The sequence below is a fragment of the Kitasatospora sp. NPDC001309 genome, assembly GCF_042896295.1.
Taxonomy (GTDB): domain Bacteria; phylum Actinomycetota; class Actinomycetes; order Streptomycetales; family Streptomycetaceae; genus Kitasatospora.
In genome coordinates, this window is record NZ_JBIAXC010000002.1 from 113,449 (window position 1) to 170,615 (window position 57,167).

At 72.5% G+C, this 57,167-nt stretch carries 52 protein-coding genes and 1 tRNA gene (2 of these 53 only partly in view); 44 read left to right on the forward strand and 9 right to left on the reverse strand.

What is annotated here, in order from left to right:
- Together ACFY2K_RS02750 and ACFY2K_RS02755 are read right to left on the reverse strand one after the other, a co-directional pair.
- Positions 1-1,845, reverse strand: partial view of an FAD/NAD(P)-binding protein gene (locus ACFY2K_RS02750; RefSeq protein ID WP_380522048.1) — the 5' portion only. Its footprint begins 84 nt before the window's first position; only the first 1,845 of its 1,929 coding nucleotides appear in the window; it begins with the start codon at positions 1,843-1,845; the stop codon falls past the left edge of the window.
- A complete protein-coding gene (locus ACFY2K_RS02755) occupies positions 1,842-2,807 on the reverse strand; it encodes an amino acid ABC transporter permease (RefSeq protein ID WP_387709315.1) in 966 nt (321 codons plus the stop codon). Before ACFY2K_RS02755 ends, ACFY2K_RS02750 begins: the two co-directional genes overlap by 4 nt.
- A gap of 695 nt (positions 2,808-3,502) precedes the next feature.
- On the opposite strand from ACFY2K_RS02755, the gene ACFY2K_RS02760 reads away from it, so the two are divergent.
- The 7 genes from ACFY2K_RS02760 (at position 3,503) to ACFY2K_RS02790 (ending at position 10,414) form a co-directional block, all read left to right on the forward strand.
- Positions 3,503-4,669, forward strand: a complete 1,167-nt coding sequence (locus ACFY2K_RS02760; protein ID WP_387709317.1) for an LLM class flavin-dependent oxidoreductase — start codon at positions 3,503-3,505, stop codon at positions 4,667-4,669.
- Entirely contained in the window at positions 4,666-5,163 is a 498-nt protein-coding gene (locus ACFY2K_RS02765; protein ID WP_380522042.1) for a GNAT family N-acetyltransferase, read from the forward strand. Before ACFY2K_RS02760 ends, ACFY2K_RS02765 begins: the two co-directional genes overlap by 4 nt.
- A gap of 10 nt (positions 5,164-5,173) precedes the next feature.
- Entirely contained in the window at positions 5,174-6,121 is a 948-nt protein-coding gene (locus tag ACFY2K_RS02770; protein ID WP_387709319.1) for an ABC transporter substrate-binding protein, read from the forward strand.
- A gap of 28 nt (positions 6,122-6,149) precedes the next feature.
- Entirely contained in the window at positions 6,150-7,175 is a 1,026-nt protein-coding gene (locus ACFY2K_RS02775; RefSeq protein WP_380586774.1) for an amino acid ABC transporter permease, read from the forward strand.
- Between the two features lie 65 nt (positions 7,176-7,240).
- Positions 7,241-7,993: an amino acid ABC transporter ATP-binding protein gene (locus ACFY2K_RS02780; RefSeq protein ID WP_360233704.1), complete on the forward strand. Its 753-nt coding sequence runs from the start codon at positions 7,241-7,243 to the stop codon at positions 7,991-7,993.
- Positions 7,994-8,069: 76 nt separating this feature from the next.
- The gene (locus ACFY2K_RS02785; protein ID WP_380522036.1) at positions 8,070-9,059 is read left to right on the forward strand and encodes a transporter substrate-binding domain-containing protein; all 990 of its coding nucleotides are present in this window, start codon (positions 8,070-8,072) and stop codon (positions 9,057-9,059) included.
- 146 nt (positions 9,060-9,205) lie between these two features.
- Positions 9,206-10,414: a serine/threonine-protein kinase gene (locus ACFY2K_RS02790; protein ID WP_380522034.1), complete on the forward strand. Its 1,209-nt coding sequence runs from the start codon at positions 9,206-9,208 to the stop codon at positions 10,412-10,414.
- On the opposite strand, the gene ACFY2K_RS02795 is transcribed toward ACFY2K_RS02790, so the two are convergent.
- Positions 10,370-11,068, reverse strand: a complete 699-nt coding sequence (locus ACFY2K_RS02795) for an MBL fold metallo-hydrolase (RefSeq protein ID WP_380522032.1) — start codon at positions 11,066-11,068, stop codon at positions 10,370-10,372. The genes ACFY2K_RS02790 and ACFY2K_RS02795 overlap by 45 nt on opposite strands.
- 268 nt (positions 11,069-11,336) lie before the next feature.
- Between ACFY2K_RS02795 and ACFY2K_RS02800 the strand changes: the two genes are divergently transcribed.
- Complete coding sequence (locus tag ACFY2K_RS02800) at positions 11,337-12,188, forward strand: fumarylacetoacetate hydrolase family protein (RefSeq protein ID WP_375893008.1); 852 nt, start codon at positions 11,337-11,339, stop codon at positions 12,186-12,188.
- 42 nt (positions 12,189-12,230) lie between these two features.
- Here ACFY2K_RS02800 and ACFY2K_RS02805 read toward each other — a convergent pair whose 3' ends face one another.
- On the reverse strand, positions 12,231-12,989 hold the full coding sequence (locus ACFY2K_RS02805) for a TetR/AcrR family transcriptional regulator (protein ID WP_375893006.1): 759 nt from the start codon (positions 12,987-12,989) through the stop codon (positions 12,231-12,233).
- Between the two features lie 164 nt (positions 12,990-13,153).
- Here ACFY2K_RS02805 and ACFY2K_RS02810 point away from each other — a divergent pair, with 164 nt between their 5' ends.
- From ACFY2K_RS02810 to ACFY2K_RS02820, 3 genes are all read left to right on the forward strand, one after another.
- A complete protein-coding gene (locus ACFY2K_RS02810; protein ID WP_387709322.1) occupies positions 13,154-14,860 on the forward strand; it encodes a DUF885 domain-containing protein in 1,707 nt (568 codons plus the stop codon).
- Positions 14,861-15,075: 215 nt separating this feature from the next.
- Positions 15,076-16,695 (forward strand): MFS transporter, encoded by a 1,620-nt coding sequence (locus ACFY2K_RS02815; RefSeq protein WP_380522030.1) that lies wholly within the window; start codon positions 15,076-15,078, stop codon positions 16,693-16,695.
- Between the two features lie 259 nt (positions 16,696-16,954).
- Positions 16,955-17,956 (forward strand): trypsin-like serine peptidase, encoded by a 1,002-nt coding sequence (locus ACFY2K_RS02820; protein WP_387709324.1) that lies wholly within the window; start codon positions 16,955-16,957, stop codon positions 17,954-17,956.
- Positions 17,957-18,095: 139 nt separating this feature from the next.
- Here ACFY2K_RS02820 and ACFY2K_RS02825 read toward each other — a convergent pair.
- Positions 18,096-18,167: transfer RNA gene (locus tag ACFY2K_RS02825), tRNA-Arg, on the reverse strand.
- 181 nt (positions 18,168-18,348) lie between these two features.
- On the opposite strand from ACFY2K_RS02825, the gene ACFY2K_RS02830 reads away from it, so the two are divergent.
- The 26 genes from ACFY2K_RS02830 (at position 18,349) to ACFY2K_RS02955 (ending at position 46,367) form a co-directional block, all read left to right on the forward strand.
- A complete protein-coding gene (locus ACFY2K_RS02830) occupies positions 18,349-18,768 on the forward strand; it encodes a response regulator (RefSeq protein WP_375893040.1) in 420 nt (139 codons plus the stop codon).
- A gap of 84 nt (positions 18,769-18,852) precedes the next feature.
- The gene (argS, locus tag ACFY2K_RS02835) at positions 18,853-20,514 is read left to right on the forward strand and encodes an arginine--tRNA ligase (protein ID WP_387709326.1); all 1,662 of its coding nucleotides are present in this window, start codon (positions 18,853-18,855) and stop codon (positions 20,512-20,514) included.
- A gap of 88 nt (positions 20,515-20,602) precedes the next feature.
- Positions 20,603-21,994, forward strand: a complete 1,392-nt coding sequence (gene lysA, locus ACFY2K_RS02840; RefSeq protein ID WP_375892997.1) for a diaminopimelate decarboxylase — start codon at positions 20,603-20,605, stop codon at positions 21,992-21,994.
- A 137-nt stretch (positions 21,995-22,131) separates the two neighbouring features.
- Positions 22,132-23,424: a homoserine dehydrogenase gene (locus ACFY2K_RS02845; protein ID WP_380522025.1), complete on the forward strand. Its 1,293-nt coding sequence runs from the start codon at positions 22,132-22,134 to the stop codon at positions 23,422-23,424.
- A gap of 10 nt (positions 23,425-23,434) precedes the next feature.
- On the forward strand, positions 23,435-24,532 hold the full coding sequence (gene thrC / locus ACFY2K_RS02850) for a threonine synthase (protein WP_375892994.1): 1,098 nt from the start codon (positions 23,435-23,437) through the stop codon (positions 24,530-24,532).
- 365 nt (positions 24,533-24,897) lie between these two features.
- Positions 24,898-25,836: a homoserine kinase gene (thrB, locus tag ACFY2K_RS02855; protein WP_375892992.1), complete on the forward strand. Its 939-nt coding sequence runs from the start codon at positions 24,898-24,900 to the stop codon at positions 25,834-25,836.
- A 577-nt stretch (positions 25,837-26,413) separates the two neighbouring features.
- On the forward strand, positions 26,414-28,540 hold the full coding sequence (gene rho, locus ACFY2K_RS02860) for a transcription termination factor Rho (protein WP_375892990.1): 2,127 nt from the start codon (positions 26,414-26,416) through the stop codon (positions 28,538-28,540).
- A gap of 139 nt (positions 28,541-28,679) precedes the next feature.
- Positions 28,680-29,828 (forward strand): LCP family protein, encoded by a 1,149-nt coding sequence (locus ACFY2K_RS02865; protein WP_380586784.1) that lies wholly within the window; start codon positions 28,680-28,682, stop codon positions 29,826-29,828.
- Between the two features lie 193 nt (positions 29,829-30,021).
- Positions 30,022-30,243, forward strand: a complete 222-nt coding sequence (gene rpmE / locus ACFY2K_RS02870) for a 50S ribosomal protein L31 (RefSeq protein ID WP_327680707.1) — start codon at positions 30,022-30,024, stop codon at positions 30,241-30,243.
- Positions 30,244-30,390: 147 nt separating this feature from the next.
- Positions 30,391-31,467, forward strand: a complete 1,077-nt coding sequence (prfA, locus tag ACFY2K_RS02875; protein WP_375892986.1) for a peptide chain release factor 1 — start codon at positions 30,391-30,393, stop codon at positions 31,465-31,467.
- Between the two features lie 63 nt (positions 31,468-31,530).
- Positions 31,531-32,397, forward strand: coding sequence for a peptide chain release factor N(5)-glutamine methyltransferase (gene prmC / locus ACFY2K_RS02880; RefSeq protein WP_375892984.1), 867 nt, complete (start codon positions 31,531-31,533; stop codon positions 32,395-32,397).
- Between the two features lie 130 nt (positions 32,398-32,527).
- Positions 32,528-33,175, forward strand: coding sequence for an L-threonylcarbamoyladenylate synthase (locus ACFY2K_RS02885; protein ID WP_375892982.1), 648 nt, complete (start codon positions 32,528-32,530; stop codon positions 33,173-33,175).
- A gap of 32 nt (positions 33,176-33,207) precedes the next feature.
- Complete coding sequence (locus ACFY2K_RS02890; RefSeq protein ID WP_387709448.1) at positions 33,208-33,849, forward strand: protein-tyrosine-phosphatase; 642 nt, start codon at positions 33,208-33,210, stop codon at positions 33,847-33,849.
- Positions 33,850-34,115: 266 nt separating this feature from the next.
- Positions 34,116-35,396: a serine hydroxymethyltransferase gene (gene glyA, locus ACFY2K_RS02895; protein WP_380522015.1), complete on the forward strand. Its 1,281-nt coding sequence runs from the start codon at positions 34,116-34,118 to the stop codon at positions 35,394-35,396.
- 173 nt (positions 35,397-35,569) lie between these two features.
- A complete protein-coding gene (locus ACFY2K_RS02900; RefSeq protein WP_375892979.1) occupies positions 35,570-36,850 on the forward strand; it encodes an MraY family glycosyltransferase in 1,281 nt (426 codons plus the stop codon).
- A gap of 301 nt (positions 36,851-37,151) precedes the next feature.
- Positions 37,152-37,595, forward strand: coding sequence for a hypothetical protein (locus tag ACFY2K_RS02905; RefSeq protein WP_375892977.1), 444 nt, complete (start codon positions 37,152-37,154; stop codon positions 37,593-37,595).
- A 285-nt stretch (positions 37,596-37,880) separates the two neighbouring features.
- Positions 37,881-38,693: a F0F1 ATP synthase subunit A gene (atpB, locus tag ACFY2K_RS02910; RefSeq protein ID WP_375892976.1), complete on the forward strand. Its 813-nt coding sequence runs from the start codon at positions 37,881-37,883 to the stop codon at positions 38,691-38,693.
- 84 nt (positions 38,694-38,777) lie between these two features.
- On the forward strand, positions 38,778-39,011 hold the full coding sequence (gene atpE / locus ACFY2K_RS02915) for an ATP synthase F0 subunit C (protein WP_350504378.1): 234 nt from the start codon (positions 38,778-38,780) through the stop codon (positions 39,009-39,011).
- Positions 39,012-39,048: 37 nt separating this feature from the next.
- Entirely contained in the window at positions 39,049-39,609 is a 561-nt protein-coding gene (locus tag ACFY2K_RS02920) for a F0F1 ATP synthase subunit B (RefSeq protein WP_375892975.1), read from the forward strand.
- The gene (locus tag ACFY2K_RS02925) at positions 39,606-40,421 is read left to right on the forward strand and encodes a F0F1 ATP synthase subunit delta (RefSeq protein ID WP_380522011.1); all 816 of its coding nucleotides are present in this window, start codon (positions 39,606-39,608) and stop codon (positions 40,419-40,421) included. Before ACFY2K_RS02920 ends, ACFY2K_RS02925 begins: the two co-directional genes overlap by 4 nt.
- Positions 40,422-40,583: 162 nt before the next feature.
- Positions 40,584-42,158, forward strand: a complete 1,575-nt coding sequence (gene atpA / locus ACFY2K_RS02930) for a F0F1 ATP synthase subunit alpha (RefSeq protein WP_375892972.1) — start codon at positions 40,584-40,586, stop codon at positions 42,156-42,158.
- Between the two features lie 32 nt (positions 42,159-42,190).
- Positions 42,191-43,105: a F0F1 ATP synthase subunit gamma gene (locus ACFY2K_RS02935; protein WP_375892970.1), complete on the forward strand. Its 915-nt coding sequence runs from the start codon at positions 42,191-42,193 to the stop codon at positions 43,103-43,105.
- 2 nt (positions 43,106-43,107) lie between these two features.
- A complete protein-coding gene (gene atpD / locus ACFY2K_RS02940) occupies positions 43,108-44,553 on the forward strand; it encodes a F0F1 ATP synthase subunit beta (protein WP_375892969.1) in 1,446 nt (481 codons plus the stop codon).
- A 184-nt stretch (positions 44,554-44,737) separates the two neighbouring features.
- Positions 44,738-45,121, forward strand: a complete 384-nt coding sequence (locus ACFY2K_RS02945) for a F0F1 ATP synthase subunit epsilon (protein WP_375892967.1) — start codon at positions 44,738-44,740, stop codon at positions 45,119-45,121.
- A gap of 150 nt (positions 45,122-45,271) precedes the next feature.
- A complete protein-coding gene (locus ACFY2K_RS02950; protein ID WP_030057523.1) occupies positions 45,272-45,772 on the forward strand; it encodes a DUF2550 domain-containing protein in 501 nt (166 codons plus the stop codon).
- 22 nt (positions 45,773-45,794) lie between these two features.
- Positions 45,795-46,367: a cob(I)yrinic acid a,c-diamide adenosyltransferase gene (locus ACFY2K_RS02955; RefSeq protein WP_360233640.1), complete on the forward strand. Its 573-nt coding sequence runs from the start codon at positions 45,795-45,797 to the stop codon at positions 46,365-46,367.
- Between the two features lie 8 nt (positions 46,368-46,375).
- On the opposite strand, the gene ACFY2K_RS02960 is transcribed toward ACFY2K_RS02955, so the two are convergent.
- Positions 46,376-46,981: a hypothetical protein gene (locus ACFY2K_RS02960; RefSeq protein WP_380522005.1), complete on the reverse strand. Its 606-nt coding sequence runs from the start codon at positions 46,979-46,981 to the stop codon at positions 46,376-46,378.
- A 149-nt stretch (positions 46,982-47,130) separates the two neighbouring features.
- On the opposite strand from ACFY2K_RS02960, the gene ACFY2K_RS02965 reads away from it, so the two are divergent.
- The 5 genes from ACFY2K_RS02965 (at position 47,131) to ACFY2K_RS02985 (ending at position 53,375) form a co-directional block, all read left to right on the forward strand.
- Positions 47,131-48,342 carry a sensor histidine kinase gene (locus tag ACFY2K_RS02965; protein WP_380586791.1) on the forward strand — a complete coding sequence of 404 codons (1,212 nt, stop codon included), beginning with the start codon at positions 47,131-47,133 and terminating at the stop codon, positions 48,340-48,342.
- The gene (locus tag ACFY2K_RS02970; protein WP_375892959.1) at positions 48,339-48,989 is read left to right on the forward strand and encodes a response regulator; all 651 of its coding nucleotides are present in this window, start codon (positions 48,339-48,341) and stop codon (positions 48,987-48,989) included. Before ACFY2K_RS02965 ends, ACFY2K_RS02970 begins: the two co-directional genes overlap by 4 nt.
- Before the next feature lie 178 nt (positions 48,990-49,167).
- Positions 49,168-50,037: a 3-hydroxyacyl-CoA dehydrogenase family protein gene (locus ACFY2K_RS02975; protein WP_380522000.1), complete on the forward strand. Its 870-nt coding sequence runs from the start codon at positions 49,168-49,170 to the stop codon at positions 50,035-50,037.
- A 390-nt stretch (positions 50,038-50,427) separates the two neighbouring features.
- Positions 50,428-50,745: an STAS domain-containing protein gene (locus tag ACFY2K_RS02980; RefSeq protein WP_375892956.1), complete on the forward strand. Its 318-nt coding sequence runs from the start codon at positions 50,428-50,430 to the stop codon at positions 50,743-50,745.
- A gap of 284 nt (positions 50,746-51,029) precedes the next feature.
- Complete coding sequence (locus ACFY2K_RS02985) at positions 51,030-53,375, forward strand: ATP-binding protein (RefSeq protein ID WP_380586793.1); 2,346 nt, start codon at positions 51,030-51,032, stop codon at positions 53,373-53,375.
- 4 nt (positions 53,376-53,379) lie between these two features.
- Here the strand turns inward: ACFY2K_RS02985 and nucS are convergent, their stop codons facing one another.
- Complete coding sequence (nucS, locus tag ACFY2K_RS02990) at positions 53,380-54,039, reverse strand: endonuclease NucS (RefSeq protein ID WP_188306031.1); 660 nt, start codon at positions 54,037-54,039, stop codon at positions 53,380-53,382.
- Between the two features lie 481 nt (positions 54,040-54,520).
- Between nucS and ACFY2K_RS02995 the strand changes: the two genes are divergently transcribed.
- Positions 54,521-54,913 carry an SCO5389 family protein gene (locus ACFY2K_RS02995; protein WP_350504362.1) on the forward strand — a complete coding sequence of 131 codons (393 nt, stop codon included), beginning with the start codon at positions 54,521-54,523 and terminating at the stop codon, positions 54,911-54,913.
- A 65-nt stretch (positions 54,914-54,978) separates the two neighbouring features.
- On the opposite strand, the gene ACFY2K_RS03000 is transcribed toward ACFY2K_RS02995, so the two are convergent.
- Complete coding sequence (locus ACFY2K_RS03000; RefSeq protein ID WP_375892953.1) at positions 54,979-56,286, reverse strand: LLM class flavin-dependent oxidoreductase; 1,308 nt, start codon at positions 56,284-56,286, stop codon at positions 54,979-54,981.
- Positions 56,287-56,516: 230 nt separating this feature from the next.
- On the opposite strand from ACFY2K_RS03000, the gene ACFY2K_RS03005 reads away from it, so the two are divergent.
- The gene (locus ACFY2K_RS03005; RefSeq protein ID WP_375892951.1) at positions 56,517-56,840 is read left to right on the forward strand and encodes an ATP/GTP-binding protein; all 324 of its coding nucleotides are present in this window, start codon (positions 56,517-56,519) and stop codon (positions 56,838-56,840) included.
- A gap of 13 nt (positions 56,841-56,853) precedes the next feature.
- Here the strand turns inward: ACFY2K_RS03005 and ACFY2K_RS03010 are convergent, their stop codons facing one another.
- Positions 56,854-57,167: the final stretch of an ABC transporter permease subunit gene (locus ACFY2K_RS03010; protein WP_380521992.1), read on the reverse strand. The gene runs 454 nt beyond the window's last position; the window shows 314 of its 768 coding nt (coding positions 455-768); its start codon lies off the right edge, out of view; it ends in the stop codon at positions 56,854-56,856.

Below are 57,167 nucleotides of genomic sequence, written 5' to 3' on the forward strand. Positions count from 1 at the left end.
GGCGTTGGTGCGGGGCCGGGCGAAGGCGGCGGCCGCCCGGAGGCTGGTGTGCGGGCCGAGCGCGGTGCGGCGCGGGTGCGGGGCGCCGTCCAGGGCCGGGTCGATCAGCCGGCTGTCGGCGGGGTCGATGGTGACCAGCCCGGAGCGGTGGGTGTGCTCCGCGTCGCTCACCACCTCCTCCGCGACCCGCCCGGTGCGGTGCAGCGAGTCCAGCACCGGGTCGAGGGTGCGGGCCAGCGCGTGCTTGGGCAGGTACGCCTCGACCAGTGCGGTGGCGGTGACGGTGTGGCCGGGCACGGTGGCGCCGGAGGCCCGCCAGGTGCCGGTGGCCTCGTCCCGCTCGATCCGCACGCCCGCGCCGAGGAAGTGCACCACCCCGGCCTCGGAGAGCGCGAGCAGCTGGCGCAGCCGGAAGCCGGGCGGGCCGGAGGCGAGGAAGCTGAAGTAGCCGAAGAACCACTCGTCGACGTCCTCGGCGACCGAGCGGGCGGTGAGCCGGCCGGAGGCGAGGATCCGGGGGAGCTGGCCGAACAGCGACAGCAGGGCAAGGAAGGCGCCCAGGTCGGCGCTGTGGGCCGGGTCGGCGCGGCGGTCGGCGTCGGCGGTGACGTAGGCGCGCAGGTGGGTCTGGAGCTCCTCGGCGGAGCCGAGTTCGAGCCCGGCCAGCGGGTGGTCGAGCCGTTCGAAGTCGATCCGGTCGGCCGGGTCGGGGACGGCCTCGGCGACGAGTGCGGCCAGTTCGGGGGAGTACCAGTCGTGCCGGTCGTACCGGGCGAGGAAGGCGGTCCAGGGCAGCGCGGTGCGCTCCGGGTGGGCGTGGAACAGCTCGTGGTAGTGCCCGAAGCCGACCTCCTTGGCCATCGACGGCCAGACGTCACGGCGCAGCCGCAGCGGTCGGCCGGTGGCGAGCAGGGCGTCCACGGCGGCCGCGTCGAAGTACCGGGGGAGCGGGGCGGGCGGCCCCTGGAGCCGGTAGTCGGTCTTGGAGTGGTAGGGCACGCCGCGCCGGGAGCCCAGGTGCAGCACCGGTTCGCGGCCGGACGGGAGGTAGCGCAGGGCGGGCCCGTCCCCGGTGGGTTCGAAGCGGCCGCCGCGCCCCTCGGTGAGCATCGCGACCAGGTCGACGGAGGCCAGGCCGAAGCCGCGCAGCGCCACCTGCTCGCCGGGGGCGATCCGGGCCAACTCGGCCTCGACGTCGGCGGAGTAGGCGGGTGGCAGGTGGAAGCGGCCGTGCCGGGCGGCGAAGGCGGCGTCCTCGGCGTACCGGGGGTGCGGGGCGGAGTCGAGGTGGCCGAGGGTGAGGGTGACGTGGTCGGCGGTGAGGGTGGTGCCGTCCAGGTGGACGGTCTGCGGGCCGTCGGCCGGTCCGTCGATCCGCCGGACGGTGGCCCGGTGGACGGTGACCGTGACGTGGGCCGGCAGGTCGGCGACGGCGCGGCGGAACACCCAGTCCAGGTAGGCGCTCTGGGCGCGCCGGGTGGGGAAGTCGGTGGGCGCCAGGGCGCTCAGCTCGGCCCGTACGGCCGGGTCGGCGACCTCCCGGTAGGGCGCGAACTCCCGTTGCCGTAGGGCCCATTCGGCCAGTGAGGGGCCGGGGCGGACCGGGCCCTCGACGGTGGAGCGCTCGTCGGTGAACATGGTGACGTCCTCGGCCATCGAGTTCATCCGCAGCAGCGGGGACTGGTCGTGGCGCCAGATCCGGCCCGCGCCGGGCGGGTACGGGTCGACCAGGTGGATCTCCAACGGCCGGTCGGCGGGCAGGAGTTCGGCCGCGTTGGCGGCGATCCGCTCCAGCAGTCCGGTGCCGCGCGGCCCGGCGCCGACGATCACGAGCGTCGTCGTCATGCCCGGACCACCCGGGCGAGGGCGGCGCGGGCGCGCTGCAGCGGGGTGGGCGGCAGGCCGTCCCGGCTGGCGCCCCTGGCGAAGTGGCGTTCGACGTAGTACTGGCCGATCGACAGCACGGTGGTGACCACCAGGTACCAGAGGGTGGCGACCATCAGCATCGGGATGACCTGGTAGGACTGCAGGTAGACCAGTTGCACCGAGTAGAGCAGGTCGGAGACGGCCAGCACGCTGACGATGCTGGTGCCCTTGAGCGCCCCGATCAGCATGTTCCCGGCGCTCGGCACGATCGCGCGCATCGCCTGCGGCACCACGATCCGGCGCAGCACCCGCCACCGGCCGAGCCCGAGCGCGGCGGCCGCCTCCAGCTGGCCGCGGTCGACGGACAGGATGCCGCCGCGGATCACCTCGGCGGCGTACGCGCTCTCCAGCAGGGTGAGGCCGATGACGGCGGTCAGGGTGGGGCCGATCAGGTTGACGGTCTTGACCGTGACGAACTCGGGGCCGAAGGGGATGCCGAGGCCGAGCGTCGGGTAGAGCGCGCCGATGTTGAAGAAGAACAGCAGCTGCACCAGCGGCGGGGTGGAGCGGAAGATCCAGATGTAGCCCCAACTGAGTGTGCGCAGCACCGGGTTGGTGGACAGCCGCATGGTGGCGAGGACGGTGCCGAGGACGAAGCCGAGGGCGAGGGTGACGGCGGTCAGCCACAGGGTGAGGGTCAGGCCGTCGAGGACGGACCGGGCGGTGAACCACTCGGCGACCACGTCCCACTGGAAGGCCTTGTTGCGGACCACCGAGCCGACCGCCATCGCGGCCAGCAGCAGGGCGACGGCCGCGGCGATCCACTGCCCGGGCCTGCGGCGGGCGACGATCCGGGCCTCGGGGGGTGGTGGCGGGCTCCCGGTGAGGGCGGGTGCGGGTGCGGGGGCGGGGGCGGGCAGGACGTCCTGCGGGGTGGCCATGGCGGCGGCTCCTGGGCGGAGTGCGGGCGGGGAGAGGTACGGGTGTGATCACGTACGGGCCCTCGGGCACCGGCCCGCGTCCCTCAACGCGTCCGGCGCAGCGCACTGCACTCCGCGTCGATCGTACGCATGCGCGATCGACGGCTGTCAAGGGTGATCGGGGGGCCGGCCGGGGCGCGGTCGGGGCCGCCCGGGGGTGGGGGGAGAAGCGACAGGAGATCGCAACAGTGCGGCAATGATGCACGGTTGACGTACCGCTCGGCCGACTGCTCAACTTGAGGCCATGTACGCCGAGCAGCCCCTGGTCACCCGCGACCACATCGACTTCGGTCGGGTGTGGTCCGCGGCGTGTCGCGGCTGACCCGGCAGCGGGCCGCCCGTCCGGCCCTGAATCCCTTCGGGGAGACCTCCCTCGGTGTGCCCCGTCGCGGGCCGGGAACCATGGTCCGTCGCGCTAGTTGACGGATCGTCAGGCGCACGCTGCCGCCTCGCCTCCACCGCCCTCGTTCTGCGCTCCGGCAGTTCCGCTCGCGTCCGTCCTCCTCCTGCGCTCCTCCTCCCGCGCTCCTCCTCCCGCGTCCGCGCCACCGCATGCCCGCTCCACCGCCCCGCGCCCGACGGCCGCGCCCCGCCGCGGCCGCCTCCGGCCTGCCCACCCGCAGCCCGCCGGAGTCAGTCACCCGAAAGGTTCCGCCATGCCCGTCGAATTCCTCGGCATCGCCGCCACCGGCGACGGTTCGGAGACCAACCCGCGCACCACCGCCGCCTTCGACCGCGACTACACCCTGCGGCTGGCCCGGGCGCACGAGGACCACGGCTGGGACCGGGTGCTCTTCGCGTACGGCTCCGGCTCCCCGGAGCCCGCGGCGGCGGCGGCCTTCCTCGCCTCGCGCCTCGACAAGCTGCAGATCCTGCTCGCCCACCGGCCGAACGTGTCCTACCCGACCTTCGCCGCCAAGACCTTCGCGACCCTCGACCAGGTCAGCGAGGGCCGGCTGACCGTCCACTTCATCACCGGCGGCACCGACCACGAGCAGCAGCGCGAGGGCGACTTCCTCAGCAAGGACCAGCGCTACGAGCGCACCCGCGAGTACATCGGCATCGTGAAGAAGGCCTGGACCAGCCGGGAGCCCTTCGACCACGAGGGCCCGCACTACCGCTTCCACGACTTCGTCTCCGACGTCTTCCCGGTCCAGCAGCCGCGCCCGGCGGTCTCCTTCGGCGGCTCCTCGGACGCCGCCTACGCGGCCGGCGGGGCCGAGGCCGACATCTACTGCCTGTGGGGCGAGCCGCTGGCCCGCACCGCCGAGCAGATCGAGCGGGTGCGGGAGGCGGCCCGGGCCGCCGGGCGGAGCGACCTGCCGCGGATCCAGGTGGCGTTCCGGCCGATCATCGCGCCCACCGAGGAACTGGCCTGGGAGAAGGCGCACCGCACGGTGGCCGCCATCCGGGCCCGCCGGGAGAGCGGGGAGCCGGTGACCAGGCGCCGCCCGGTCGGCGGGGCCCCGGAGAACACCGGGTCGCAGCGGCTGATCGAGATCGCCGAGGCCGGCGAGCGCTACGACCGCGCGCTGTGGACCCCGACCGCCGCGGCCACCGGCGGGGCCGGCAACTCCAACGCGCTGGTCGGCACCCCGGAGACGGTCGCCCAGGCGCTGCTGGACTACTACGACCTCGGCGTGGACATCCTCTCCGCGCGCGGCTACGACCTGCTGGACGACGCGATCGACTTCGGCCGGTACGTGATCCCGATCGTCCGCGAGGAGGTCGCCAAGCGCGACGCGGCCAGGGCGGAGGCCGAGGCCGAGGCGGTGGCCCGCGCCGAGCGGGACCGGCACCAGCTGATCGCGGTGCAGGCGTGAGCCCGGTTCCGGGGTGGGAGTTCCGCCGGGTCACCCTGGCGGACCCGCTGGTGGCACCGCTGCTGCGCGAGCTCACCCACGAGTACGTCACCCGCTACGGCCCCGAGGCCCACCAGGAGATGACCCGCTACCCGGACGACGCCTTCGCCGAGCCGCACGGAGTGCTGCTGCTCCTGCTGGAGGACGGCGAGCCGGTGGCCGGCGGCGCGTACAAGCGCTACGACGAGCGGACCGCCGAGGTGAAGCGGATGTGGACCCACTCCGCGCACCGCCGCCGGGGCCTGGCCCGCCGGGTGCTCGCCGAACTGGAGCGGACCGCCGCGGCCGCCGGCTACCGGCGGATCCACCTCACCACCGGCCCGCGCCAGCCCGAGGCCAAGGGCCTCTACCTGGCGGCCGGCTACACCCCGCTGTTCGACGTCACGGCCGATCCCCTGACCATCGGCCCGCTCCCCTTCGAGAAGCCCCTGCCCGTGCTGGTCCCGTCCCACTGAAAGGCCCCTCGTGAGAACCACCACCGTCCGCCGCCGCCTCCTCGCGACCACCGCGCTGCTGCCGGTCCTGGCCCTGGCCGCGTGCGGCTCGGACCCGAAGATCGCGGGCGCGGCCGGGGCGGGCGGACCGGCCGCCACCGCCACCGAGGACGTCGTCTCCGGCCTGGGCAGGTCGGAGGCCGCCGCCGCGCTGCTGCCCGAGGAGGTGCGCAGGTCCGGGGTGGTGAAGTTCGGTTCGTCCTTCGGCACCCCGCCCAGCGCCTACTACGCCGACCAGACCACCAAGAAGCCGGTCGGGGTCGACGTGGACTTCACCGACGCCGTCGCCAAGGTCCTCGGCCTGACCGTGCAGCGCCAGGACGCCGCCTTCGAGACCATCCTGCCCGCCCTGGACAGCGGCAAGTTCGACGTCGGCACCGGCAACTTCGGGGTCACCACCGCCCGCTTGAAGACCATCGACTTCGTCACCTACATCGACGACGGCCAGGGCTTCGCGGTGCAGAAGGACAACACGTCGGTCCAGCCGGTCACCGACCTGGCCCAGCTCTGCGGACTGACCATCGGCACCGGCGCCGGCACCACCTTCGAGACCACGCTCAACAACAAGAAGAACGTCTGCACCGACGCGGGGAAGAAGCCGTACGAGGTGAAGGCGTTCAGCGAGGGCGGTGCCCTGCTGACCGGCCTCCAGCAGGGCCGGGTGGACGTCGAGATGTCCACCATCAACGGACTGCGCCACCAGGCCGCGCAGGAGGCCGCCGGGGTGCGCTTCCTCAACGAGTTCCACCGCCTGGACGTCGGCTTCGCCTTCAAGAAGGGCTCCCCGCTCACCCCGGCCTTCCAGGCGGCGGTCAACCAGCTGATCAAGGACGGGACGTACGAGCGGATCCTCCGGAAGTGGGGGCTCGCCGACTCGGCGATCAAGGAGTCGCAGATCAGCCCGCCCGAACACCCGTGACCGCAGGCCCTGTCGAAGGAGTCCTCCGATGACCACCAGTACCCCGGCACCGCCGTCCCCGCCGAGACCCGCGGCCGCCCCCGGCCCCGACCCCGCGACCGGTCCGGGCCCCGCGACCGGCCTCGACGCCGCCGAGCTGGCCGGCCTGCGGACCGTCCCCGCCCGGCACCCGTGGCGCTGGGCGGCCGGGGCGGCCGCCCTCGTCGTCCTGCTCCAGTTCCTGCACGGCCTGGCCACCAACCCCGGCTGGGACTGGGCCACCTTCCGCCTCTACTTCACCGCCGACACCATCCTCCAGGCGATCGGCCGCACCCTCGAACTCACCGCCTACGGCACCGTGCTGGGCTTCGTGCTCGGCGCCGTGGTGGCCGGGATGCGGCTGTCCCGCAGCGCGGTGCTGCGGACCATCGCCTGGGCGTACGTCTGGGTGTTCCGCTCGATCCCGCTGATCGTCCAGCTGGTGTTCTGGTTCAACCTCTCCTACCTCTACAAGCGGTTCGGCTTCGGCATCCCGTTCGGCCCGACCTTCGGCGAGTTCGAGACGGTCGGGGTGCTCGGCGCGCTCGGCGCCGCGGTGCTCGGCCTCGGACTGCACCAGGCCGCGTTCGCCGCCGAGATCATCCGCGGCGGCATCATCGCGGTGGAGGCCGGCCAGCGCGAGGCCGCCGCCGCGCTCGGCATCCCGCGCTGGCGGCAGGCCTGGCGGATCGTGCTGCCGCAGGCCATGCGGGGCATCCTGCCGGCCGCCGCCAACGAGGTGATCTCGCTGCTCAAGGGCACCTCGGTGGTCTACGTGATGGCCATCGGCGAGCTGTTCTACCAGGCCCAGGTGATCTACGGCCGGACCGGCCGGGTGGTGCCGCTGCTGATGGTGGCCACCGTCTGGTACGTGGTGCTGACCACGGTGCTGTCGGTCGGCCAGTACTACGTCGAGCGCTACTTCGCCCGCGGCTCCCGGCGCACCCCGCCGCCCGGCCCGCTGCACCGCCTGCGGGCCTTCCTCCGCACCCTGCCCACCCGTACCGACGCCCGCACCCCCGGAGGGACCCCGTGACCACGCCGACCGAGGCCGACCCGACCCCTGCGGCCGACCGCGCCGACCCGGCCGGGGCCGCCCCGATGGTCCAGGTCCGCGGCCTGCACAAGAGCTTCGGCCGGCTGGAGGTGCTGCGCGGTGTCGACCTGGACGTCCCGGCCGGCTCGGTCACCGTGGTGCTCGGCCCGTCCGGCTCCGGCAAGTCCACCCTGCTGCGGGCGATCAACCACCTGGAGAAGCTGGACCGCGGCCACGTCGCCATCGACGGCGAGCTGATCGGCTACCGGCGCTCCGGCGACCGGCTGTACGAGCTCAAGGAGCGCGAGGTGCTGCGCCAGCGCACCGGCATCGGCTTCGTGTTCCAGAACTTCAACCTGTTCCCGCACCTGACCGTGCTGGAGAACCTGGTCGAGGCGCCGATCGCCGCCCTGGGCCGCCCGCGGGCCGAGGCCCGGGCGGCGGCGCTGGCGCTGCTGGAGCGGGTCGGCCTGGCGGACAAGGCCGCCGCCTACCCCCGGCAGCTGTCCGGCGGCCAGCAGCAGCGGGTGGCGATCGCCCGGGCGCTGGCCCTGGAGCCCAAGGTGCTGCTGTTCGACGAGCCGACCTCGGCGCTCGACCCCGAACTGGTCGGCGAGGTGCTGGACGTCATCAAGGACCTCGCCCGCAGCGGCACCACGATGATCGTGGTCACCCACGAGATCGGCTTCGCCCGCGAGGTCGCCGACACCGTGGTCTTCATGGACGGAGGTGTGGTGGTCGAGCAGGGCCCGCCCGCCGAGGTCCTGGACCGTCCGCGGCAGGAGCGCACCCGGGCCTTCCTGGCCAAGGTGCTGTAGCACCCCCGCTGCCCACCCCGCCCTCCGCTACCGCCCCCTCTCCCCGAACCCCCTTCACCCGAGCAGGAGTTCCGCCATGTCCCTACCCCGTCGCGCCCTCGTGACCGCCGCCGGCTCGCTCGCCGCCGCCCTCGTCCTGGCCGGCTGCGGCAGCGGCGCGAACGGCGCCTCGGCGGAACTCGCCCCGGCCAAGGGCAGCACGGCGCCGAACGGCACCGTGGTGAACCTGTCGCCGCAGCAGAACCGGGTCTCGACGGCCAAGGTCGACGCGATCGCGGCCCTGGTCCCGGAGGAGATCCGGAAGAGAGGCACCTTGAAGGTCGTCGACTCGATCGGCACCACCCCGCCGCTGGACTTCTACGCCAACGACGACAAGACGATCATCGGCATCGAACCGGACATCGCCTCGCTCATCGGCGACGTGCTCGGCCTCAAGGTCGAGTTCAACCCGGTCTCCTGGGAGAACATCTTCGTCGGCCTGGACAGCGGCAAGTACGACGCCGGCCTGTCCAACATCACCGTCACCGAGGAGCGCAAGGAGAAGTACGACTTCGCCACCTACCGGCTGGACGTCCTCGGCTTCGAGACCAAGAAGGGCAGCGGGATCAAGGTCACCGGTGCCAAGGACCTGGCCGGCCGGTCCGTCGGCGTCGCCACCGGCACCAACCAGGAGAAGCTGCTGATCTCCTGGAGCGAGGAGGACGTCCGCAACGGCCTCAAGCCGATCGACATCAAGTACTTCTCCGGCACCGAGTACTACCTGGCGCTCTCCTCCGGCCGGATCGACGTCTACACCGGCCCCAACCCCAGCCTGGCCTTCCACGCCGTGCAGACCGGCGAGACCGAGGTGGTCGGCACCTACTCGGGCGGCGGCGCGGACGTCCTCGGCAAGATCGCGGCCACCACCCACAAGGACAACGGCCTGGTCAAGGCGCTCAACAGCGCGATCAACGAGCTGATCAGGAACGGGACGTACGGGCAGGTGCTCAAGCGCTGGGGCCTGGAGAACGAGGCCGTCCAGACCTCCGAGATCAACCCGGTGGGCCTGCCCAAGCCCAAGGCGTGACAGCGGGGCGGCCCAAGGCCTGACACCACGCCGGACCGAGCTGTGACACCGGGGCCTCCGTCGTTCACCCGTTCGTCCCCGCCCGCCGCTATGGTGACCCCTCCGGCGGCGAACGCCGTTCGGGCGGGGGCACGTTGGGGGAGGGCATGCGCAAGGGTGAGGTGCTCGGCGGTCGCTTCCGACTGGAGGAGTGGCTGGGCAAGGGCGGCTTCGGCGTGGTCTGGCGGGCGACCGACACCGTGCTGGACCGGCCGGTCGCGGTCAAGCTGCTGCTGGCCGAGCACGCGGCCGACCAGGAGGCCGTCGGCCGGTTCGTCCGCGAGGCCAAGCTGGCCGGGAACCTGTCCCATCCGCACATCGTCACGGTGCACGACTACGGCCGGGTCGCCGGTGTCGAGGGGGAGGTCCACTACCTGGTGATGGAGCTGGTCCGCGGCCGCCCGCTGTCCGCGGTGCTCAGGGACGGACAGCCGGAGCACGGACTGGCGCTGGCCTGGATGACCCAGGTCTGCGAGGCGCTCGACGTCGCGCACCGCAGCGGGGTGATCCACCGGGACATCAAGCCGGAGAACGTCATGATCCTGGACGGCGGGGGCCGGGCCAAGGTGCTGGACTTCGGCATCGCCCGGCTGCTCACCCAGTCGGTCGGGCTCACCTCCACCGGCAGCGTGGTCGGCACCGTCCCGTACCTGGCGCCCGAGTGCTGGTCCGGCGGGACCGTGGACGGCCGGGCCGACCTCTACGCCTTCGGCGTGATGCTGTACGAGGTCAGCACCGGCCGGCGGCCGTTCCGCGCCGACTCGCCGTACGAGTACATGCGCAAGCACATGGACGAGACCCCGCCCCGGGTACGCGGCACGGACCCGGCGCTGGCCGAGCTGGTCGCCCGGCTGCTCGCCAAGCGGCCCGCGGACCGGCCCGCCGACGCCGCCGAGGTGCTGGAGCGGCTGCGGGCCGTCCGCCCCGGGGTGCGGGGGCCGGGGCCGAGCCCGGAGCAGCTGCGCCGGCGGGCCGACCAGGCCTGGCAGCACGGCGCCGAGGGCCGGCCCGGGGACGCGGTGGACATGCTGCTCCAGCTCGTCCCCGACTTCGCCCGGACCTGCGGCCCGGCCGACCCGCGCACCCTGCGCACCTGCCACGACCTGGCCCTCTGGCTGGCCCGGGCCGGCCGCCGGGCCGCCGCCGTCGCCCTGCTGGAGGCGCTGGCCGAGCAGCCCGGCACCGCCCCGGAGGCCCGGGCCGACCTGCGGCGCGACCTCGCGCACTGGCGGGGGGAGGCCGAGCGGCTCGGCCCGGGCCAGGGGCCGTCGCTAGACCTGCGGGTGCTGCTCGGCGGCGGCGCGCAGCGCGGCTGAGGCACCGGCGGCGATCGGGTCGCCGTGCCCGAAGACGGCGGTCTCGACCGGCAGTGCGGCGAGCCGGTGGAACGAGGCGAGGGCCAGTGCCGGGTCGGTGTGGAACACCCCCGGCCCGGTCCGCCCCCGGACGTTGGACACCAGGTCCCCGGTGAACAGCACCCCGGGCCCGGGCAGGTGCAGGGCGATGCTGCCGTCGGTGTGCCCGGGCACGTGCACGACCACGGCGCCGCCGCCGATGTCCAGCACGTCCCCGTCCTCGACCTCGCGGTGCACCGGGCAGGGCTCGGCCGGCGGGATCGGCGGCAGCCCGTCCCACAGCTGCTGCTCGAAGGGGCTGAGCACGGGCGGCACCGCGGGCTGCTCGCGCCGTACCACCGGCGCCTCCAGCCGGTGCGCCACCACCTCGGCGGACCAGCGGCGGGCCAGTTCGGCGGCGGAGCCGGTGTGGTCCTCGTGGTGGTGGGTGAGCACGATCCGGCGTACGGCCGTCGGCTCCGGTCCGATGGTGCGGATCGCCTTCTCGATGCCGTCCGCCGACCCGGCGATGCCGGTGTCGATCAGGGTCGGTCCGTGGTCGTCCTGCCAGAGGTAGGCGGTGCCGAACTCCAGGGTGATCATGTGCAACTCGTCGCGTACCCGGGTGATCTCCATGCCCGGATCCTGCGCCCTGCGGCGCCTCGGCACACGGACGTTCGCCCTGGGCGTGCTTCCCGGTCCGGCGGATCCGCCGGACCGGGAGGGCTGTCAACCGTACGGGCCACCTATTCGGGCCCCCGTGCCTTCGTGCGATTTGATGGGAATCCGCCCATCGGGACGGTCTGGTCCACCGGCCCGGGCCGTTGATATACCTCGTTGCCAGACTCGGGAGCGGTGTCCGCGCCGCCCCGGTGAGCTGCGACGAAAGGCTGGTGACGGATCGATGAAGCTCCTCCGCGTCGGACCCCCGGGCGCCGAGCGCCCGGTCGTGCTGGGCCAGGACGGCACCGCGTACGACCTCTCCGGGCGGGCCCGCGACCTCGACGGGGCCTTCCTGGCCGGGCTGGACACCGCCGAGCTGGCCCGGGAGGTGGCCGCCGGCGCGTTGCCGGTGGTGGACCTGGCCGGCCTGCGGGTGGGTGCGCCGGTGGCCCGGCCGGGCAAGGTGGTCGGCATCGGGCTCAACTACCGCGACCACGCGGCCGAGGCCGGGGCCGCGATCCCGGACGAGCCGGTGATCTTCCTCAAGCCGAGCTCCACCGTGGTCGGCCCCTACGACGAGGTGCTGGTGCCGCGCGGCGGTGAGAAGACCGACTACGAGGCCGAGCTGGCGATCGTGATCGGCCGCACCGCCCGCTACCTGGACTCGCACGCCGAGGCCGCCGCCGTGATCGCCGGCTACACGATCGCCAACGACGTCACCGAGCGGGCGTTCCAGTTCGAGCGCGGCGGCCAGTGGGACAAGGGCAAGTCGGCGGAGACCTTCACCCCGCTCGGGCCCTGGCTGGTCACCGCCGACGAGGTGGCCGACCCGCAGGCCCTGACGCTGCGGCTCTGGGTCAACGGCGAGCGGCGGCAGCACGGCAGCACCGCGGAGATGGTCTTCCCGGTGCTGGAACTCGTCCGCTACGCGAGCCAGTTCATGGTGCTGGAGCCCGGCGACGTGATGGTCACCGGCACCCCGGCCGGGGTCACCCTGGGCCACCCGGGCACGCCGTTCCTGGCCCCGGGCGACGTCGTCGAGATCGAGATCGACGGCCTCGGCCGGCAGCGCCAGGTGCTCGGCAAGGCGTAGGGCGTGCGCCGCCCGACCCTTGGCACGGGGGTCGGGAGGCCCTCAGGCCCCGTCCGGGGGAGTTCCGCCCAGCACCGCCCGCAGCCGCTCGGCCCGTTCCGCCCGCGGCCCCTCCAGCGCGAGCAGCCCCGCCAGCACCTCCGCCGTCTGCGGATCGTGCAGCGCCGTCGCCGCCGCCATCGCCGTGAACTGGTCCACCAGCCAGTCCCGCAGTCCCTCCACCGGTAGCGCGCGCCCCTCGTCCAGCCAGCTCAGCGACGCGCCCTCGACGACCGCGATCCAGGAGCGCACCAGCAGGGTCAGCCGCGGCCCGGCCTCCCGTACGCCCAGGTGCCGCAGGGTCCGCCGGAGCGCCGCCCGCCGGACGTCGTCCACGATGGCCGTGGTCCGGGCCGTCTCCACCACCGAACCGCCGCGCAGCAGCGCCGAGTAGCCCGCGTCGTGCTCGGCCACGAAGGCGAAGTAGCCGTCCAGCGCGGCGGCCAGCTGCTCGGACGGCCGCCCGGTCGAGGGGACGGCGAACCGGCCGGTCAGCTCGTCCGCCGCGGTGCGCAGCGCGGCCTCGTACAACTGCTGCTTGCCGCCCGCGAAGTAGCGGTAGACCAGCGGCCGGGAGGCGCCGGCGGCCTCGGCGACGTCGTCCAGGCTGACCTCCTCGGGCGGTCGGACGGCGAACAGCTCCAGGGCGACCGCGATCAGCTGCTCGCGCCGCTGTTCGACCGGCAGCCGCCGGTAGCCGGAGCGGCGCGGGCGCGGTCCGGGGGCGGCCGGGTCGGTTGCCGAGGTGGGGCGGGCTTCCATGGCCGTCAGCGTAATGGGCGTCGTGCCGATCGGGACCTGTCACGTACCGGATCTCTCCGAACGGGTGTTTGGCCCGCTCACCCTGTGTCAGAGCCCTGACCCCAGCCGGTCAACGGTCGATGACGGGGGCTTGCATTCGGCCCGGGCACCGCGATGATGTCCGAATGGTTGAAGAACTGATCACCACCGGCGGCGACACTCCCCGCCGCATCGCCGACGGTTACGTCCAGGCGCTGGCCGACCTCGACCCGCTGACCGCCGTCTACCTCGGCCTCAACCCCGAGGACGACCGGCTGCCCGACCTCTCCCCGGACGGCGCCGAGCGGATCGCCGACCTCGCCCGCCGCACCCTGGCCCGGCTGGACGAGGCCGAGCGGGCCGGCGCCGCCGACGACGAGGCCGAGCGCCGCTGCGCCCGCCTGCTGCGCGAGCGGCTGACCGCCGAACTCGCCGTGCACGACGCCGGGGAGGACTACCGCGCGGTGCGCAACCTCGGCTCCCCGGTGCACAACACCCGGGAGGCCTTCACCCTGATGGCCACCGACACCGAGGCCGAGTGGCAGCTGATCGGCCGCCGCCTGGCCCGCGTCCCGCTGGCGCTGGAGCAGTACCGGCGGACGCTGACCGAGGGCATCGAGCGCGGGCTGCTGTCCGGCCCGCGCCAGGTCGGGACGGTGGTCGGCCAGTTCGGCGAGTGGCTGGCCGGGGACGTCCCGGGCGGCTGGTTCGGCGAGTTCGTCCAGGACGCCCCGGAGAGTGTGCGGGCCGAGCTGTCCGTGCACGCGGTGGCCGCCGCCGAGGCGCTGGCCGCGCTGCGCGACTGGCTGCGCGACGTGTACGGCCCGGCCGCCGCCGGCACCCCGGACACCGCCGGACGGGAGCGCTACGCCCGCTGGGTGCGCTACTGGACGGGCGCGGACCTGGACCTGGACGAGGCGTACGCGTGGGCCTGGAGCGAGTTCCACGACCTGCTCGCCCAGATGGAGGCCGAGGCCGAGAAGGTCCGCCCGGGCGTCGGCCCGATGGCCGCGATGAAGTGGCTGGAGACGGACGGCCCGGCGATCGAGGGCGCCGAGGCCGCCCGGGAGTACCTCCAGGGCCTGATGGACCAGGCCATCCGGGACCTCCAGGGCACCCACTTCGACCTGGCCGAGCCGGTCACCCGGGTCGAGTCGCGGATCGCCCCGCCCGGCAGCGCCGCCGCGCCGTACTACACCCAGCCCGCCCTGGACTTCAGCCGTCCCGGCCGGACCTGGCTGCCGGTCCTCGGCGAGGAGCGCTTCCCGGTCTGGGACCTGGTGTCGACCTGGTACCACGAGGGCGTCCCCGGCCACCACCTCCAGCTCGCGCAGTGGGTGTACGTCGCCGACCGGCTCTCCAGCTACCAGGTGAGCCTCGGCGGGGTGAGCGCCAACCTGGAGGGCTGGGCGCTGTACGCCGAGCGCCTGATGGACGAGCTCGGCTACCTCACCGACCCGGGCCACCGGCTGGGCTTCCTCAACGCCCAGATGATGCGGGCGCTGCGGGTCATCGTCGACATCGGCATGCACGTCGGCCTGGACTTCCCGGCGGACTCCCCGTACCGGCCGGGCGAGCCGGTGAGCCCCGAGTACGGGCGGGAGTTCTTCGGCCGGTACTGCGGCCTGTCCGCCGACTTCCTGGACAGCGAGCTGGTCCGCTACCTGGGCATGCCCGGCCAGGCGATCGGCTACAAGCTGGGCGAGCGGGCCTGGCTCCGGGGCCGGGCGGCGGCGCGGGCGGCGCACGAGGCGCGCGGCGAGGAGTTCGACCTCAAGGCCTGGCACATGGCGGCGCTCTCGCAGGGCTCGCTGGGGCTGGACGACCTGGTCGCGGAGCTCTCGGCGCTCTGAGCGGGGCCGTCGGCGCCCTGGGCGGAGCCGTCGGCGCGCCGGGGCGCGTGGTGGGGACCAGGACCCCGGGACTCGGTCGCGAGTCCCGGGGTCCTGGTCCTTTTGTCCGACAAAGGTCGATTTGGTGAGGTTTTTCCTTGCCATTCGCCGAGGTCGGCGTTTGGCTGGAAGGCGACTGCGTGACCTCTCCGTACCCCCTCCGGAAGGCTCGACCAGTGTCTGCTCAACCCGCCGCCATCGGTCATGGGACCGCCGACAGTCGCCGCTGGTGGGCGCTGACGGTCATCGCCATCGCCCAGCTCATGATCGTCCTCGACATCACCATCGTGAACATCGCGCTGCCGTCGGCCCAACGGGACCTGGGCATCACCGACGCGAACCGGCAATGGGTGATCACCGCCTACACCCTCGCCTTCGGCGGCCTGCTGCTGCTCGGCGGCCGGCTGGGCGACCTCTTCGGCCGCAAGCGCGTGTTCATCGTCGGCCTGCTGGGCTTCGCCCTCGCCTCCGCCCTCGGCGGCGCGGCGGTCGACCCGGCGATGCTGTTCGGCGCCCGCGCCCTCCAGGGCGCGTTCGGCGCCCTGCTCGCCCCGTCCGCGCTGGGCCTGCTCTCCACCACCTTCTCCGATCCGAAGGAACGCAGTACGGCCTTCGGCATCTTCGGCGCGATCGCCGGTGGCGGCGCCGCGATCGGCTTCATCGCCGGCGGGCTGCTCACCGAGTACCTGGACTGGCGCTGGTGCCTGTTCGTGAACACCCCGATCGCCGTGGTGACCGCCTTCGCGGCCTTCCGGGTGCTCCACCGCGACCACGTCGAGAAGGGCCGCCGGATCAAGCTGGACCTGCCCGGGGCGCTGCTCGGCTGCGGCGGCCTGCTGGCCATCGTGTTCGGCACCTCCGAGGCCGTCACCCGGGGCTGGAGCGACGGTCTGGTGATCGGCTCGCTGCTGCTGGGCGTGGCGCTGCTCGGGGTGTTCGTCCTGGTCGAGAAGCGCTCCGCGCACCCGCTGCTGCCGATCCACATCGTGGCCGAGCGCAACCGCGGCGGCGGCGCCCTCTCGGTGGGCCTGGCCATGGTCGGCATGTTCGGCCTGTTCCTGTTCCTGACCTACTACATGCAGGCCATCAAGCACTTCTCGCCGGTGGTCTCGGGCGTCTCCTTCCTGCCCATGACGGCGGCCATCATCCTGAGCTCGACCGGCGTCGCGGCCCGGCTGATGACCCGGGTGCCGTCCCGGAACCTGATCACCCCCGGGCTGCTGCTGGCCGCGGGCGGCATGGCCTGGCTGACCCAGATGAAGGTGGACAGCCCGTGGGCCGCCATGGTGCTGCCCTCGGTGCTGCTGATCGGCTTCGGCATGGGCCTGGTGTTCATGCCGGCGATGAGCCTGGCCACCCTCGGGGTCGCCCCGCACGAGGCCGGTGCGGCCTCGGCCACCATCAACTCGGCCCAGCAGGTGGGCGGTTCGCTCGGCACGGCGCTGCTGAACACGATCGCCGCCAGCGCCACCGCGACGTACCTGGCCACCCGGATCACGAGCGATCCGCTGGTGCGGGCCCAGGGTGCGGTGCACGGCTACGTGGTCGCGACCTGGGTCGCGATGGGCGTGCTGCTGCTGGCCGCCCTGGTCGCCTTCCTGATGATCGACCACCGGCCGGCGCCCGCCGAGGCGACCGCCGTCCCGGGCGGCGTGGAGGCGGCGGCCGCCGCACCGGCTGCCGTGGACGGCCGGCCGAGCCCGCGCGCCGCGGCGATGGCCGACGTGAAGGCCAACGTGAAGCCGGCGGCGGAGGTCCGCGCGGAGGCGGGGTCCGACCGGCCACCGGCCGACTGACCGCGGCGGCGCACCGCAACCCCCGCGCCCCCTCGTTCCCCGGCCACCGCCGGGGGAGCGAGGGGGCGCCGCCGTACCGCGACGTCCACCGCCCTTCGACGTCCACCGCCTTCATCGCAGGGCCCGTTCCGGTTACGCTCCTGCTCCGGTGGGCGCTTTTCTCATCGAGCTCCAAGCCGACGGTAACGAGGCTTCCAGGCTGGGGCGCCATAGTCATTGACCGAACGAGGCGCCACCGACCAGGGCAGGGGAGTCAGGAATGGGCCAGCACAGCCGCGAGAGGTCGCGCCGTCACCGTCTGCTCGCCCCCTCGCTGTTCACCGCGCTGGCGGCCCTCGTGGTGGCCGCCGTGCTGGCCGGGACGCACGGGTTCAGCCTGTCCGACGCGACGGCCGCCGGGAAGGTGGCCCGCAGCACCCGGGCCGTCGTCCCGGAGCCGGCCACCGCCACCGCGGCGCCGGCCTCGCCCGGCCCGGCCGCGGACACCACCCCGAGCGCGACCCCGACCCCGACGGACACCCCGATGCCCACCGGGACGCCGACCGCCACGGACACCCCGACGGCCCCCGCCCCGACCACGTCCGCCGCACCCGACGTGCGCAGCGCCGCGCTCGGCAGGACCGCCGCCGCCCCCGCCGACGACCGGGAGTCCTCCACCGTCGGCGCGCTGTTCAGCGGCCCGGTCGGGCCCGGCAACCACTTCTGCACCGCCAGCGTGCTGCACAGCGCCACCGGCAACCTGCTGCTGACCGCCGCGCACTGCGTCAGCAGTCCCGGCGGGGTGACCTTCGCCCCCGGCTACCGGGACGGCTCCGCGCCGTACGGCACCTGGCAGGTGACGGCGGTCCACACGGCGAGCGGCTGGTCCCAGAACGGCGACGTGGACGAGGACTTCGCGATCCTGGAGACCGCCCCCAGCAACGGCCGCAACGTCGAGGACGTGGTCGGCGGCAACAAGCTCGGCACCGACGAGTCCTTCGGCGCGACCGTCCGCCTCTACGGCTACCCGGCCGGCGCCGAGACGCCCAGCCTCTGCACCAACACCACCGCCCAGCAGAGCGCCTACCAGCGGGTGATCGACTGCCCGGCGTACCCGTCCGGCACCAGCGGCGGCCCCTGGATCAACACCGCGACCGGGGACGTGGTCGGCGCGATCGGCGGCTACCAGCAGGGCGGCGACAGCGACGACACCTCGTACAGCGCCTACTTCGACCACACCATCGCGACCCTGTACACCCAGGTCGAGGGCAGCGCCCCCTGACCCGACGGGTCCGGGCCCCTCCCCCCGGGGCCCGGGCCCGTCGGCACCCCGTCCCGGGCGTCCGCGCCCGGACATGACGAAGGCCCAGATCCGTGGATCAACTCCACTGATCTGGGCCTCGATTGCACTTCCTGCGAAGTGCCCCCGGTAGGATTCGAACCTACGCACCCGCCTCCGGAGGGCGGTGCTCTATCCCCTGAGCTACGGGGGCCGGTTGGCCTGTCGGTCACTCGCGCGTTCCGACGGGATGAACACTACCAGGCTTCCAGCAGGGTCCGTGCACGGGTTTCCGGAAAGATCGTCGGGGCGCCGGGCGGCCGCCCGGCGGGCGGAAGTGTCCAAAGGCCGGACGGGGCGGCGGGGCCGCCGATACCCTCGGTGAGGTGTCAGTCGTGTCCGGGCGGGTCCTCGTGGTGGACGACAGCGAGGTGATCCGCCAGCTGATCAGGGTCAACCTGGAGCTCGAGGGCTTCGAGGTGGTGACCGCCGCCGACGGCGCCGAGTGCCTGGAGGTCGTCCGCCGGGTGAAGCCCGACGTGGTGACGCTGGACGTGGTGATGCCTCGGCTGGACGGCCTGCGGACGGCGGCCCGGCTGCGCGCGACCCCGGACACCAGCGGGCTGCCGATCGCGATCGTGAGCGCCTGCACCCCGGCGGACCTCGATCTGGGGGAGGCGGTCGGGGTGGACGGCTACCTCGGCAAGCCCTTCGACCCCGCCGACCTGGTGGCCCTGGTCCGGCGCCTGATGCCGGCCGCGGAACGGCCCGCCGGGTTTCGCCCTGAGCGAACAGGGCGTGCGGATCGCGGCTGACACCCCAGGGGGCGCCGTCCCGCGGCGTCTCAACCGGCAAACCGGGTGGCGGGCGGGTACCCCGTCTCGCCTACGCTTGGCGTCGTGACCCCCGCAGACCTTTCCCAGGCAATCCAGGCCGCAGTGAGCTCCGCCGTCGAGGCGGGCGAGCTGGCCGTCGCCGTGCCCGAGCACGTGACGGTCGAGCGGCCCAAGAACCGGGACCACGGCGACTACGCGACGAACGTGGCCCTCCAGCTCGCCAAGGCGGCCGGCAAGCCGCCGCGAGCCGTTGCCGAGGCCCTGGCCGAGCGCCTGCGAGGGATCACCGGCGTCGCCAAGGTCGACATCGCCGGTCCGGGCTTCCTGAACATCACCCTGGACACCGCCACCGCCGGTGCGCTCGCCCGCACCGTCGTCGAGGCGGGCGAGGCCTACGGCCGCAACGAGGCCCTCAAGGGCCTCAAGATCAACCTGGAGTTCGTCTCCGCCAACCCGACCGGCCCGATCCACATCGGCGGCGTCCGCTGGGCGGCCGTCGGCGACTCGCTGGCGCGCGTGCTGCGGGCCTCCGGCGCCGACGTCACCACCGAGTACTACCTCAACGACGCCGGCGTGCAGATCAGCAAGTTCGCCGCCTCGCTCCAGGCCGCCGCGAACGGCCGCGAGGTGCCCGAGGGCGGCTACGTCGGCGAGTACATCGTCGACATCGCCAAGGCGCTCACCGACGCGGTCCCGGGCGTGCTCGACCTGCCCGAGGCCGAGCAGCTGGAGGTCTTCCGCACCGAGGGCCTCAAGCTCATGGTCGCCGAGATCAAGCGCTCGATGGACGAGTTCGGCACCCACTTCGACGTGTGGTTCTCGGAGAAGACGCTGCACGACTCGGGCGCCGTCGAGAAGGCCATCGAGCGGCTGCGCGAGCAGGGCCACGTCTTCGACCAGGACGGCGCGGTCTTCCTGCGCACCACCGACTTCGGTGACGACAAGGACCGCGTCCTGATCAAGGCCGACGGCGACAAGACCTACTTCGCCGCCGACGCCGCGTACTACCTGTCCAAGCGGGACCGCGGCGCCGAGGTCGCGCTCTACATGCTGGGCGCCGACCACCACGGCTACGTCAACCGCCTCAAGGCCATCGCGGCCTGCGCGGGCGACGACATGAACCACAACATCGAGGTGAAGATCGGCCAGTTCGTGAAGATGCTTCGCGACGGCGAAGAGGTCCGCATGTCCAAGCGGGCCGGCAACATCATCACGATCGACGACGTGGTCGACTGGATCGGCGTCGACGCCGCCCGCTACACCCTGGCGCGCTCCTCCACGGACTCGACGATCACGCTCGACATCAACATCCTGACCAGCCAGACCAACGAGAACCCGGTCTACTACGTCCAGTACGCCCACACCCGGATGTGCGGTGTCGCCCGCAAGGCGGCCGAGCTGGGCGTGGACAAGGGCGCGGCCGAGCAGTTCAAACCCGAGCTGCTCGCCACCGAGTGGGAGTCCGACGTGCTCGGCCACCTCGCCGAGTTCCCGCGCGTGCTGGCCACGGCCGGCGAGCTGCGCGAGCCGCACCGCGTCGCCGTCTACCTGGAGAAGCTCGCGGGCAAGTACCACCGCCTGTACGAGAACTGCATGTTCCTGCCCAAGGGCGACGAGGAGCTCAACGACACGCACCGGGCCCGCCTCTGGCTGGTCGAGGCGACGCGCACCGTGCTCGCCAACGGCCTCACGCTCCTGGGCGTGACGGCGCCCGAGCGGATGTAAGCACCACCCCCAAGCGCACAGCGGGGGCGGCTGACGGTCAACGAGGACCGTCGCCGCCCCTCGCCATAGGTCTCGAAGGACTTTGGACATGAGTCGCTCCGCACACCCCGCAGGCCCCCGTCACGGTGATGTCCTGCCCGAGGGCCACTACCAGGCCCCGCCGGCCGATCTGAACGCGCTCGACCCCAAGGTCTGGTCGCGCACCGTCGCCCGCGACGCCGAGGGCGTGGCCACCGTCGGCGGGATCGACGTCAAGCGGCTGGCGGCCGAGTTCGGCACCCCGGCCTACGTGCTGGACGAGGAGGACTTCCGCAGCCGGGCCCGCGCCTGGCGGGACGCCTTCGGCGCCGACGCGGACGTCTACTACGCCGGCAAGGCCTTCCTCTCCAAGGCGGTCGTGCGCTGGCTGCACGAGGAGGGCCTCAACCTCGACGTGTGCAGCGCCGGGGAGTTGGCGGTGGCGCTGGCCGCCGGGATGCCGGCGGAGCGGATCGCGCTGCACGGCAACAACAAGTCGGTGGACGAGCTGGAGCACGCCGTGAAGACCGGCGTCGGGCACATCGTGGTCGACTCCTACGAGGAGATCGAGCGGCTGGCCGCGATCGCCGCCCGCCAGGGCGTGCGCCAGCAGGTGCTGATCCGGATCACCGTCGGCGTCGAGGCGCACACCCACGAGTTCATCGCCACGGCACACGAGGACCAGAAGTTCGGCCTGTCCCTCACCGGGGGAGCGGCCGCCGAGGCGGTGCGCCGGGTGCTCGGCCACGACAGCCTGGAGCTGCGCGGCATCCACTCGCACATCGGCTCGCAGATCTTCGACATGGCGGGCTTCGAGGTCGCCGCCCGCCGGGTGGTCGGCCTGCTGGCCGGGATCCGCGACGAGCACGGCGTCGAGCTGCCCGAGATCGACCTGGGCGGCGGCCTGGGCATCGCCTACACCAGCGAGGACGACCCGCGCGAGCCGGCCGAGATCGCCGCCGCGCTGGCCGAGATCGTCCGCCGGGAGTGCGCCGCCGCCGACCTGAACGCCCCCCGGCTGAGCGTGGAGCCGGGCCGGGCGATCGTCGGCCCGACGGCGTTCACGCTGTACGAGGTCGGCACGGTCAAGCCGCTGGAGGGCCTGCGCACCTACGTCAGCGTGGACGGCGGGATGTCCGACAACATCCGCACCGCGCTGTACGACGCCGAGTACTCGGTGGCGCTGGTGTCGCGCACCAGCGACGCCGAGCCGATGCTGGTGCGGGTGGTCGGAAAGCACTGCGAGTCCGGCGACATCGTCGTCCGGGACGCCTTCCTGCCGTCCGACCTGGCCGCGGGCGACCTGATCGCGGTGCCCGCCACCGGCGCCTACTGCCGCTCGATGGCGAGCAACTACAACCACGCCCTCAGGCCTCCGGTGCTCGCCGTCAAGGACGGCGCGGCCCGGGTGATCGTCCGGCGCGAGACGGAGGAGGATCTCCTGCGCCTGGATATCGGATGACGAAATTCTCGTCTCAGATCATGGAACGACCGTAGATCCGTGCGGAAAGTCCCCGAGACTGGTACGGACCGAAGTGACCGGCGGCCCCTGAAAACCGCCGGAAATACCGAAGCACGAAGAATGCAGAGCGGAGTCGGATGATGCGTACGCGCCCGCTGAAGGTGGCGTTGCTGGGTTGTGGTGTGGTGGGCTCCGAGGTGGCGCGCATCATGACGACGACGGCCGACGACCTCGCCGCTCGCATCGGTGCCCCGGTCGAGCTCGCCGGGATCGCGGTCCGCCGGGCCGGCCGGGTGCGCCCCGGGGTGCCCGAGCACCTGATCACCACCGACGCCGAGGCCCTGGTGGGCCGCGGCGACATCGACGTCGTGGTCGAGGTGGTGGGCGGCATCGAGCCGTCCAAATCGCTGATCCTGTCCGCCTTCGCGAAGGGCGCCTCGGTGGTCAGCGCCAACAAGGCGCTGCTCGCCAAGGACGGCACCGAGCTGCACGCGGCGGCCGCCGCGGCCGGCGTGGACCTGTACTACGAGGCCGCGGTGGCGGGCGCGATCCCGCTGCTGCGCCCGCTGCGCGAGTCCCTCGCGGGGGACAAGGTCAACCGGGTGCTGGGCATCGTCAACGGCACCACCAACTTCATCCTCGACAAGATGGACACCACCGGCGCCGGCTACTCGGAGGCGCTGGAGGAGGCCACCGCGCTCGGCTACGCCGAGGCGGACCCGACGGCCGACGTCGAGGGCTTCGACGCCGCCGCCAAGGCCGCCATCCTGGCCGGGATCGCGTTCCACACCGAGGTCACCGCAGCGGACGTCTACCGCGAGGGCATCACCGAGGTGACCGCCGCCGACATCGCCTCCGCCAAGGCGATGGGCTGCGTGGTCAAGCTGCTGGCGATCTGCGAGCGGGCCGCCGACGGCGCGTCCGTCACCGCGCGGGTCCACCCGGCGATGATCCCGCTCTCGCACCCGCTGGCGTCCGTCCGCGAGGCGTACAACGCGGTGTTCGTCGAGGCCGAGGCGGCCGGCCGGCTGATGTTCTACGGCCCGGGCGCGGGCGGCTCGCCGACCGCCTCCGCGGTGCTCGGCGACCTGGTCGCGGTCTGCCGCAACAAGCTGGCCGGGTCCACCGGTCCCGGTGACTCCGTGTACACGCAGCTGCCCGCCAAGCCGATGGACGAGGTGGTCACCCGCTACCACGTCAGCCTGGACGTGGACGACCGGGCGGGCGTGCTCGCCCAGGTCGCGTCCGTCTTCGCCGAGCACGGCGTCTCCATCGACACCGTGCGCCAGCAGGGCCGCGACGGCGACGCCTCGCTCGTCGTGGTCACCCACCGTGCCACCGACGCCGCGCTGTCGGCGACGGTCGACAAGCTCCGCGCGCTGGACAGCGTGCGGGACGTGGCCAGCATCATGCGGGTCGAAGGGGAATAAGGAACCAGCCATGAACGCCGTTGCCGAGAACGTCGTCCGAGGCGCGCACACCCACCAGTGGCGCGGCCTGATCGAGGAGTACCGGGACCGCCTGCCGGTCACCGCGGCCACCCCGGTGGTCACCCTGCTGGAGGGCGGCACGCCCCTGGTACCGGCCCAGGTGCTCTCCGAGCGCACCGGCTGCGAGGTCTACCTCAAGGTCGAGGGCGCCAACCCGACCGGTTCCTTCAAGGACCGCGGGATGACGATGGCCATCTCCAAGGCCAAGGAGGAGGGTGCCCAGGCCGTCATCTGCGCCTCCACCGGCAACACCTCGGCCTCCGCCGCCGCCTACGCGGTGCGGGCCGGGATGGTCTCCGCCGTGCTCGTCCCGCAGGGCAAGATCGCCCTGGGCAAGATGGGCCAGGCGCTGGTGCACGGCGCCAAGATCCTCCAGGTCGACGGGAACTTCGACGACTGCCTGACGCTCGCCCGCGAACTGTCCGAGAAGTACCCGGTGGCGCTGGTCAACTCGGTGAACCCGGTGCGGATCGAGGGCCAGAAGACGGCGGCCTTCGAGATCGTCGACATGCTCGGCGACGCCCCGGACATCCACGTCCTGCCGGTCGGCAACGCGGGCAACATCACCGCCTACTGGAAGGGCTACCGGGAGTACGCCGCCGACGGGATGGCCGCCCGCACCCCGCGGATGTGGGGCTTCCAGGCCGCCGGCTCGGCCCCGATCGTGGACGGCGCGCCCGTCCTCAAGCCGCAGACCATCGCCACCGCGATCCGGATCGGCAACCCGGCCTCCTGGGACTTCGCGCTCGCCGCGCGGGACGAGTCCGGCGGCCTCATCGACAAGGTGACGGATCGTCAGATCCTCGCCGCCTACCGGCTGTTGGCCGCGCAGGAGGGCGTCTTCGTGGAGCCCGCCTCGGCCGCCTCGGTGGCCGGCCTGCTGGCCAAGGCGGAGGCCGGCCTGGTCGACCCGGGCCAGCGGATCGTCTGCACGGTGACCGGCAACGGCCTCAAGGACCCGGACTGGGCGGTGGCCGGCGCGCCGCAGCCGCAGGTCGTCCCGGTCGACCCGGAGGCCGCGGCCCAGCGGCTCGGACTGCTGGACTGACGGCGGGGCCTGACAGTTCGACGGGCCGACCCTTTCGGGGGTCGGCCCGTCACAGTTCTCCGGTGACACTTTTGTGTCAATTCCGCTGCGCATTCCGATCCGATTCCACCCCACTCCCTGACCGCGGGGGGTGCGCATTCCGGCCAGAACCGGCAACACACCAGATCGAAGGCCCACGGGGTGTACCACTGGGGAACCTCTCTTCGATACTCTGGGACCGGCCGTGTGGCACATGCCCCGGGCCCGTCCTGGTACGGGCCGCGCCGACGACAGCGACCGCCAGGCCCGAGAGGCCGCGGCCCTTTCCCCACCTCGCACCGACGACGCGCTCCGCGCCGCCCGATTTCCCCAGGAGAGTCCACCGCATGGCCGGTCCTGCGTTCCGTGCCGCCGCCGTCCGGGTCCGGGTTCCCGCGACCAGCGCCAACCTCGGCCCGGGCTTCGATGCCTTCGGGCTCGCGCTGGGCCTGTACGACGACGTCGTCGTCCGGGTCTCCGACTCCGGCCTCTCCGTCGACATCGCCGGCGAGGGCGCGCAGACGCTGCCGCGGGACGAGCGCCACCTGCTGGTCCGCTCGATGCGGGCCGCCTTCGACCGGCTCGGCGGCCAGCCGCGCGGCCTCGAAGTGGTCTGTGCCAACCGGATACCGCACGGCCGTGGCCTGGGCTCCTCCTCGGCCGCCATCTGCGCCGGGATCGTGGCCGCCCGCGCCGTCACCATCGGCGGCCCGTCCGCGCTGGACGACGACGCGCTGCTGGCCCTCGCCTCCGAGCTGGAGGGCCACCCGGACAACGTCGCGGCCTGCCTGCGCGGCAACTTCACCATCGCCTGGACCGACGAGGAGTCGGCCAAGGCGGTCGCCCTGGAGCCCTCCGCGCAGGTCGTCCCGGTGGTGTTCGTGCCGGCCGGCGAGGTGCTCACCGAGACCGCCCGCGGCCTGCTGCCCAAGACCGTCCCGCTGGCCGACGCCGCCGTCAACGCGGGCCGCTCCGGCCTGCTGGTGGAGGCCCTGACCAGGCGCCCCGAACTGCTCCTCGCCGCCACCGAGGACCGGCTGCACCAGGACTACCGCTCCTCCGCCATGCCGGACAGCGCCGCGCTGGTCGGCGCGCTGCGCGCGGAGGGCGTCCCCGCGGTCATCTCCGGGGCCGGCCCGACCGTGCTGGCGCTCACCGACGAGGCGGGCGTCGACAAGGTGCTCTCCTTCGCCGGGCACCACGGCCACGGCGGCGACCCGGCGTTCGCCGCGCACCGGCTCGACGTCGACCGCACCGGGGCCACCGTGCTCCCACTGGGCGTCTGAGCTGCCGGTTCGGCCCGGTGCAGAGCCGGGCCGTCCGGACACGATTGGCAAGCTCGAGGTCGGGGAATGTCTGAGGGGGTCGGTAGTGTTAACCTCATTGCTGCACCAGGTGCCCTCCGGGGCTAGGTGCGCCGCGTCCCGATCCCAGCGTTCCACTGCCGTGGAACCGCCGCGAGGTCCGGGGCGACGATTCTCCGGGAGCCCACCGCAGCGCGTACGCAGCCTGCCTGCGCGACAAGCGGTCGCATCCCGAAGCCGTGACGGCACCTGACTCCCACCCGCGGCCTCCCACTAGGGGCCAGGACGGGCGGAGCGCGGGCCACCGTCACGCGACGGGGGCCCGGGATTCGCAGGCAGCGTGGGCGCAACGCCCTCTGGGGAGGTCGACACACGACCGGCCCACGCGCCACCTCAGCACCACCGTGCTTCACGCACCGCACCTCGCAGCTCTCCCTCGACGGGCTCCCGCCATTCGAGGGATCACCGCCTCGGACCGACGCAGTCGAGCGTTGGTCAGGACAGCACAACCGGTCGCCGAGCCAGACAGGCCGACGTCCGCTCCAGGGAAGGACCCTTAGTGAGCGACTCCACCGATCTGATGGGCGCGCGCCCGGACGCCGAAGCGTCGGACGCGACCGCCGCCCCCGCTGCCCCGGCTCGCCGCCGCCGCAGTGCCGCCGCTGGCCTGGACGGCATGGTCCTCGCCGAGCTGCAGAAGCTCGCCGCGGACCTGGGCATCACCGGTACCGGACGCATGCGCAAGAGCCAGCTGATCGAGACCATCAAGGAGAAGAGCGGCGGGGACCCGCTGCTCGCCGCCGGTGGCGCCCCGGCCGCCAAGCGCACCGCCGCCAAGGCGGACGCCGAGGCCCCGGCCGAGAAGCCGGCCCGCCGCACCAAGGCCGCCGCAGCCGCTGCCGCGGCCCCGGCCGCCGAGCCGCAGGCCCAGATCGAGATCCCGGTCCAGGCCGCCGCCGAGACCGCCGCGCCGGCCCGTGCCGAGCGCACCCGCCGCCGCGCCACCTCGGCCGCCGGCGCCCCGACCGCGCCCGTCGCGGCCGCGGAGGCCGTCGCCGAGGCCGCCACCGTCGCCGTGGCCGAGCCCAAGCAGGCCGACCGTCCGGCCGAGACCCGCGCCTTCGAGGGCCGCGAGGAGGGTCGCGAGACCCGTCGCGACCGCCGCGAGCGCCGTGACCGCCGGGACGGCGGCGAGCGCACCGAGCGTACGGAGCGCACCGAGCGCACCGAGCGTCAGGACGCCGGCGAGGCCCAGGCCGGGCAGGACGCCGACGGCCGCGAGTCGCGTCGCGACCGCCGCAACCGCCGCGAGCGCACCGACCGCCAGGGCCAGCAGGGCCAGCAGCAGGCCCAGGGCGACGGCCAGCAGCGCCGCGAGGGCGGCCAGGGCCAGCAGGCCCAGCAGCCGCAGGTCCAGCAGGGCGGCTACGACGACGACGAGTTCGGCGACGGCCGTCGCGGCCGTCGGGGCCGTTACCGCGACCGTCGGGGCCGTCGCGGCCGTGACGGCTTCGAGGCCGGTCCGGCGGTCGACACGCAGATCGGCGACGACGACGTCCTGATCCCGGTCGCGGGCATCCTCGACATCCTCGACAACTACGCCTTCGTGCGCACCTCCGGCTACCTGCCGGGCCAGAACGACGTCTACGTCTCGCTCGCCCAGGTCCGCAAGAACGGCCTGCGCAAGGGTGACGCCATCACCGGTGCCGTGCGCCAGCCGCGCGAGGGCGAGCGCCGCGAGAAGTTCAACGCCATGGTGCGGCTGGACTCCGTCAACGGCATGGACCCGGAGACCGGCCGCGGCCGCCCCGAGTTCAACAAGCTCACCCCGCTGTACCCGCAGGAGCGGCTGCGCCTGGAGACCGACCCGGGCGTGCTGACCACCCGGATCATCGACCTGGTGTCGCCGATCGGCAAGGGCCAGCGCGGTCTGATCGTCGCGCCGCCGAAGACCGGCAAGACCATGGTGCTCCAGGCGGTCGCCAACGCGATCACCCACAACAACCCCGAGTGCCACCTGATGGTCGTCCTGGTCGACGAGCGTCCGGAAGAGGTCACCGACATGCAGCGGTCGGTCAAGGGCGAGGTCATCTCCTCGACCTTCGACCGCCCGGCCGAGGACCACACCACCGTCGCCGAGCTGGCCATCGAGCGCGCCAAGCGCCTGGTCGAGCTGGGCCACGACGTGGTCATCCTGCTGGACTCGATCACCCGCCTGGGCCGCGCCTACAACCTGGCGGCGCCGGCCTCCGGCCGCATCCTGTCCGGTGGTGTCGACTCGACCGCGCTGTACCCGCCGAAGAAGTTCTTCGGTGCCGCGCGCAACATCGAGAACGGCGGCTCGCTGACCATCCTGGCCACCGCGCTGGTCGAGACCGGCTCGCGGATGGACGAGGTGATCTTCGAGGAGTTCAAGGGCACCGGCAACATGGAGCTCAAGCTCGACCGGAAGCTCTCGGACAAGCGCATCTTCCCGGCCGTCGACGTGGACGCCTCCAGCACCCGCAAGGAGGAGATCCTGCTCGGCAGCGAGGAGCTGGCCATCGTCTGGAAGCTGCGCCGGGTGCTGCACGCGCTCGACTCGCAGCAGGCGATCGAGCTGCTCCTGGACAAGATGAAGCAGACCAAGAGCAACGCCGAGTTCCTGATGCAGATCGCCAAGACCACCCCCGGTTCGGGCGACTGACCGTAGGCGGACTCCGCTGCAGCACGGAACCCCGGATCGCGCGAGCGGTCCGGGGTTCCGTGCGTTCAGGGCCGCTTTGTTCCAGAGTTGGGACAGCTTGGGACTATTTGATCTTCTTGTCCGATTTACTCTGGACCGTATGGCCGAGCACAAGAGGGTCCCGAGTCGCCGCCGCAAGGTCCTGCGGTGGTCCGCCTGCGCGGTCGCCGCGCTCGTCGTCGCCGGCGGCGGCGCGGGGGCGTACGCGTACCTGAAGCTCAACGGCAACATCAAGAGCGTCGACATCGACTCCCGCCTCGGCGAGGCGCGACCTCCGGCCGCCACCGACGGCTCCTTCAACATCCTGGTGCTGGGCTCCGACTCGCGGGTCGGCGAGAACGGCGACCTGGCCGGCGGGGACACCGGCGACTCCGCCCGGTCCGACACCGCGATGGTGGTCCACGTCTACCAGGACCACTCCAGGGCCTCGATCGTCTCGATCCCGCGCGACACCCTGGTCGACCGCCCGCAGTGCACCGACGGCGCCGGCAAGGCCGTCCCGGCGGCCAAGCGCGCGATGTACAACAGCGCCTTCGAGGCGGGCGGCGCGACCTGCGCCGTCAAGACCACCGAGCAGCTCACCGGGCTGCGGATGGACCACTACCTCCAGGTGGACTTCGCCGGCTTCGCCCGGGTCGTGGACGCGATAGGCGGGGCCACCGTGACCACCACGGTGGCCATCCACGACAAGGACAGCGGGCTCGACCTGCCGGCCGGCGAGCACCACCTGGACGGGCAGCAGGCGCTGGCCTTCGTGCGCACCCGGCACGGCGTCGGCGACGGCAGCGACCTCGGCCGGATCGAGCTGCAGAAGCAGATGGTCAAGTCGCTGCTCCAGCAGGCCGGCGGGATCGGACTGTTCTCCAACCCGGTCAAGCTGTGGTCGATCGGCGACACCATGACCAAGAGCGTCACCACCGACTCCGCGCTCGGTTCGGTGAACTCCCTGGTCGGGCTGGTGCAGGAGCTCAAGGGGATCGGGCCGGACCAGCTGTCCATGGTCACCCTGCCGGTGGTGACCGCGCCCAGCGACCCCAACCGGGTGGTCGAGCAGCAGCCGCAGGCCGGGAACGTCTGGGCGGCGCTCAAGGCCGACCAGCCCCTCCCGCAGGCGGTCGTCTCGGCCCAGCCGGAGAACCCCGCCCAGGCGGCCCCCACGGCCCCGGCGGCGGGCGCCGCCGGGCCGTCCGTGAAGCCGTCCGTGAAGTCGTCCGTGCAGCCCACCGCGAAGGCCTCCGCCGTCCGCTGAGCCGCCGGCCCGCGCGCCTGCGCCACCCTCCGGGAGGCCGTGCGAAGCGTCCGGAATGTCCCCCGGAATAAGCCGCGGCGGGCCCCGGTTTGGGAAGATGCGGCCGGTCCTGGCAGACTGGTCCGTCGGTCCCGGTTCACGTGCGGCACTCCAGCCGCCGACCCGGTGCCCTCCCGAAAACTAGGAGAACCCCTTGAAGCCCAACGTTCACCCGGAGTACGTGGTCACCAACGTGACCTGCACCTGCGGCGCCGAGTTCACCACCCGCTCGACCGAGACCAGTGGCGTGATCCGCGCCGAGGTCTGCTCGCAGTGCCACCCGTTCTACACCGGCAAGCAGAAGATCCTCGACACCGGCGGCCGCGTGGCCCGCTTCGAGGCCCGCTTCGGCAAGCAGCACAGCGCGAAGGCCTAGCGCTCCCTCGGCGCCGGTTCCCGGTGCCCCCGTACTCGTTGTCGGGGGCGCTGGGGGCCGGCGCCGTTCGCGTCCCAGCGCGTACCGCACAGCTCCGCCCCGTTCCGCCCTCCGCACGATCCGAGTCACCGGGAAGAAGGCCACCCCATGTTCGAGGCAGTCGAAGAGCTCCTCGTCGAGCACGCCGACCTCGAAACGAGGCTGGCCGACCCGTCCGTCCACGCGGACCAGAACAACGCCCGCAAGCTGGCCAAGCGGTACGCCGAGCTGACCCCGATCACCCGGGTCTACCGGCAGTGGAAGCAGGCCGGCGAGGACATCGAGGCCGCGCGCGAACTCGCCGCCGAGGAGCCGGAGTTCCTCTCCGAGGTGAAGGAGTCCGAGGCGCGCCGCGACGAGCTGACCGAGGAACTGCGGCTGCTGCTCGTCCCGCGCGACCCGAGCGACGACAAGGACGTCATCCTGGAGATCAAGGCGGGTGAGGGCGGCGAGGAGTCCGCGCTGTTCGCCGGCGACCTGCTCCGGATGTACCTGCGCTACGCCGAGCGGATCGGCTGGAAGACCGAGATCATCGACTCCAACGAGTCCGACCTCGGCGGCTACAAGGACGTCTCGGTCGCCGTGAAGACCAAGGGCAACAGCGAGCCCGGCCAGGGCGTCTGGGCCCGGTTGAAGTACGAGGGCGGCGTGCACCGCGTGCAGCGCGTCCCCGCCACCGAGTCGCAGGGCCGCATCCACACCTCCGCGGCGGGCGTGCTGGTCACCCCCGAGGCGGAGGAGGTCGAGGTCGAGATCGTCGCGAACGACCTGCGGATCGACGTCTACCGCTCCTCCGGCCCCGGCGGCCAGTCGGTCAACACCACCGACTCGGCGGTCCGGATCACCCACCTGCCGACCGGTATCGTGGCGTCCTGCCAGAACGAGAAGAGCCAGCTGCAGAACAAGGAGCAGGCGATGCGCATCCTGCGTTCGCGGCTGCTGGCCGCCGCGCAGGAGGAGGCCGAGCGGGAGGCCTCGGACGCGCGTCGCAGCCAGGTCCGCACGGTGGACCGCTCCGAGCGGATCCGGACGTACAACTACCCGGAGAACCGCATCTCGGACCACCGCACGGGGTTCAAGTCGTACAACCTGGACCAGGTCCTGGACGGCGACCTGAACGCCGTGATCCAGTCCTGTGTCGACAAGGACGCGGCGGCCAAGCTCGCCGCGGCCCAAGAGAACTGAGACCGGCGCGCCCCGGCCCGACGCAAGACCGGAGCCGGAGCGCAGAAACATGAGGTCGTACGGATGAACCTGCTGCTCGCCGAGGTGGCCCAGGCCACCCAGCGGTTGGCCGCGGCCGGCGTGCCGTCGCCGCGCTTCGACGCGGAGGAACTCGCCGCCTACGTCCACAACGTCAAGCGCAGCCAGCTGCACACCGTGCAGGACGCCGACTTCGACGCCCGCTACTGGGAGGCGGTCTCGCGCCGCGAGGCCCGCGAGCCGCTGCAGCACATCACCGGGCGGGCGTTCTTCCGCTACCTCGAACTGGCGGTCGGCCCCGGGGTGTTCGTGCCCCGGCCGGAGACCGAGACGGTCGTCGAGTGGGCCATAGACGCCGTGCGCGACATGGACGTCGCCGAGCCGCTGGTGGTCGACCTGTGCTCCGGCTCCGGCGCCATCGCGCTCGCCCTGGCCCAGGAGCTGCCGCGCTCGACCGTGCACGCCTTCGAGCTGGACGAGGGGGCGCTGGAGTACACCCGGCGCAACATCGAGGCCAGCCCGGACCGCGCCCGGGTCACCCTGCACGCCGGTGACGCCACCAAGGCCTTCGAGGACGACCGCTCCTGGGACGGCCGCTTCGACCTGGTGATCTCCAACCCGCCGTACATCCCGCTCACCGAGTGGGAGTACGTCGCGCCGGAGGCCCGCGACCACGACCCGCAGATGTCCCTGTTCTCCGGCGAGGACGGCCTGGACACCATCCGCGGCATCGAGCGGGTGGCCGCCCGGCTGCTGCGCCCGGGCGGCGCGGTGGTGATCGAGCACGCCGACCAGCAGGGCGGCCAGGTGCCGTGGATCTTCAACGAGGAACGCGGGTGGACGGACACCGCCGACCACCGCGACCTGAACAACCGACCGCGCTTCACAACCGCCCGAAGGGTCGGGTTGTGAACGATCGAGCACAGCACAACCGCCCGAAGGGTCGGGTTGTGAACGATCGAGCACAGCACGACCGCCCGCAGGGCCGCGCTGTGAAGCTCGCCGTGAACGTCATGAGCCTTTCCGGAAGGGGACCGCACCGATGAGCCGCCGCTACGACTGTGCCGACGCCGGGGACCGCGCCACCGGCCTGCGGGAGGCCGCATCGGCCATCCGCCGCGGCGAACTCGTCGTGCTGCCCACCGACACCCTGTACGGGGTCGGTGCGGACGCCTTCTCCCCGGAGGCCGTCGGCGAGCTGCTGGCCGCCAAGGGCCGTGGCCGCAACATGCCCTCGCCCGTCCTGGTCGGCTCGCCGACCACCCTGCACGGCCTGGTCACCGACTTCTCCGAGCAGGCCTGGGAACTGGTCGACGCGTTCTGGCCCGGCGGCCTCACCCTGGTCGCCAAGCACCAGCCCTCGCTGCGCTGGGACCTCGGCGAGACCCGCGGCACCGTCGCGGTCCGGATGCCGTTGCACCCGGTCGCCATCGAGCTGCTGAACAGCACGGGCCCGCTCGCGGTCTCCAGCGCCAACAAGACCGGCGGCCCGTCCCCGGCGACCTGTGACGAGGCGCAGGCCCAGCTGGGCGACGCGATCTCGGTCTACCTGGACGGCGGCAGGGCCGACCACGCCACCGCCTCGTCCATCGTCGACGTGACCGGCAAGGTGCCCGTGCTCCTGCGGGCCGGGGCGATCAGCATCGAGCAGCTGAGGGAGGTCGTCCCCGACCTGGAGGCCGGAAGTTGACACCCACCGCCTCGCTCCATGACGGGCCCGGCATAGCGCCGTACCTGAGCGTGGGTCCCAGGCCGCTGGACCACTTCCGGATCCTGTTCGTCTGTACGGGGAACATCTGCCGCTCGCCGATAGCCGAGCGGCTCACCCGGCGTGAGCTGGACACCCGGCTGAGTCCCCGGGTGGCCGGGCGGATCCTGGTGGAGAGCGCCGGCACCTGGGGCCACGTGGGGGCGCCGATGGAGGACCACGCGGCGACCGTGCTCGACGAGTACGGCGCCGACAGCGGTGGCTTCACCGGCCGGGAGCTGCTGGACGAGCACGTGGTCGAGGCCGACCTGGTGCTGACCGCGACCCTGGACCACCGCGCCCAGGTGATCTCGATGGGCCACGAGGCGGGCCTGCGCACCTTCACGATGAAGGAGTTCACCCGGCTGGTCCGGACGATCGACCCGGGCACCCTGCCCGACCCGCGCCGCGGTGTTGACGTCACCGAGCGGGCCCGCGCCCTGGTGCGGGCCGCCGCCGCGCTGCGCGGCTGGCTGCTGGCCGCGACCCCGGAGTCCGACGAGGTGGACGACCCGTACGGCGCTCCGATCGGCATGTTCCGCAACTGCGGCGAGGAGATATTCCACGCGGTCGACCCGGTGGTCACCGCGCTGACGGGCGTGCCCGCGCCGCGCTGACGCGCCCGAGCGAGCCGCGCGAGCGAGCCGAAGGGCCGCGCCGGTGCCGAAAGGGAGAAGCGAGGAGGCCCCGAGATGGGGGTACCCCCGGCCGAAGGCTGGGGGAGAGGGGCATTGGAGCGCCGACCGTCGGCACCGGGTGAGAGCGGCCCGGAGGCGAGCCGAGCGCCAGATAGCGGGCCCGAACGGCCCCTTCTCGGCGGGCCGTACGGGGGCGGCGGTCCTACGCTGGGGGCACCGTCCCTGCCGCGCCCGGGAGCCCTGCCATGACCGTCACCGATGCCGCGACCGGCCCGACCACGACGACGGGGCGCCCGTGGGCGTCCGAGGCGCTGCACCGGGCGGATCCGCAGATCGCCGACCTGCTGGCCGCCGAGTCCGAGCGGCGCGCCGAAACGATCCAGCTGCTGGCGGGGGAGAACCTCACCTCGCCCGCCGTGCTGGCGGCGCTGACCGGGCCGCTGATCGACAAGTACGCCGAGGGCTACCCCGGCCGCCGGCACCACACCGGCTGCGCGCTGGCGGACGCCGCGGAGCTGCTGGCGATCGACCGGGCCCGCGCGCTGTTCGCCGCGCCGCACGCCAACGTCCAGCCCCGCTCGGCGACTTCGGCGATGCTCGCGGCCTACGCGGCGCTGCTGCGGCCCGGTGACGGGGTGCTGGCGATGTCGCTGGAGCACGGCGGCCACCTCAGCTGCGGCTCGCGGGCCAACTTCTCCGGCCGCTGGTTCGAGTTCACCGGCTACGGCGTGCGCGCGGACGACGGCCTGATCGACCTCGACCAGGTGCGCGAGCTGGCCCGGCGGCACCGCCCGAAGGCCGTCGTGGCGGGCTCGATCTCCCACCCCCGGCACCCGGACTGGGCGGCCTTCCGGGAGATCGCCGACGAGGTGGACGCCTATCTGATCGCCTCCGTCGCGCAGACCACCGGCCTGGTCGCGGCCGGTGTGGCGCCCTCCCCGGTGCCGTACGCGGACGTCACGGTGGCCGCCACCCACAAGCTGCTGCGCGGCCCGCGCGGCGGTCTGCTGCTGTCCACCGCGGAGCTGGCCGAGCGGATCGACCGGGCGGTGTTCCCGTTCAGCCAGGGCGGCGCGGCGATGAACGAGGTGGCCGGCAAGGCGGTGGCCCTCGCGGAGGCCGGGACGCCCGCCTACCGGGCGTACGCCCAGCGGGCGGTGTCCGGGGCGCAGGCGCTCGCCAGGGGGCTCGCAGAGGCCGGAATGCGCCCTCTGACGGGCGGTACCGACACCCACCTGGTGACCGCCGACGTCAGCCCGCTCGGCGTGACCGGCGCGGAGGCCGAACGGCGCTGCGCGGCGGCCGGGTTGCTGCTCGGCAAGTGCGCACTGCCGTACGACCCGGCGCCGGCCGCCGACACCTCCGGGATCAGGCTGGGCACGGGCACCGTGACCAGCCAGGGGATGGGGGAGGCGGAGCTGACCGCGATCGCCGCCCTGATCGCCCGGCTGCTCGCCGGGGAGGCCCCGGGGCCGGTCGCGGCGCGGGTCCGGGAGCTGGCGGCGGCCTTCGCCGGGGGAGTCTGAGGCCCGCGGGTCCACAGGTATTCGGATCTCCTACCCGGGAGAGCGAACCGCGATGCACGTCCCGGGCGTCCGACTCAATAAGGTGTGTGCCGTGGCGACGCACCTCGAACCCCGGGAAGGCAGGGGAGTACCTTCGGTACCTCCCCGTTCGACAGTGATGCAGGAGGCCAGTGGTGCGTGAGTATCTGCTGGTGCTGTTCTGCACCGCCGCCGTCACCTACCTGTTGACCGGTCCGGTCCGGAAGTTCGCCATCGCGGCGGGCGCGATGCCCCCGGTCCGCGCCCGCGACGTGCACCGCGAGCCCACTCCGCGGCTCGGCGGCATCGCGATGTTCGGCGGACTGTGCGCGGGCATCCTGGTCGCCTCCCAGCTGGACAACCTGAGCAAGGTGTTCAACGGGGGCAGTGACATCCGCGCGCTGCTGTCCGGCGCCGGGATCATGTTCCTGCTGGGGGTGCTGGACGACAAGTGGGGCGTGGACGCCCTGGTCAAGCTGGGCGGCCAGATGATCGCCGCCGGCGTGATGGTCTGGCAGGGCGTCACGGTGATCAGCCTCCCGGTGCCCGGCGTCGGTTCGGTCGCGGTGAGCCCGACCCAGGGCATGGTCATCTCGGTCACCCTGGTCGTCGTCATGGTCAACGCGGTGAACTTCATCGACGGGCTGGACGGCCTGGCGGGCGGCATGGTCTGCATCGCCGCGATGGCCTTCTTCCTGTACAGCTACCGGCTCTGGTACGGCTACACGATCTCCGACGCGGCCCCCGCCGTGCTGTTCAGCGTGCTGCTGATCGGCATGTGCCTGGGCTTCCTGGCGCACAACATGCACCCCGCGCGGATCTTCATGGGCGACTCCGGCTCGATGATGCTCGGCCTGATGCTGGCCGTCGCCGCGATCTCGATCACCGGCCGGGTCGACCCGGACCTGATCAACAGCGAGACCGGTTCGCAGACCGCCACCGTGCACACCCTGGTGCCGATCTACATCCCGCTGCTGCTGCCGCTGACGGTCATCGCGCTGCCGCTGGCCGACCTGCTGCTCGCGGTGGTGCGCCGCACCTGGGCCGGCCAGTCCCCGTTCGCCGCCGACAAGCGCCACCTGCACCACCGGCTGCTCCAGGTCGGGCACTCGCACAGCCGGGCCGTGCTGATCATGTACTTCTGGGCCGCGCTGATCGCCTTCGGCACGGTCGCCTTCTCGGTGACCAAGACCGGCCGCACGGTGGTGCTGACCCTCGCCGGGCTCTGCCTGGTCGGCCTGGTGGTCCTGCTGACGCCGCGGTTCCGGCCGCGGGCGCCCCGGGCGGTGCAGTCCTTCGTCCCGCCGCGGTACCGGCGGCGCTCGTCGTCCGCCCCGATGGCCGAACTGTCGGCGAAGGACAAGCAACTTCTGGGTGAAGCGGGCCACGGGTCCTCCGCGTCCGCCGACCACCACAAGGCCACCGGCCGCCGGTGACACCGAAGTTGACGATCCGTCAAATGGGCTCACCCGCACGGCGGATTCGTTGCGCCATCGGTGTGACAGGAGCCACACATTCATGGTAAAGCTCTCATCAAATAGTTTGTGATACCGTTCACGAGTACCGAGAACGCGCCGAAAGACCTGACAGGTGGAGGACTTCCGTCCCTGGTCGGTCTCCTTCGACGGATCCGCCGCTCACCGCGGGCGGTCCGGCGGCGGCCACTCGGTCCGGTGTCACCCCGCCACCATCTGTGCCCGTCCCCCGCCACATCGACATGCCGCCGGAGCTGCCGACATGCCGTCCCCCGACGCCCGGGTCCTCCGAGGCGCCGCGATTCCCACTGCGGTCGCCGGGATCATCGCCATGGCGATCTCCTTCGCCGTCGCCGGTGGGAAGGGCCTGCTCGGCGCCCTCTTCGGCGCCCTGCTCGTCCTGGCCTTCTTCAGCTCCGGCCAGATCGCGCTCGACCGGCTGACCAGGTCGAACCCGCAGATCATGATGGCCGCGGCGCTGCTGGTGTACACCACCCAGATCCTGCTGGTCGGCATCGTCCTGGCGGTCTTCAAGGACACCGACCTCTTCAACCGGCAGACCTTCGCGTTCACGCTGATCGGCTGCGTGCTGATCTTCACCGGCTTCCAGGTGCGCGGCGCACTCAAGGCCAAGATGTTCTACGTCGACCCTCACGCCTCGGAAAGCAAGGGTGACAAGCCCTCCGACAAGGGTCGTCAACAGTGACGAGGCCCGACTGTCCCCCCAACGAGGGGGGCGGTGTTTATGCCGCACTGACGGGCTGCTATCGTCCGTCGCAACAACGGAGTACGGGAAGAGGCCTGGTCTGTCCGGATCGCGGACTGATCGCCCCCCGGACCCGCGCAGTCTTCGATGATCCCGCAGCAGCGCAGCGCGCCGTCGTGCGGGGTCGGCGAGATACCCATCAAGTTCCAGTGCCGCTCCGTGGTCGCAGGCCACGCCGACACACCGAGGTTGCCGTAACCATGCGTCACGACGAAGGAGTCCGTGGTGAGTGCTGAACTCACGTCCCTCGCCTCAGGCAGTTGCCACTTCGGGGACGCTGGCTGCGGCTTCCCGGCCCCGGGTCTGAACGAGTTCCAGTTCAAGCCGATCTTCTCGGTCGGCGGCATCGACTTCAACAAGCCGATGCTGCTGTCGATCATCGTCGCGCTGCTGGTCGTCGTGTTCTTCTGGGCCGCCTTCGCCAAGCCGCGACTGGTCCCCGGCAAGCTGCAGCTGGTCGGCGAGATCGGTTACGACTTCGTCAAGCGCTCCATCGTGATGGAGACGATCGGCAAGAACGGCGAGAAGTACGTTCCGATGCTGGTCTCGATGTTCTTCTTCGTCTGGTTGATGAACATCATGTCGATCATCCCGTTCGCGCAGTTCCCGGTGACGGCGTCGATCGCCTTCCCCGCGGGCCTGGCCGCGGTCGTGTGGATCACCTACATGACGCTGACCTTCAAGAAGCACGGCTTCGTCGGCGGTCTGAAGAACCTCTGCTGGCCGTCGGGCATCCCCGGCTGGGTCATGTTCATCCTGGTCCCGATCGAGTTCTTCTCGAACATCTTCGTGCGCCCCTTCACCCTGGCGGTCCGAGCCTTCGCGAACATGTTCGCGGGCCACCTGCTGGTCGTGATGTTCTCCGTCGCCTCCTGGTACCTGCTCAGCCCGACCCTGGGCGCGCTGTACGGCTCGGCCTCCTTCGTGGTCGCCGTCGGCCTCACCGCCTTCGAGCTGCTGGTGCAGTTCCTGCAGGCCTACATCTTCGTGATGCTGGCCAGCAGCTACATCGCCGGTGCCCTGGAAGAAGCGCACTGAGCCTCGCAGCCCCGGCTGCTTCCCCTCCCGAACGCCCGGTGGCCAACCACCACCGGTCCACCACCCCGCAAAGGACAAGCTGAAATGCAGAACCTCGCTGAGGTCTACGGTTCCGTCGCCTCGATCGGTTACGGCCTCGCCGCGATCGGCCCCGGCATCGGTGTTGGTCTCATCTTCGGTAACGGTGTCCAGGCCATGGCCCGTCAGCCCGAGGCTGCCGGCCTGATCCGCTCCAACATGTTCATCGGCTTCGCGCTGACCGAGGCGCTCGCCCTCATCGGCATCGTCATGCCGTTCGTCTTCGGCGCCGGCAAGTAATTCCCCGCCGTTAGACCCTTTCGAGGAAGGTCCAGATATGAGTTTCGTGGCTAACCTCGCGGAGGAGGGGGAGAAGATGAACCCCCTGCTTCCCGCGTGGCCCGAGGTCATCATCGGCCTGCTCTGCTTCTTCATCGTCTTCGGTCTGCTCGGCAAGAAGCTCCTCCCCAGCATCGAGAAGGTGCTGTCGGAGCGTCGGGACGCCATCGAAGGCGGCATGGAGCGTGCCGAGGCCGCTCAGGCCGAGGCCCAGGCCCTGCTTGAGCAGTACCGCGCCGAGCTCGCCGAGGCGCGCCACGAGGCCGCCCGCATCGTCGAGCAGGCTCGCGAGCAGGGCGCCGCCCAGCTCACCGAGATGCGCGAGGAGGGCCAGCGTCAGCGCGAGGCCATCGTCGCCGCCGGCCACGCCCAGATCGAGGCCGACAAGAAGCAGGCGACTGCCGCCCTGCGTCAGGACGTGGGTTCGCTGGCCACCCAGCTGGCTTCCCGCATCGTCGGCGAGTCCCTCGAGGACAACGCCCGGCAGAGCGGCGTGATCGACCGCTTCCTGAACGAGCTCGAGGCCAAGGCCACCGTGGCTCAGGGCGCGGCCAAGTGATCGGCGCCAGCCGCGAGGCGCTCGCCGCCGGCCGGAAGAACCTGGACAGCCTGACCGACTCCACCTCGGTGGACGCGGCCAAGCTGGCCGAGGAGCTCGCCGCCGTCACGGTCGTGCTGGACCGCGAGGTGTCGCTGCGCCGCGTCCTGACCGACCCGTCCCGGTCGGGTCAGGACAAGGCCCAGCTGGTCACCTCGCTGCTGACCGGTCAGGTCTCGGGCGAGACCGTCGACCTGGTCTCCGGCCTGGTCCGGTCCCGCTGGTCGGGTGCGCGTGACCTGGTGGACGCGACCGAGGAGCTCGCCGCCTACGCCGAGGTCATCGCCGCGGACAAGGCCGGCACCCTGGACGACGTCGAGGACGAGCTGTTCCGCTTCGGCCGGGTGGTGAGCGGCTCGCACGAGCTGCGCGCCGCGCTCACCGAGCCGAAGGCCGGCGCCGTCGCGAAGACCGCGCTGATCAACAAGCTGCTCGGCGGCCGCGCCAACGCGGGCACCGTGCGGCTGGTCACCGCCCTCGTCAACGCGCCGCGTGGTCGTAGCCTGGAGCAGGGCCTCGAGTCCTACTCGAAGCTCGCCTCCGCGCGCCGCGGCCGCATGGTGGCCCTGGTCACCAGCGCGGTGCCGCTGTCGGACACCCAGAAGGAGCGTCTCAGCGGTGCTCTGGGCCGGATGTACGGCCGCCAGGTCCACCTGAACATCGACGTCGACCCCGAGGTCGTCGGTGGTGTCCGGGTGCAGATCGGCGACGAGATCATCGACGGCACCGTGTCGAGCCGCCTCGAAGGCGCTCGCCAGTCGCTCGAAGGCTGAGCAGGACCGAGCAGCACATCCGACCCTCGGTCGGGAAACCGGCTCCCCAAGGAGTCGGCAAAACGTACGGCCGGTTCATACGACCCGGCCGAGAGTCGAGTACTTGCGGCCGGCCCTCAACGGCGGGCCGAGGATCGCAAACTAGGAGAGCAGGGAAGCCTGATGGCGGAGCTTACGATCCGTCCGGAGGAGATCCGGGACGCGCTGGCCGACTTTGTCCAGTCGTACCAGCCGGACGCCGCTTCTGTGGAAGAGGTCGGCACGGTCACTGACGCGGCGGACGGCATCGCGCATGTCGAGGGCCTGCCCTCGGTCATGGCGAACGAGCTGCTGAAGTTCGAGGACGGCACGCTCGGCCTCGCGCTGAACCTCGACACCCGCGAGATCGGTGTCGTCGTCCTCGGTGAGTTCGGCGGTATCGAAGAGGGCCAGACCGTGCGCCGCACCGGCGAGGTCCTCTCGGTTCCGGTCGGCGACGGCTACCTCGGCCGCGTCGTGGACCCGCTGGGCAACCCGATCGACGGCCTCGGCGAGATCGCCGCCAGCGGCCGTCGCGCCCTTGAGCTGCAGGCCCCCGGCGTCATGGCCCGCAAGTCGGTCAAGCAGCCGCTGCAGACCGGTATCAAGGCCATCGACGCGATGACCCCGATCGGCCGTGGCCAGCGTCAGCTGATCATCGGTGACCGCCAGACCGGCAAGACCGCGGTGGCCGTCGACACGATCATCAACCAGCGCGACAACTGGCGCTCGGGCGACCCGGAGAAGCAGGTCCGCTGCATCTACGTCGCCGTGGGCCAGAAGGGCTCCACCATCGCGTCCGTCCGCGGCGCCCTGGAGGAGGCCGGCGCGCTGGAGTACACCACCATCGTGGCCGCTCCCGCGTCCGACCCGGCCGGCTTCAAGTACCTGGCGCCGTACACCGGTTCGGCCATCGGCCAGGAGTGGATGTACGACGGCAAGCACGTCCTGATCATCTTCGACGACCTGTCGAAGCAGGCCGAGGCCTACCGTTCCGTCTCCCTGCTGCTGCGCCGCCCGCCGGGGCGCGAGGCCTACCCGGGTGACGTCTTCTACCTGCACTCCCGCCTGCTGGAGCGCTGCGCGAAGCTGAACGACGCCCTCGGCGGCGGCTCGATGACCGGTCTGCCGATCATCGAGACCAAGGCCAACGACGTCTCGGCGTACATCCCGACCAACGTCATCTCCATCACCGACGGCCAGTGCTTCCTGGAGTCCGACCTGTTCAACGCCGGCATCCGCCCGGCCGTGAACGTCGGTATCTCGGTCTCCCGCGTCGGTGGCTCCGCCCAGATCAAGGCCATGCGCTCGGTCGCCGGCCGTCTGCGCCTGGACCTCGCCCAGTACCGTGAGCTGGAGGCCTTCGCCGGCTTCGGCTCCGACCTGGACGCGGCCTCCAAGGCCCAGCTGGAGCGCGGTGCGCGCATGGTCGAGCTGCTCAAGCAGGGCCAGTACCAGCCGTTCCCGGTCGAGGAGCAGGTCGTCTCCATCTGGGCCGGCACCACCGGCAAGCTGGACGACGTCCCGGTTGCGGAGATCCGCCGCTTCGAGCGCGAGTTCCTCGACTTCGTCCGCCTGCAGCACAAGGACCTGCTCGCCGGCATCGTCGAGACCGGCCTGCTGGCCGACGGCACCGTCGACGCCCTGACCGGCGCGATCGAGTCGTTCAAGCAGGGGTACCAGACCGCCGACGGCAAGCTGCTCTCCGAGCAGGCCTGAGTCCGGTAGCGAGGGAAAGGACGTAACGACCCATGGGAGCACAGCTTCGGGTCTACAAGCGCCGGATCCGCTCTGTCACCGCGACGAAGAAGATCACCAAGGCGATGGAGATGATCTCCGCGGCGCGCATCGGCAAGGCGCAGCGCGCGGTGGCGGCCTCCGCTCCGTACGCCGATGAGCTCACCCGGGCGGTGACGGCGGTGGCCACCCGGTCCAACGCCAAGCACCCGCTCACCACCGAGAACCCGAACGCCACCCGCGCGGCGGTCCTGCTGATCACGGCGGACCGCGGCCTGGCCGGCGGTTACTCGTCCAACGCCATCAAGGCCTCGCTGACGCTCTCCGAGCGCCTGCGCGGCGAGGGCAAGGACGTCGTGACCTACATCGTCGGTCGGAAGGGTCTGTCGTACTACACCTTCCGCAACCTGGCGGTGGGGAACTCGTGGACGGGCTTCTCGGACAAGCCGACCTACGGCGACGCGAAGACGGTGGCGGCCGAGCTGATCGAGGCCTTCACGGCCGAGACCGGCGGCGTGGACGAACTCCACGTGGTCTCGACCGAGTTCGTGTCCATGCTGACGCAGGACGCGGTCGCGGCGCGGCTGCTGCCGCTGAAGCTGGACGAGGTCCAGCTCAGCGACCAGACGCCGGCCAAGTCGGAGATCTTCCCGCTGTACGACTTCGAACCGTCGGCGGAGGGCGTGCTCGACGCGCTGCTGCCGCGGTACGTCGAGAGCCGGATCTACAACGCGCTGCTGCAGTCGGCCGCTTCCGAGCACGCCGCCCGCCGCCGCGCGATGAAGAGCGCGACGGACAATGCCGGCGAGCTCATCAAGTCGCTCACGCGGCTTGCCAACTCGGCCCGTCAGGCCGAGATCACCCAGGAAATCAGCGAGATCGTCGGCGGCGCCAACGCCCTCGCCGACGCTAGCCGCGGGAGCGAATGAGTATGACCACCACTGTTGAGCCGACCACGGCGACGGGCCGCGTCGCGCGGGTCATCGGCCCGGTCGTCGACGTGGAGTTCCCCGTCGACGCGATTCCGGACATGTTCAACGCCCTGCACGTCGAGGTGGACAACCCCGACGGCTCGGGCAAGAAGACCCTCACCCTCGAGGTCGCCCAGCACCTCGGCGACGGCCTGATCCGCGGCATCTCGATGCAGCCGACCGACGGCCTGGTCCGCGGTTCGCAGGTCACCGACACCGGCTCCGCCATCTCGGTGCCGGTCGGCCAGATCACCAAGGGCAAGGTGTTCAACGCCCTCGGTGACGTGCTGAACGTCGACAAGGCGGAGTTCGACAAGCAGGTCGAGGTCCGCTGGCCGATCCACCGCAAGGCCCCCGAGTTCAAGGACCTCGAGTCCAAGACCGAGATGTTCGAGACCGGCATCAAGGTCATCGACCTGCTCACCCCGTACGTCACGGGTGGCAAGATCGGTCTGTTCGGTGGTGCCGGTGTCGGCAAGACCGTTCTGATCCAGGAGATGATCTACCGCGTCGCCGAGAACTTCGGTGGTGTGTCGGTGTTCGCCGGCGTCGGCGAGCGCACCCGTGAGGGCAACGACCTCATCGACGAGATGGTCGACTCGGGCGTCCTGGACAAGACCGCGCTGGTCTTCGGCCAGATGGACGAGCCGCCGGGCACCCGTCTGCGCGTCGCGCTCTCCGCGCTGACCATGGCGGAGTACTTCCGTGACGTCGAGAAGCAGGACGTGCTCCTCTTCATCGACAACATCTTCCGGTTCACCCAGGCCGGTTCCGAGGTGTCGACCCTGCTCGGCCGCATGCCCTCCGCGGTGGGCTACCAGCCGAACCTGGCCGACGAGATGGGCCTCCTCCAGGAGCGCATCACCTCGACCCGCGGTCACTCGATCACCTCGATGCAGGCGATCTACGTCCCCGCGGACGACCTGACCGACCCGGCCCCGGCCACCACCTTCGCCCACCTGGACGCGACGACCGTTCTGTCGCGCCCGATCTCGGAGAAGGGCATCTACCCGGCCGTCGACCCGCTGGACTCCACGTCCCGCATCCTCGACCCGCGGTACATCACGGCGACCCACTACGAGACGGCCGTCCGTATCAAGGGGATCCTGCAGAAGTACAAGGACCTCCAGGACATCATCGCCATCCTCGGTATGGACGAGCTGTCCGAAGAGGACAAGATCACGGTCCACCGTGCCCGTCGCATCGAGCGCTTCCTCTCGCAGAACACCTACGTGGCGAAGCAGTTCACCGGTGTCGAGGGTTCGACCGTGCCGCTGTCGGAGACCATCGAGGCCTTCAACTCGATCGCCGACGGCAAGTACGACTCCGTTCCGGAGCAGGCCTTCTTCATGTGCGGTGGCATCGAGGACCTCGAGAAGAACGCCGCCGAGCTGGCGAAGAAGTAATCGCGGCCGGTAGCAGCTGAGTGACCGTGAGGGGTGGCCCCCGAGCCTGGGGACCACCCCTCGCGGCACATCGGCTGTGATTCCGGTCAAATCCGTGCCGCCGGTTTCATGCCGGAGGCGCGGGGCCGTTATTCTTACCGAAACTCCCGAGTAATCGGGGGTTGCATGAGCCTAGGAGCCCACGTTGGCTGAGCTGCACGTCGAGCTGGTCGCAGCCGACCGCAAGGTGTGGTCCGGTGCGGCCACCATCGTCGTCGCCCGTACGGCCTCCGGTGACACCGGCATCATGCCGGGCCACACCCCGGTGCTGAGCGTGCTGGAGACCGGTCCGGTCACCATCCGCACGGTGGACGGCGGCACCGTCATCGCCGCGGTGCACGGCGGCTTCATCTCCTTCGCCGACAACAAGCTGTCTCTGCTCGCGGAGATCGCCGAGCTGGCGGACGAGATCGATGTCGCGCGTGCCGAGCGCGCGCTGGAGGAGGCCAAGTCCGACCTGGACGCGCACGCCGAGCGTCGCGCCGAGGTCCGGCTGTTCGCGGCGCGCGGCCTCAAGGCCCACGCCTGAGTGTGCCGGACCCCGACTTGGCGGGGTCGACCGACGGTCCCGGGGACGCGCGAGCGTGACCCCGGGACTGTCGTCGTAGTTGGTAGGTCAGCGCGGCCGTCCGGGACGGCCGTGAAACGGGGAACGCGGGTAGCGAGGAGGTAGGTGAGCATGGTCCTCGCGCTTGTGGTGTGTGCGGCGGTCGTGGCGCTGGGAGTGATCGGCCTGATGGCCTTCGCCGTACGCCGCCGCCTGATCCAGCGGGTCGGCGGCACGTTCGACTGCAGTTACCGGCTCAAAATGCCCGCCGACGCCTCGACGCAGCCCGACCTCGACGAGAACGGCAAGCCCACCTCCGCCCCGGTCCCACCGACCGACGGCAAGGGGTGGGTTTTTGGTATCGGCCGATACAGCGGCGACTCGATCGAGTGGTTCCGGGTCTTCTCGTACGCCCCCCGCCCGCGCAAGGTCCTGCCCCGCCGGGAGATCGAGGTCCTCGGCCGGCGCTACCCGGAGGGCCAGGAGGAGCTGGCGCTGCTCTCCGGCTCGGTGGTGCTGCGCTGCCTGCACAACGGGGCGCCGCTGGAGCTGGCGATGAGCGAGGACGCGCTCACCGGCTTCCTGGCCTGGCTGGAGGCGGCTCCCCCCGGGCAAAGGGTTAACGTCGCCTAACGTGCCCGGCTAGGCTGGCCGCATGGTCAATCTGACGCGCATCTACACCCGTACCGGGGACGACGGCAGCACCGCGCTCGGCGACATGAGCCGGACCACCAAGACCGACCCGCGGCTGATGGCGTACGCCGACGCCAACGAGGCGAACGCGGCGATCGGGGTGGCCCTCGCGGTCGGCGCACTGCCCGAGGACGTCGCGGCCGTGCTCGTCCGGGTCCAGAACGACCTGTTCGACGTCGGCGCCGACCTCTCCACGCCCGTGGTCGAGGACCCGAAGTACCCGCCGCTGCGGGTGCTGCAGTCCTACGTCGACCGGCTGGAGGGGGACTGCGACCACTACCTGGAGCAGGTGGAGAAGCTGCGCAGCTTCATCCTCCCCGGCGGCACCCCCGGCGCCGCCCACCTGCACCTGGCCTGCACGGTCGTGCGGCGGGCCGAGCGCTCGACCTGGGCGGCGATCGACGCCTACGGGGACTCCGTCAACCCGCTGACCGCGAAGTACCTCAACCGGCTGTCCGACCTGCTGTTCATCCTGGCCCGGGTGGCCAACAAGGAGCGCGGCGACGTGCTCTGGGTGCCGGGGGAGAACCGCTAGGGCCTGCCCTAGGAGGCGTCCTGGGACGCCTTCTCCGGGGCGGGCCGCTCGACCACCCGGCCGTCCACCACGGTGACGCCCGCCGGCGCCTCCTTGGGCCAGAGCGAGAAGCAGCCGGCCACGACCACGTTGACCACGGCCGCGATGCCCAGCTTCCAGTACCACTGGGCGAAGGTGCCGAAGTGGGCGGATCCGGCCGACAGCGGGACGAGCAGGCTGATCAGGGCCAGGGTGATCACGGCGGAGACGACCGTCCGGCGGGCGATCCGCCACTCGTGCGCCGTCCGCTCCGGGCCGTACGTGGGCGAGGGCAGCGGCGCGGGGCCGCCGGCGAAGCGGTGCAGGAAGTGCCGGTCGGCCCAGGCGACCAGCGAGGGGCCGTAGCCGACCGAGAAGCCGGCGTAGCTCGCGGCCAGGGCGTGCGTCCAGCCCGCCTGCGCGCCGCCGCGCAGGTTCAGCACGGTGAGGGCGTACAGGGCGAGGTCCACCACCGGCAGGCCGATCAGCAGCACGGTGCTGGTGCGGCGCATCCGCAGCAGGTAGCGGGCGGAGAGGGCGAGGCCGAGCACGATCCACCAGGAGATCTCGGCCGCGACGATGAGGGTGACGATCACTTTCTGCTCCCGGTCGTTCCGACGGTGTCCCCAGCCTCGTGCGCGGGCGCGCTGTTGTCGTCGTCGCCCGGTGCCGTCCGGGCCTGCACCTTTCGATGTAGCGGCCTCCTCCGCGCACCGGAGCCGGGCGGGCCGCCGGGGATGGTGAGATGGGGGGCGTGCTCGTACCCTCCCTCGCCCCGCGCCGGATGGACCGGCTGATCGCCCTGAGCGGGCTGCTCGGCGGCGCGGTGCTGATCGCCTTCAAGGTCTACGACCGGGCGGACCGGCTGCCGCTGTGGGCCGTCACGGCCCCGCTGCTCGTGATGGCGGGGCTGGAACTGGTCCGGCGGACCCGGCCGGTGCTGGCGGTGTCGCTGGGCGGGCTGGCCTTCGCGGGAAGCCTGGTCGCCGGCAGCCTGCTGGCGACCACGATCATGTACACCGACCTGCTGTACGCGGCGGTGCTCTACGGCACCGGCCGGATGTCGCGGGTGCTGCACCTGACCGGCGGCGCGACCGTGCTGGTGCTCTCCAGCCTGGTCTGGTACGTCGCCGGGACCTCGGCCGGGCTGCTGGTCGTGGTGGTCGCCTCGCTGGTGTTCCTGGCGCCGGTGTGGACCGGGGACCTGGTGCGCAAGCACCGGGAGCAGGCGGAGAACGAGCGGCTGCGGGCCGAACAGACCGCGCTGCTCTCGGAGATGGACCGGCGCGAGGCGGTCGTCGCCGAACGCGCCCGGATGGCGCGGGAGTTGCACGACGTGGTGGCCAACCACCTGTCGGCGATCGCGATCCACGCCACCGGCGCCCAGTCGGCCGCCCGGCGGCGGCGATTGCCGGAGGGCGATCCGCTGGTCGAGGTGCTGGCGGTGATCCGGGAGAACAGCGTCCAGGGGTTGGCCGAAATGCGCCGCATGATCGGGCTGCTCCGGGACAGCGGCGGGGGAGAGGCCGACGAGTCGTACGCGGCCCCCGACCTCGCCGCGGTGGACGCCCTGCTGGAGGGGGCCCGGGCCGCCGGGCAGGACGTCGGACTGGACTTCGAGCTGACCGAGAGCGGCGAGCGCGGCGACCTCCCGGTGCCGGTCGGGCTGGCCGCCTACCGGATCGTGCAGGAGTCGCTGACCAACGCGCTCAAGCACGCCGGGCCCGGACTGGTCGCACTGCGGCTGGAGTTCGGCCCGGACGCGCTGCGGATCGCGGTCGACAGCCCGTACCGCGGCGGGCCGGGCCGCGAACTGCCCGGCGCCCGGGCCGGGCTGGTGGGGATGTCGGAGCGGGCCGCGCTGCTCGGCGGCAGCTTCGAGGCCGGGCCGCGGGACGGGTACTGGAGGGTGCGTGCGGAGCTGCCGCGCGGCCGGGAGAGCGGGGGGCGGGCATGACGATCCGGGTACTGGTGGCCGAGGACCAGGCGGCGGTGCGGGCGGCGCTGGTGATGATCCTGCGGGCCGAGCCCGGGTTCGAGGTGGTCGGGCAGGCCGCCGACGGGCAGGAGGCCGTCCGGCTGGCCCTGGAGCTGCGCCCCGACGTGGTGCTGATGGACGTGCAGATGCCCCGGCTGGACGGCGTCTCGGCGACCCGCCAGGTGGTGGACGCCGGCGCGGCCCAGGTGCTGGTGCTGACCACCTTCGACCTGGACGAGTACGTCTACGGCGCGCTGCGGGCCGGCGCGGCGGGCTTCCTGCTCAAGGACCTGGAGGCGGACACCCTGGTCGAGGGGATCCGCACGGTGGCGCGCGGGGACGGCATGCTCGCGCCCTCGGTGACCAGGCGGCTGATCGGCACCTTCGCCCGCCCCGGGCGGCCGGTCGGACCGGAGGCCCGGACGGCGGTGACGGGCCTGACCGCGCGTGAGCGGGAGGTGCTGGCCTGTCTCGGGGCGGGGATGTCCAACGGGGAGATCGCGCTCCGGCTGGAGATGGCGGAGGCGACCACCAAGACCCACGTCAGCCGGATCCTGGCGAAGCTGGGGCTGCGCAGCCGGGTGCAGGCGGCGATCCTCGCCCAGGACCTCGGTCTGACCATCTGACGACCATCCTGGTCGGGTGACCAGGTCGGTTGCAGATCACACTCCCGATTGCTATGGCACGGGCGATCTGGGCATTAGAGTCCCCGCCAGAGCAATGCGGCTCCTTGGCGGCGACCCCTGCCCTGAGCCGCCTTCAGGGCCCGCCCGCAGGGCGGCGACGGCGTCGGGAGACCCAGCCATGAGCAATGCGTCCAGCAAGCAGATCGCCGTGATCGGTGCCGGCCTGATGGGCGCCGGCATCGCCCAGGTGTCCGCGCAGGCCGGCCACCCGGTGGTGCTGCGGGACGTGACCGAGGAGGCGCTGCAGCGGGGCCTGGCCGGCATCCGCGCCTCGTACGAGAAGTTCGTCTCGAAGGGCAAGTTGAGCGCCGAGGACGCCGAGGCCGCGCTGGGCCGGATCACCACCACCACCGACCTGGGCGCCGTCGCCGAGGCCGACATCGTGGTCGAGGCCGTGTTCGAGAACCTGGAGGTCAAGGAGGGCGTCTTCCGCGAGTTGGACAAGCTCGCCAAGGACGGCGCCGTCCTCGCCTCCAACACCTCCGCCATCCCGATCACCCGGATCGCCGCCGTCACCCGGCGGCCGGAGTCGGTCGTCGGCGTCCACTTCTTCTCGCCCGTCCCGATGATGAAGCTGGTCGAGCTGGTCCGCGGCTACAAGACCAGCGACGAGACGCTGGCCGCCGCCCGCGCGTACGCCGAGGGCGTCGGCAAGGACGTCGTGGTGGTCAACCGCGACGTGGCGGGCTTCATCACCACCCGCCTGATCACCGCGCTGGTCGTCGAGGCCGCCAAGCTGTACGAGTCGGGCGTCGCCACCGCCGAGGACATCGACACCGCCTGCCGCCTCGGCTTCGGCCACGCGATGGGCCCGCTGCAGACCGCCGACCTGACCGGCGTCGACATCCTGCTGCACGCCGCCCACAACATCTACACCGAGACCAAGGACGAGAAGTTCGCCGCCCCGGAGATCATGGCCCGCATGGTCACGGCCGGTGACCTCGGCCGCAAGAGCGGCCGCGGCTTCTACCCGTACGAGGGCAAGTGAGCCCGCGGGACTGAGCGAACGCCCTGGTGGGCCGTGCGATCGGGGCATCGTACGGCCCGCCGTACCGGGCCGGGTGAGTTTCCTCACGCCCGGTGCCGCAGACGGGTGATTTGGGCGGTAATCGAGCGTAGGTGTGGAGAGTTCCTGCGTATATTCCCTCGGACGAGTGAAGTTGCTTCAGATCAGGGCGGAAACCAGCAACCTGCGGCGCTGCTCCACCGTCAGATGAGGGAACCCGGCACTCCGACCGGGGCCGGGCGCGAGCCGAGCCGTCGCAGGCGTTCCGCCCGGGCCCTCCCACTCCGATCCAGGGGCCGTCCCGCCTCCCGGTCCGTCCCGGCCGGGGCCGGACCCGCCCCGCACCAGACCACCCAGGCGAAGGAGGAGAGCATGCGCATCACCGGCGACCACACGGCGCTGGCCATCGAAGGCCGCCTCGACGTGCGCACCGCCGCCGACGCGCGGGCCCGGCTGCACCAGGCCGTGGACGGCGGCCTCGGCGACCTCGTGCTCGACCTCGGCCGGCTGGAGTTCTGGGACGCCACCGGCCTCGGCGTGATCATGGGCACCCACCGGCGGGCCGGCCGGATCGGCCGCCGGCTCGTGCTGCGGGCCGTCCCCGCCCAGCTCCAGCGGCTGCTGGTGGCCACCAAGTTGCACCGCATCCTCGCCGTCGACGGCGGGATCCCCGAGGTCCAGGCCTCCTGACGCCCGTTCCGGGGGCGTACGGAGCGGCTCGCGGAACATGCCGCACGCCCGTTCGCGCGCCCCTCGGGCCGCCCTCCTGACCGGGCCGGGCCCGACCGGCGCCTCCGGCCTTCACCTTCCCCGCACCGGGACCGCACTGCACGGCCGGGCCTGGATGTGCGAGAGTCTGCCCGTCAGATGACGGCCGCCCGGGGCCGGCTGCCCACAGCCCGCCCGCGGCCGCGACCGAGACGTGTGCCGGCCGGCGCGGGGCGCCGGCGGCCGAACACGATGCGGAGCAGAACGTGGCACAGCCATCCGGGGAGTTCCGGCAGGAGGCCGCCCGCACCCGCGGCGGCGAACTGGTCTCCGGCGGCCTGCTGGTCGGCGTCGGCGCCCCGGACGGCTCCGAGGCCCGGCCCTGTCCGGAGGAGTGGCGGCCCCGCCCGCGCCGGATCGAACGCAGCGAGCCCGCCCGCGGCCCGGTCGGCGGCGTCGGCCGGGCGGTCGGCCCGCTCGCCCTCGGCGCCGGCCCCACCGACCTGCCGCTGCTCGACCGCGAGGCCGACATCGCCGAACTCCTCGGCCTGCTCGCCGAGGGCCGCTCGATACGCCTGGTCGGCCAGGCCGGCTCGGGCCGCAGCACCCTGCTGTCGGCCGTCGCCGCGGCCGCCGCCGACCTCGCCCCCGGCGGCGTCGTCCAGCTCTGCGGCCACCGCCGCACCGCCGCCGACCTGCTCCAGGACCTCTTCGCGGCCACCCACCACGCCCCCGGCTACCGCCCCGACCCGGGCCAACTGGCCGCCCACCTCGCCGGGGTCGGCGCGGTCGTCGTGATCGACGAGGCCGAGCCCGCCGGGGACGACCTGGAGGAGCTGCTCGCCGCCGCCCCCGGTTGCGCCTTCCTGATCTCGGTCGCCCCCGGCGGCCCGGTGCTGCCCGCCGACTCCCGGCTGCGCGACCACCTCGTCCCCGGCCTCTCCCGGCCCGCCTGTCTGGCCCTCACCGCCCGGCTCGCCGGGCGGCCGCTGGACGTGGCCGAGAAGGCCTGGGCGGTCGACCTCTGGTTCGAGTCCGAGGGCCTGCCGCTGCGCTTCGTCCAGGCCGCCGCGCTGCTGCGCCAGCGGGACGTCTCGGTGGACGCGCTGGTCGCCGCCGAGGAGGACCGGCGGGACGTCTTCGGCGCGGTCGAGGAGCCCGCCCACGACCCCGACCCGGCGATCCGGGAGAACGCGCTGCGGCGCACCGTGCCGCTGCCCTCGGTCGCCGAGACCGCCTCGCCCGCCGTCCGGCTCGCCGAAGGGCTCGGCGAGGCCGCGCAGGCCGTGCTGCGGCTGGCCGTCGCGCTCGGCGGCGAGTGCCCCACCGCGCCGCACCTGCCCGCGCTGATCGACGTCGGCCAGGGCGAGAGCGCGCTGGCCGAACTCGCCGACGCCGGGCTCGCGGTGTCCATCGGCGGGCACCACCGGCTGACCGCCGGGGCGCTCGACCTGCTCGCCCCGCACTGGCCGGCCCGCGGCTGCGTGGACGGCGCCGCCCAGCACTTCGCCTGGTGGGTCGGGCACAGCTCGGTGTCGCTGGCGCAGATCGCCGCCGAGGCCGAGGTGCTGATCGGCGTGCTGCTCGCGGACCGGACGGCGGGGCGGCACGAGGCGGTCGTCCGACTGGCCCGGGCCGCCGCCCCCGCACTGGCGCTGGCGCTGCGCTGGGGCGCCTGGGAGCGGGTCCTCCAGCTCGGCCTGGAGGCGGCCCGGCGGACCGGTTCGACGGTCGACCAGGCCTGGTTCCACCACGAGGCGGGCGTGCTCGCGATCTGCCTGCGGCAGCCCTCCCGGGCGATCGCCGAACTGGAGACCGCCCTGACCCTGCGGGCCACCGCGGGGGAGCCGCGCGGGGTGGCCGCCGCGGGCCGGATGATCGACCTGCTGCGCGCCGACGGCCGTCAGCTGCCGGCCGCCGCGACCCCGGCGGCGTCGGGCCGCGGACCGGTGATCCGGAAGATCGCCGCCCGGGTGCCGGCCGGCCTCAAGGCCCGGGCCCGGGCCGGGCGGCGGCGCAAGGTGGTGGTGGCCTCCGCGGCCCTGCTCACCTTCGGGGTGCTCGGCACGGCGGTGGCGATGAGCCTCGCCGGGCCCGAGGAGCACCAGGGGAAGGACCCGCACGCTCAGCTGGACCAGGTCGGGGACACCGGCAACGCGCCGGTGCCGGCGCCGTCCCCCGACGCCTCCCCGGGCACGGCCGGGACGGGCGGCACCGAGCCGGGTGCCCCGGCGGGGACGGCGGCCGGTACGGAGCCCTCGGCGAGCGGCAGTGCCTCGCACGCGCCGAGCGCCACGCCGTCGAAGCGGTCGAGCGCCTCGCCGGGGGCCACCGGGTCGGCGGCCCCGCAGCAGTCGCAGCAGCCCGGCCCGGGACAGCCGCAGCCGTCGGAGCAGCCGCCGGGGCAGAAGCCCGGCGGGTCGGGCGGGGGCGGCAACGGCGGGGGCAACGGCGGCGGTGGTCAGACCGGCGGCGGCACCGGTGGCGGGAGCGGCAACTCGCCGTCGCCGAGCCAGCCGACCGGCTCGGCGACGCCGACCGCACCCGCGACGACCCCGGCCGTGCCGACCGGTCCGGCCACCCCGTCCCCGACGGGGACGAAGTCCCCGTGACCGGTCAGAACAGCTTGAGCTTGTCGTCGTCGATGCCGCGCAGCTCGTCGTAGTCCAGCACCACGCAGCCGATGCCCCGGTCGGTGGCCAGGACGCGGGCCTGGGGCTTGATCTCCTGTGCGGCGAAGACGCCCTTGACCGGGGCCAACAGCGGGTCCCGGTTGAGGAGTTCGAGGTAGCGGGTGAGCTGTTCGACGCCGTCGATCTCGCCGCGCCGCTTGATCTCGACGGCGACGGTGGCGCCGTCGGCGTCGCGGCAGAGGATGTCGACCGGGCCGATCGCGGTCGGGTACTCGCGGCGGATCAGCGACCAGCCGCTGCCGAGCACCTCCATCCGGTCGGCGAGCAGCTCCTGGAGGTGCGCCTCGACGCCGTCCTTGATCAGGCCGGGGTCCACCCCGAGTTCGTGGGAGGAGTCGTGCAACACCTCCTCCAGCGTGATGATGAGCTTCTCGCCGGCCTTGTTCACCACCGTCCAGACCCCGTCGGCCTCCTTGAGGGCGCACGGCGGGGACATCCAGTTGAGCGGCTTGTAGGCGCGGTCGTCGGCGTGGATGCTGACGCTGCCGTCGGCCTTGACCAGGATGAGCCTGGTGGCGGAGGGCAGATGGGCGGAGAGCCGACCGGCATAGTCGACTGAGCAGCGGGCAATTACGAGACGCACGGTCGACCACGCTAGCCCACCGGGGCCAGTTGATGCGATTCCGAGACGACCGGGTGAAGAAAGCGCGAACCCCGCGAACATGGAGGTTCGGCGGACCCGCCGCCGCTCGCCGCGCTCTGGCGTACGCCCCCCGGGGTCGCTACGGTGTGTGACGCTACGGATGCGGGGTCGCTGTCAACGGGGACGGAGACTTCAGATGAACGATCCGACGGGATCAGGCCAATCTGGTGCACCACGGCGTATTTCCGGAGCAATCCGCAGGAACGACCGGCCTGCTCCGCCGTTGACTGCCACGCTGTTCTGACGCGGTCGGTGTTCAGGACGTCACGTCCCGTGGCGCCGCCGCCTTCGCAACAGGTGCCGGAAACCCCGGTCCGACGGTGTTCCGGACACCTCCTGCGATTTCGCCCACCCTCACTGTGAGCTTGGACTACGCATGACCACCCGGGCGCCGCGCGGGTGGACCGCGAGAGGAGAATCCATGTCGCTCGACGTCTCACCGGCCCTGCTGGAAAAGGCCGAGCGGGGCGAGGTCGACGAGCGGGAATTCGTCGACTGCGTCCGCGTCTCGCTGCCGTACGCCTGGGACCTGATCAGCTCGCTGGTCGCCCAGGCGAAGGTCGACGGTACCGACTTCGCCGACAACCAGGTGCCGCCGCCCAGCGAGCAGGCCCGCGGCCAGCTGCTGCGCGCCCTGGCCAGCGATGCCATCCGGGGCGCCCTGCAGCGCCACTTCGGTGTCCGGCTGGCCTTCCAGAACTGTCACCGGGTGGCGGTGTTCGTGCCGTCGGAGGCCAACGAGGCGCGGTACGACCGCTTCACCTCCGTCCGGGAGCAGCTGCTCAACCAGTCCGAGGAGCTGCGGGACTGCTGATCCGGCCGGAGCCGGCCGCCCCCGTCCCCCGGTGCGGGGGGAGGGGCGGCGGTCCGGGCCGGCGGTCAGCCCAGCTGCGGCAGCACCTCGGAGCCGAGCCGGGCGATGTTGTGCAGGGTCGCCTCGCGGTCGCCGCTGCCCTCCGCGAGCAGGGCGAAGCGGCGGATGCCGGTGCGCTCGGCGGTGGCCAGCAGCCGGTCGGCGCACTGCTTCGGGGTGCCCACCGCGTGCAGGTCGCAGAGCAGTTCGGTGTACTGGTGCGGGTCGCGCATCTTGCGTTCGCGGCCGTCCACGGTGCGGTGGGCGCCGAGCCCGTACTCGAACCAGCCGGGCATCGCGTTCAGCAGGGTGGCCCGGGCGGCCGAGGTGCGGTCGTCCACCTGGGCCACGCCCGCCGCGACGTGCTGGCGGGTCACCCGGCGGAGCTGCTCCTCGCCGCGCCCGGCGGCCAGCCAGGCGGTGCGGTAGAGCTCCAGCATCCGCACCTTGTCCTCGTCGCCGGAGTGCATGCCGAGCAGCATCGGCAGGCCGCGCTCGGCGGCCAGCCGCACCCCGCCCGGGGAGGTGCAGGCGACCACCACCGGCGGGCCGGCCACCGGCCGTCCGGTGCGGTCGCGTTCCTCGGCGAGGCCGTCGGCGTCCTGGCGCTGGCGGGGGAAGCGCACCGGGCCGGTCGGCTCGTCCAGGCCGAGCCAGCTGCCCAGGCCCGGCCGGCGCACCGGCTCGGTGGCCCGCGGCACCACCGCGACCTCGGGGAAGGAGAACTGCGGTCCGTCCGCGCCGACCCGGGAGCCGCGCAGCCAGCGCAGCAGCAGGTCCAGCCGCTCCGGGAAGCCGTTCTCGAAGGCGTCCACGCCGCTGCCGAACACGTCCAGGTCGATCCACGGCCCGCCGCGGCCCACCCCGAGCGTGAAGCGCCCGCCGGAGGTGAGGTGCAGCAGCGCGGCCTGCTCGCCGAGCGCCACCGGGTGGCTGGTGGAGAGCACGCTGACGGCGGTGCCGATGCCGATCCGGCGGGTGCGGCCGAGCAGCAGCGCGGCGAGGGTGGCGGCGTCCGGGCAGACCCCGTACGGGACGAAGTGGTGCTCGGCCAGCCAGACGCTGTCCAGGCCCGCGCGTTCCGCCTCGACGGTGGCCCGGACGGTGCGCTCCAGCACCTCGCCGTGGCTCTGCCCGGGGAACTGCGCGGACAGCAGGAACGCGCCGACCCGTACCGGGGCGGTGTCGGGCGGCAGTGCGCCGGTGCGCTGGGCGGCGGTCAGCGGTTCGCCGGTGACGGCCAGCGGCGGTACGCAGGTGAGCGCCGGACCCGGGGCGGGTGGGCGCACGCCGACGGGTCGGCGGGTCTCGGCGCGCGGGCTGGTCTTGGTCATCCTGGGGGCCTCCTCGGGTGCACGCAGGGTCTGCGGGCCCCGCCTGTCCACTCGTGGGTATCCGATGTCATGTGCCAATGGCACGCGGAACCCCGAATTTCCCCGATGATCGGGTGGATCTCGGCAAAAACCCCGGACGGGTCGGCCGAAGCCGTGATAGGGGCCAATAAAAGGGTTTGACACCCGTAGGCTGGAGCGACTTCGAGCCCCCGGAAGAGAGGCAGTCCGCCGTGCCCCGCCGCAACCGGATCAACAGCGCCGCCGACCGCGAGAACGCCGAACCGGCCGCCGCCCCGCTGGGCGGATCGTTGCGCCGCACCGAGAACTACCAGGGTGACGACTGGGTGGTGCAGACGGTCGCCGGGACGTCGGGACGGTTCTACCGCTGCCCGGGCTGCGACCAGGAGATCCCGCCCGGGGTGGGCCACGTGGTGGCCTGGCCGATGCACGGCGCCGGGGTGGACGACCGGCGGCACTGGCACCGGGCGTGCTGGGGAGCGCGGGAGCGCCGGGCCTCCAACGTGCTGCGGGGCCGCGGCGCTCCGCGCCACTGAGTCCGCCGGGCCGTCACGCGTCCCGGTTCTTGAGCACCAGCGCGCCGCCGACCAGCGCGGCCGCGGTCCAGGCCAGGCAGATCGTGAAGCCCGCCCACGGCCCGTACGGCTGGCCGTTCTGCTCGTACACCAGCAGCATCCGCGAGCCGGCGTAGTCGGGGAAGTAGTGGGCCAGGGTCTTGACCTTCGGCACCGCCGAGAGGATCGGCGAGAGCAGGAAGAAGAACGGCACCAGCACGCCCAGGGCGAGCGTCTGGTTGTGCAGCATGGCGGTGACGCCGGCCGAGAACAGGCAGAGCATCGTCAGGTAGAGCGCGGCGCCGAGCA

Excerpts from the sequence above, each read along its gene's own strand:
- ACFY2K_RS02755 (WP_387709315.1), bottom strand. The coding sequence starts at position 2,807 with ATGGCCACCCCGCAGGACGTCCTGCCCGCCCCCGCCCCCGCACCCGCA.
- ACFY2K_RS02760 (WP_387709317.1), top strand. The coding sequence starts at position 3,503 with ATGCCCGTCGAATTCCTCGGCATCGCCGCCACCGGCGACGGTTCGGAG.
- ACFY2K_RS02775 (WP_380586774.1), top strand. The coding sequence starts at position 6,150 with ATGACCACCAGTACCCCGGCACCGCCGTCCCCGCCGAGACCCGCGGCC.
- ACFY2K_RS02780 (WP_360233704.1), top strand. The coding sequence starts at position 7,241 with ATGGTCCAGGTCCGCGGCCTGCACAAGAGCTTCGGCCGGCTGGAGGTG.
- ACFY2K_RS02785 (WP_380522036.1), top strand. The coding sequence starts at position 8,070 with ATGTCCCTACCCCGTCGCGCCCTCGTGACCGCCGCCGGCTCGCTCGCC.
- ACFY2K_RS02790 (WP_380522034.1), top strand. The coding sequence starts at position 9,206 with ATGCGCAAGGGTGAGGTGCTCGGCGGTCGCTTCCGACTGGAGGAGTGG.
- ACFY2K_RS02795 (WP_380522032.1), bottom strand. The coding sequence starts at position 11,068 with ATGGAGATCACCCGGGTACGCGACGAGTTGCACATGATCACCCTGGAG.
- ACFY2K_RS02800 (WP_375893008.1), top strand. The coding sequence starts at position 11,337 with ATGAAGCTCCTCCGCGTCGGACCCCCGGGCGCCGAGCGCCCGGTCGTG.
- ACFY2K_RS02805 (WP_375893006.1), bottom strand. The coding sequence starts at position 12,989 with ATGGAAGCCCGCCCCACCTCGGCAACCGACCCGGCCGCCCCCGGACCG.
- ACFY2K_RS02810 (WP_387709322.1), top strand. The coding sequence starts at position 13,154 with ATGGTTGAAGAACTGATCACCACCGGCGGCGACACTCCCCGCCGCATC.
- ACFY2K_RS02820 (WP_387709324.1), top strand. The coding sequence starts at position 16,955 with ATGGGCCAGCACAGCCGCGAGAGGTCGCGCCGTCACCGTCTGCTCGCC.
- lysA (WP_375892997.1), top strand. The coding sequence starts at position 20,603 with ATGAGTCGCTCCGCACACCCCGCAGGCCCCCGTCACGGTGATGTCCTG.
- ACFY2K_RS02845 (WP_380522025.1), top strand. The coding sequence starts at position 22,132 with ATGATGCGTACGCGCCCGCTGAAGGTGGCGTTGCTGGGTTGTGGTGTG.
- thrC (WP_375892994.1), top strand. The coding sequence starts at position 23,435 with ATGAACGCCGTTGCCGAGAACGTCGTCCGAGGCGCGCACACCCACCAG.
- thrB (WP_375892992.1), top strand. The coding sequence starts at position 24,898 with ATGGCCGGTCCTGCGTTCCGTGCCGCCGCCGTCCGGGTCCGGGTTCCC.
- ACFY2K_RS02865 (WP_380586784.1), top strand. The coding sequence starts at position 28,680 with ATGGCCGAGCACAAGAGGGTCCCGAGTCGCCGCCGCAAGGTCCTGCGG.
- prfA (WP_375892986.1), top strand. The coding sequence starts at position 30,391 with ATGTTCGAGGCAGTCGAAGAGCTCCTCGTCGAGCACGCCGACCTCGAA.
- prmC (WP_375892984.1), top strand. The coding sequence starts at position 31,531 with ATGAACCTGCTGCTCGCCGAGGTGGCCCAGGCCACCCAGCGGTTGGCC.
- ACFY2K_RS02885 (WP_375892982.1), top strand. The coding sequence starts at position 32,528 with ATGAGCCGCCGCTACGACTGTGCCGACGCCGGGGACCGCGCCACCGGC.
- glyA (WP_380522015.1), top strand. The coding sequence starts at position 34,116 with ATGACCGTCACCGATGCCGCGACCGGCCCGACCACGACGACGGGGCGC.
- ACFY2K_RS02905 (WP_375892977.1), top strand. The coding sequence starts at position 37,152 with ATGCCGTCCCCCGACGCCCGGGTCCTCCGAGGCGCCGCGATTCCCACT.
- atpE (WP_350504378.1), top strand. The coding sequence starts at position 38,778 with ATGCAGAACCTCGCTGAGGTCTACGGTTCCGTCGCCTCGATCGGTTAC.
- ACFY2K_RS02920 (WP_375892975.1), top strand. The coding sequence starts at position 39,049 with ATGAGTTTCGTGGCTAACCTCGCGGAGGAGGGGGAGAAGATGAACCCC.
- atpA (WP_375892972.1), top strand. The coding sequence starts at position 40,584 with ATGGCGGAGCTTACGATCCGTCCGGAGGAGATCCGGGACGCGCTGGCC.
- ACFY2K_RS02935 (WP_375892970.1), top strand. The coding sequence starts at position 42,191 with ATGGGAGCACAGCTTCGGGTCTACAAGCGCCGGATCCGCTCTGTCACC.
- atpD (WP_375892969.1), top strand. The coding sequence starts at position 43,108 with ATGACCACCACTGTTGAGCCGACCACGGCGACGGGCCGCGTCGCGCGG.
- ACFY2K_RS02950 (WP_030057523.1), top strand. The coding sequence starts at position 45,272 with ATGGTCCTCGCGCTTGTGGTGTGTGCGGCGGTCGTGGCGCTGGGAGTG.
- ACFY2K_RS02955 (WP_360233640.1), top strand. The coding sequence starts at position 45,795 with ATGGTCAATCTGACGCGCATCTACACCCGTACCGGGGACGACGGCAGC.
- ACFY2K_RS02965 (WP_380586791.1), top strand. The coding sequence starts at position 47,131 with ATGGGGGGCGTGCTCGTACCCTCCCTCGCCCCGCGCCGGATGGACCGG.
- ACFY2K_RS02970 (WP_375892959.1), top strand. The coding sequence starts at position 48,339 with ATGACGATCCGGGTACTGGTGGCCGAGGACCAGGCGGCGGTGCGGGCG.
- ACFY2K_RS02975 (WP_380522000.1), top strand. The coding sequence starts at position 49,168 with ATGAGCAATGCGTCCAGCAAGCAGATCGCCGTGATCGGTGCCGGCCTG.
- ACFY2K_RS02980 (WP_375892956.1), top strand. The coding sequence starts at position 50,428 with ATGCGCATCACCGGCGACCACACGGCGCTGGCCATCGAAGGCCGCCTC.
- ACFY2K_RS02995 (WP_350504362.1), top strand. The coding sequence starts at position 54,521 with ATGTCGCTCGACGTCTCACCGGCCCTGCTGGAAAAGGCCGAGCGGGGC.
- ACFY2K_RS03000 (WP_375892953.1), bottom strand. The coding sequence starts at position 56,286 with ATGACCAAGACCAGCCCGCGCGCCGAGACCCGCCGACCCGTCGGCGTG.